Below are 42611 nucleotides of genomic sequence, written 5' to 3' on the forward strand. Positions count from 1 at the left end.
AGTCCGGGGGGACTCGCTCCGCGCCTCCTCGACGCCTCACCTCAACGCCCGGTCTCGACGCGGCGCCACCGCCCGCGCCGCCGGCGCCACCCGCGTCAGACCATCGCGCTCCAGAACGGGCAGCAGACCTCCGGCAGCGGCCTCGTCCCGCCTGCGGCGAACGGGACTTCGGGCCCGCCGCGAGCACCGTCCACCCACTCCGAGCGGGCCACCCCCGGCGAGGTCGCCGTCAGCCGGGCCTCCCCCAGCGCGCCGAACTCCAGCGCGAGCCGGTAGCCGTCCGACGTGGTCGCGGCGACCCCGGGCAGGTCGCGACAGGCGTTCACCGAGGTGATGGTCCAGCCCCGCAGCCGCCACCCCGCCTCCACCACGGCCGGCAACTCCCCCCGCCGGGCGGCCGAGATGATCGTGACGATGTCCCGGCCGCGACCGACGTACCACTGGACGCCACCGTCGGCCGGGCCCGAGCCGGGCGCCGGCAGTCGCGCCCCCGCACAGGGCGGCGCGTGCCGCCAGGACAGCGCCGGCCGGACGGCGTCCAGCGTCTCCCGCAGCAGGTGCTCGCAACGCTCGGCGGCGACGGCCTGGTCCACCACCGCCCGCGCGGGCGGCGCGGGGGATCCGACCGGCTCCGGCCGCAGGGGCCCGGCCGGGATCTCGACGTTCACTTCGGCTCCACCAGACTGCACCGGGCCCTCCGCACTTCTCCCGGGGTTCAACCCGGGAAGGGATTCCGTCACTGCGTGGACGGCGCGCCGGAGCGCCACAGTTCCACGCCCCGTGCCGCGCGCCGCGCTTCCACGCACCACGTCGCACGGCGCAGCGCCGCACGAAGCCGCGCGCACCGCACCGCACCGCACACACCCCAAGAGTAAACTGCACCGAGTAGTGCAATCCACGCCGCGAAGGAGAGACCCCCGATGACCGCAGGGACGCCAGGAACACCGGGGAGCGCGGCGGCCGCCGCGGGCTCGCGCCGGATGCCGGAGAAGCGCCGGGCCATCGCCCGCGCGGCGAGCACGGTCTTCGGCCGCGAGGGCTACACCCGGGCCAGCGTGGACACCATCGCCGCCGAGGCCGGGGTCTCCAAGCGCACCATCTACAACCACTTCGGCGACAAGGAGAAGCTGTTCCTGTCCGTCGCCCTGGAGACGGCCGGCGAACTGACCGAGGTCATCGCCCGGTTGGCCGACCGGCACCTGCACAAGATCGTCGACCTGGAGGCCGACCTCACCGCCTTCGCGGTCGACCGCGCCCGGGCCGTCCTCGCCGCCGGCGACCACTACGCACTCGGCCGCACGATCCGCGCCGAAGCCGGCAACATCCCGCCCGAGGTGCTCGACGCCTGGCTGGACGCCGGCCCGCTCGCCTCCCAGCGCGACCTCACCGCACACTTCGGCCGCCTCGCCGGGCTGGGGCTGCTGCGGATCGAGGATCCGGAGCTCGCCGCCACCCAGTTCACCCTGCTCACCTTCAGCGGCGCCGCCGACCGCACCTTCTTCGGCGCGGTCCACGTCCCCGAGGCCGAGCTGCTGCCCGGCATCACCGCCGGGGTCCGCGCCTTCCTGCGCCTCTACGGCAGCTGATCCGACCGCCGATCCGACCGCTCCCGCGAGGGCCGGCCCGACTCCGGGGCCGGCCCTCGCCGCATGCCCGGCCACCACCGCGCAAGGGCCCGTGCAGCTGAACGCCCGGGACCCACACCCTCGCGCCGCGCGTCGCCGCACCCTCGCAAGCCTCAAAATGCACTGCACGGTGTAGTTGCCTCTATCGCCTACACCGTGTAGTTTACTTTCTGTCGGAAGGAGCCACCGCCCCGACCGCGAAGCGACCCGAGCCCCACCCGCCGAAGGGACCCAGCCATGCCCACCATCACCGTCGACACCGCCCGCATCCCCTACCGCGTCGTCGGCGAGGGCCCCGAGACCCTCGTCCTCGTCCACGGCACCGGGCCCGGCTCCGCCATGTGGGACCACCTGCTGGACGGCTTCACCGACCGCTACACCGTGCTGCTCCCCGAGCTGTCCGGCAGCGAGTCCGCCGAGGACGACGGCGGCGAGCTGACCGTCGAGGCCCTCGCCGCACAGGTCAACGCCGTCATCGACGACGCCGGCCGCGGCCCGGTCGACGTCGTCGGCTTCTCGCTCGGCGCGGTCGTCGCCACCGCCGCCGCGGCCCGCCGGCCGGAGCAGGTGCGCCGTCTGGTCGCCGCCGCGGGCTGGATCAACGCGGACGACGAGTACCTGCGCAACATGATGACCGTCTGGCTCGCCATCGCCGGCGACACCGCCGCCTTCGGCCGCTACGCCACCCTCACCGCGTTCAGCCGCGGCTTCCTCAACGGGATCGGGCGCGAGGGCGTCGAGGCCAACGCCGCGTTCATGCGGCCGACCCCCGGCACGCTGCGCCACATCGGCCTCAACCTGAACCTCGACATCACGGAGCTGCTCCCCCGCGTCCAGGCCCCGACCCTGGTGATCGGCTGCAGCCAGGACGCCACCATCCCGGTGGAGAACGCCCGCCGGCTGCACTCGGCCATCGCCGGCAGCGAGTACACCGAGTTCGACACCGGCCACGTCGTGGTCTTCGAACAGTCCGAGGCCTTCACCGCAAAGGTCCGCACCTTCCTCGCGGCCGCCTGACCGGCGGGTGACCCGCCCCGTCTCCACCGCCACCGTCACCGCCACGGCGTCCGATCCGCACCGCCGTCGGGACGGGGGTCGGAGCACACTCCGCCCCCGTCCGCAAGGTCCGTGACAGAACGTCCGATTATCGATCCTGCCGGGAACACGAATTGACCGTCCGTCAGTTCACGGAGAAGGCGGGCCCCGGCCCGCACCAGCCACTCCCGACCAGCTCGAAGAACGACCAGGAGACGATCGTGCGCATACTCTTCACCGGCCCGGCCGCGCCCAGCCACCTGTTCCCGATGGTGCCGACCGCGCAGGCCCTGCGGGCCGCCGGGCACGAGATCCTGTTCGCCAGCCCGAAGCCCATGGACCAGCTCCGGGCGGCCGGCTTCCCGATCGCCGAGATCGGCGACGGCCGGCCCCTGCGGGAGGCGTTCGCGGAGGCCACCGGCGACACGCGGTACTCCAGGCCGGACCTGGACCAGGACGAGATCCTCGACCTGGCCGCCGTGGCCTTCGCCTACGCCTCCCGTTCCACCGTGGACGACCTGCTCGCCGTCGCCGACGCGTGGGAGCCCGACCTGCTGGTCCACGACTCCTGCCTGGCCTCCGCCCAGCTGGTCGCGGCCAAGCTCAAGATCCCGGCGGCGCTCCAGAACTTCGGCTTCACCTCCGGCCTCGACCTGGCCGCCCGGCTGGCCACCCACTTCACCGACGTCTACGAGGCGCACGGCGTGGCCGGCCCGGCCGACACCACCCCGCTGGACATCGTCCCGGCCTCGCTCGGCGGCGACGGGGGCGGCCTGCGGATGCGCTACCTCCCCTACAACGGGGGCGGTGTCGTTCCCGGCGACCTGCTGCGCCGGGGCACCCGGCCGCGGGTCGCGGTCACCCTGGGCACCGTGGTCGCCGACATGGACGGCGTCCACGCGATCACCCGCCTGATCGAGTCGGCCGCCTCGGTCGACGCCGAGTTCCTGCTCGCCGTCGGCGGCGCCGACCTCACCCACCTCGGCCCCCTGCCGGCCAACGTCCGGCCGCTGCCGTGGGTCCCGCTGGCGGAGCTGCTGCGGGTCTGCGACGCGGCGGTCCACCACGGTGGTTCCGGCAGCACGCTCACCGCCCTGCAGGCCGGCCTGCCCCAGCTCCTCCTCCCCCAGGGTGCCGACAACTTCGCCGTCGCCGACATCCTCACCGCCAGCGGCGCCGCCCTGCGCTCGGCCTCCGACGACGTGGACACCCCGCTGCTCACCCGTCTCGTCACCGACCCGGCGCTCCGCGACGCCGCCGCCCGCCTCCGGGCCGACAACGACGCGCTCCCCACCCCCGCCGCCCTCGTCCCGGCCATCGAGGCCCTCGCCACCGGCCCGCGCTGAGCCACGCCGACCCGCGCCGACTCACGCCGGTCCACGCCCGGGCCGCCCGGGGAACACCAAAGCCGCAGGTCGGATGACCTGCGGCTTTGCCGTGCCGGGGCGCCCGCTCAGGACGCCCGCTCCCGGCTGCGCAGCGCGGCGCGGGCCGGCAGCCAGGTGCCCACGGCGGCGAGCGCGGCACCGCCGGCGAGCACGAGCGCGAGCTCGCCGATCGGCACGGCGACCGGGGCGGTGCCCCGGGTGATGCCCTGGGCGTAGGTGGTGAGCACCGCGAACGCGATCCCGAGGCCGAGCACCGTGGCGATCGCGACGGAGGTCGCGGTCTCCCAGCCGAGCATCCGGCGGACCTGGCGGCGGGTGGTGCCGATCAGCCGCAGGGCGGTGAACTCCTGGCGGCGGTCGGTGATGCTCATGGCGAGGGTGTTGAGGACGGCGATGGCGACGAAGGCGATGATCAGGCCGAGGGTGACGTAACCGATCTGGGCGCTCGTCCGGTTGCCCGCGGACTGCGCGGCGGCACGGTCCAGGACGCCGATGCCCGGCTCGGCCCGCAGCGCGGCGGCCAGCGCCTGCCGGGCGACGCCCTCGCCCCGGACGAGCAGGTTGTCGTCGAGGGGGACGTCGACGTGCGCGGCGACCAGGCCGTGCGCCAGGGTCAGGTCCCCGAAGCCCAGGCCCCGGGCGTACAGGGCGACGACCGTGACCTCGGCCGGGGTGCCGTCGGCGAGGGTGAGCCGGATCCGCTGGCCGAGCCGGTAGCCCAGCCCGTCCGCGGCCGCCGCCGTACCGTCCGCCAGCGCGGCGATGTCGCCCGCGGTCACGCCCAGGTCGAGGGTGTCGGTCAGCCCTTCGGGCGTGACCGCCTGCACGCTGCGCTTGGTCAGGCCGTCCCGGACCTGGGTGTGCAGCACCCGGGTCACGGTCCGCACCCCGGGGACGGCGGCGACCGACGCGGCGGCGGAGGCGGGCACCCGCGGCCCGACCACGAAGTCGGCGACGCTCCCCCGGTCGCGCTGCTCCCCCGCGGCGCCGTCGACGGTGGTCTGGGTGAACAGGATGGTGCAGGCCATCGCGACCAGCAGGGTCAGCGGGGTGACCACCGAGGCCAGCCGGTGCGCCGCGGCCCGCAGGTTGTGGGCGGCGAGGTAGCCGCCGACCCGGGAGACCCGCAGCGGCAGGCCCAGCACCGCGACACCGGCCCGGACGACCAGCGGACCGAGCAGGGACAGCGCCGTGCACCACAGCAGGACGGCGATGAAGCAGACCGGGGTGGAGGCCTGGTCCGAGTGCAAGGCGGTGAGCAGGGCGGTGAGGACGACGGCGCCGACGGTGGCCAGGACGCCGAAGACGATCCGGGCCCAGCCCAGGTGCGGCGGCTTGAGCTCGGCCTCGCCGAGGGCCTCCACCGGCTTGATGGCGGTGGCCCGCCGGGCCGAGATCCGGGCGGCGCCCCAGCCGGCCAGCAGGGTGGCGCCGGCGGCGGCGATCACGGGGAACGGGGAGAGGACGACGGGGAGGTTCGCCGGGATCACGTCCAGCGCGACGAACCGGTCGCGGAGCCAGCCGCCCAGCGGCAGCCCCGCGGCGGCGCCGAGGACTCCGGCGGCCAGGCCCACGGCGAGCGCCTCGCTGCCGATCATCTTCCGGACCTGACGTCCGGTCGCGGCGACGGCGCGCAGCACCGCGATCTCACGCTGGCGCTGCTGGATCGACAGGCCGAAGGTGCCGACGACGACCAGCAGGGCGACGAGCAGGGAGGTGCCGGCCAGGACGGCGCCCATGCTGACCAGGCGCACCCGGGCGTTGGCGGCGTCGGGGAACTCCACCGGTCCGCGGTCGTCGCCGGTGCGGACGACGGCGGCGGGGGCGGCCGGGGTGGCCGGGGTGCTCCGGAGCAGCGCCTCGACATCGGCGGCGGCCGAGGGCGCGGCCGGGAACACGCCGATCGCGCTGACCAGGCCGTCGTGGCCGGCGAGCTGCCGGGCCCGCTCGGGGGCGAAGTACACCGCGGCCTGGCTGGCGAAGCCCTGGGCGGTGACGCCGACGACGCGGACGGCCTGCGTCCCCGTGGCGGTGCGGGCCTGCGCGGTGGAGCCGACGGACAGGTGGGCCCGGGCGGCCGTGGCCGCGTCCAGCACGACCTCGTCGGCGGCCGACGGCGCGTTCCCGGAGGCCAGGGTCACGCCGGCCAGCGGCGCGGACTCCCATCCGTGGCCCCAGGACTCGCTCGTGGGGCCACCGGGCAGCAGCACCGGGAAGGTCACCTCGGTGCTGACGGCCCGCACCGAGGGCAGCGCCCCGATGCGCTCGGCGAGTGCGGCCGGCACCCAGGCGTGGTCGGCGATCGGCTTGGCCTTCTCCTTGACCTTGCCCTTGCCCTTGTTCTCGACGTGGTGGACGTTCTGGTCCCCGGCGACCACGATCGGCGCGGCCGCGTACCGCTCGGGCTGGACGCTGCCGAGCAGCCCCGTGGCCAGCAGCGTCCCGCAGCCGCAGACCAGCGCGGCGGCGCAGAACAGGGCGACGAAGGCACCGGCGAAGCCGGCCTTGCGGTACCGGAGCGTGGCGAGGGCGAAGCTGAGCATCATCGGTTCCACGCTCCCAGGCGGATCATGCGGTCGGCGACCTTGGCGGCGGTCGGCGCGGACATCGTGTCGGCGACCCGGCCGTCGGCCAGGAACAGCACGTCGTCGGCGTAGGACGCGGCGACCGGGTCGTGGGTGACCATGACGATGGTCTGGCCGAACTCGTCGACGGTCTGCCGGAGCAGGGTCAGGACCTCGCGGGCGGTCATGGTGTCCAGCGCGCCGGTCGGCTCGTCGGCGAAGAGCACCTCGGGGTCCGAGATCAGGGCGCGGGCGATGGCGACGCGCTGCTGCTGGCCGCCGGACAGCTGCCCCGGGCGGTGTCCGGTCCGCTCCTGCAGCCCCACCCGCCCGACGAGTTCGGCCAGCCGCGCGCCGTCGGCCCGGCGGCCGGCCAGACGCAGCGGCAGCGTGATGTTCCGCTCGACGGTCAGCGACGGGATGAGGTTGAAGGACTGGAACACGAACCCCGCCCGCTCCCGGCGCAGTTCGGTCAGCTTGGTCTCACTGAGCCGCGACAGGTCGGTGTCCCCCAGGCGGACCGTCCCGGAGGTCGGGCGGTCCAGTCCGGCCGCGCAGTGCAGGAAGGTGCTCTTGCCCGAACCGGAGGGGCCCATCACCGCGGTGAAGCCGCCCTTGGGCAGCCGCACCGTCACCTCGCGCAGTGCGGCGACGGCGCCCCGCCCCTTGCCGTAGACCTTGCTCACGGCTTCCAAACTGATCGCTTCGCTCATGCCTCCAGCCTGCCGAGCCGTGAACTCCCGGGACAGGGAGCGGATCACGAGCCGACCGTGACATCGTCACGGGTAGGGTCGTCGCATGATCAGACTCCTGCTGGCGGAGGACCAACACGTGGTGCGCAGCGCGCTGGTGGCGCTGCTGGAGCTGGAGCCCGACCTGGAGGTCGTCGCCCAGGCCGGCTCGGCCGACGACGTGGTGCCGCGCGCCATGGTCGTCACACCCGACGTGGCGGTGCTCGACATCGAGATGCCCGGGCGTACCGACGGCCTCCAGGCGGCGGCGGCACTGAAGGAGAAGGTGCCGAACTGCCGGACCCTGATGCTCACTTCGAACGGACGGCCCGGGCTGCTCCGCCGGGCCCTGGAGGCGAAGGTCGACGGCTTCCTGCTGAAGACCGCTCCGCCGGAGGAGCTCGTGGCGGCGATCCGGCAGGTGGCCGGCGGCGGCCGGGTGCTGGACCGGGGCCTCGCCGTCGCGGCGTGGGACCTCGCGGACAACCCGCTGACACCGCGTGAGAACGGCGTGCTGCGGGAGCTGGCCGAGGGCGCCGAACCGCCGGAGATCGCGGCGCGGCTGCACCTGTCGACGGGGACCGTCCGCAACGTGCTGACCGCGGTCGTCGGCAAGCTCAACGCCCGGAACCGGACGGACGCGGTGCGCATCGCGCGCGAGGCGGGCTGGCTGTAACCGGCGTTACCGCTCCCGTGGCCCCCAGGGCCTCAGGGCCTCAGCCCGCCGGCACCTCGGCCCGCAGCAGGTACCAGCCGTCGTCCGGACCGGCCGCCAGGGTCCCGCCGATGGCGGTGAGCCGGACGGTCAGGCCGCCGATCCCGGAGCCGGGCGCCCGGACCCCGTCCGGCACCCCGTCGTTCTCCACCTCCAGCCGCACCGAGTCCTCGTCCACCGAGGTGGCGATGCGCGCGTGGCGGGCGCAGCTGTGCCGCAGGATGTTGGTGACGGCCTCCCGGAGCACCACGCTCAGCACGGCCCCCGCCGCCGCCGGCACCGGTACGTCGTCGACCTCCACCTTGATCGCGGCCGCCTCCAACACCGCCGTCGCCGAAGCCAGTTCAGCCTCGAACGACAACCGGGGGCCGCCGCCGACCACCGTCCGCAGCTCGCTCTCCCCGCGCTCGGCCAGCCGCACGATGTCCCGCAGCTCGGCCCGGCCGCGGCCGGGGTCGGTGGCCGCCAGACGCCGGGCGAGTTCGGCCTTGAGCAGGATCGCGGTCAGTCCGTGGCCGAGCAGGTCGTGCAGGTCGCGGGCGGCGCGCAGACGCTCGGTCACCACCGCGGCACGGGCCAGGCCGGCCCCCGCCCGTTGCAGCTCCCGCACCAGACGGACCAGCCGCAGCACCCCGTAGACGACGACGCAGGTGATCAGTGCGTCGACGGCGGCGAGCAGCGCGGGCACCACGCCGCCGCCGGTGATCACGCCACCGGCCACCGCCGCCGCGGCGGCGAACGCCAGGCCGGCCCGCAACGGCAGGGCGATCAGCAGCGAGCCGGCGAGGATGCCGACCGCGCCGATCCAGTTCCGCCCGAACCAGGGCAACGGAACGAGCGCGAGGGCCGCCGAGGCGAGCAGGACGAGGCGGGCGCGGCGCGGCGATTCCTGGGTCGCGAAGCGGATCTGGAGCCCGCAGAACACCAGCAGACACGGCACGCCGAGGCCGAGCAGGGGCACCGGCACGAGCAGCACGGCCTTGACGCAGAAGGTGCCGAGGACGAGGAAGTACAGGCCGAGCACGGTCCGCAGCTCGGGCGGATCGGCGGCCGCCGCCGGCGCGGGGGTGGCCGCCACCGCCGCCTCGACGGCGAAGCGACCGTCCGGCTCCAGACCGGCCGTCAGCCGCCCGCCGACGGCGCGGACCCGGTCGGCGAGGCCGTCGAGGACGTCGGCGCCGAGCGCGGCCGTCGGCACGCCGTCGCTGACCACCCGCAGCACCACCTGCCCGGCCCGCTCGCCGGTGACGATCTCGCACCGGCGCGCGTCGCCGACCCGCACCACCGCGGTGACCGCCTCGCGCAGCACCGTCGCCAGGACCGTCCCGGCCGGTCCGAGCGGCTCCGAGTGCCCGACCCGAAGGTCGGCGGCGATGCCCGCGGACGTCAGCAGGGCCCGGGCACTGGCCGCCTCGGGAGCCAGCGACAGGCTGCGCAACTCGGCCGCCGTCGCCCGGGTCGCCGCCAGGGTCCGGCGCGCCGCGGCGAGGAGGTCGTCCAGGACCGTCGGGTCGTCCCGCAGCGCCAGGCCGTGGACCTCCGCCAGCCCGTCGGCGAGGTCGGTCTCCAGGCCGGCCGCGATCCGCAGCCGCTCGGCGGTGACGGCGGAGGCCGCCAGCGTGAGCCGGGCGGCGTGCGCCCGCGTCGCGAACAGCGCCAGCGTGGTGACGGCGTACAGCATGATGCCGCCGATCGCCACGATGAGCGTCATGTCGACGGTGTCCCGCACGCTGCCCGAGCGCGTCAGCTCGACCAGCGCCGCGGAGCCGCCGAACAACAGCAGCAGGATCCACCGGCGTTCGAGCAGCAGCGAGGCGGCCGGGAGGCAGAGCAGACCGATCGAGACCCCGAGCGGCGCGACCGCGAGACAGCCGACGGCCAGTTCGACCGCCGTCCAGGCCACCGGCGGCGCCACCGGGACGAGCCGCCGCAGCGCCGGCGTGCTGTGCCGGAGCTGCACCACCACCAGCGCGAGACAGGCCACCGCGACGGCGAGGCCGGCCGCCGGCTCCGCCGGGACGCGCGCCAGCCCCTTCAGCAGGTGCACCGAGGCCACGGCGACGGCGGCCGCGACGACCAACGCGTGCGACAGCCGCGACGCGACGTCCTTGCCCGGTGCCCCCTCCACCCGGGCATGGTACGCGCAGGACGATCAAGGAGGAACGCCCCTCGGGCCCGGCCGGCACGCCCCGGACCGCCGACCGCCGTCCACGTCTCCTACCGGTGCGCCGGCGGCGCGGAGAGGCCGTCGAGCTCGCGGGCGAGCCGGGCCCCCTCGCGCGTCATGATCTCCGGGTCGCGCAGCGCGTTGGCGAGCAGCGACATGCCCTGGTAGGCGCCGACGAGCGCCAGTGCGTACCCCTCGGGGTCGGCCACGCCCAGCTGCCGGTACTGCTGCTCCACCCAGTCCAGCAGCTGGCGGATGACCTGCCCCGCCGCGAGGTCGAGCCCGCCCTCGGCCCGCTTGTCGAGCTCGACGGCCAGGGTGCCGGTGGGGCAGCCGAAGCGGGCCGCGGTGTCGCGCTGACCGACCCACGTGGCGACCAGGCTCTTGAGGCGTTCGCGCGGGTCGGGGAGCTGGTCGAGCCGGTGGGTCAGGGCCGCCAGGTATCCGGAGTGCTCGGCGAGCGCGGCTTCGACCAGCTCGTCCTTGGTCTTGAAGTAGTAGTACACGTTGCCCGCCGGGACGTCGGCGGCGCGGGCGATGTCAGCGATGGTCGTGCGCTCCACGCCCTGCTCGTGCAGGACCCGGGCGGTGGCGGCCGTCAGACGCTGCCGCTTGTCGGCGGCTGCCGCGCGAGGCGGCCGGGAATCCTTTGAGTCAGTCACCCGACTAACTATAGACAACCCACCGCCCCACCGTGCTAGCGTCTCTTCCGACGGAATAAGTCAGTCAACTAACTCAGATGAAGACGAACCGAGGAGATCGACATGATCGTCGTGACGGGTGCGACCGGGAACGTCGGACGGGCGCTGGTGCGCATGCTCACCGAGGCGCAGCTGCCGGTGACGGCCGTGGCGCGGCACATCACCGACGCCGACGTGCCGCCGGGGGTGCGGGCGGTGGCCGCCGACCTGGCCGAGCCGGCCGGCCTGCGGGACGCCTTCGACGGCGCGCGGGCGCTGTTCCTGCTGGTGGCCGGCGAGGACCCGGACGGCATCCTGGCGGCGGCACGGGCCGCCGGCGTCGGCCAGGTGGTGCTGCTCTCCTCGCAGGGCGCCGGCACCCGACCGCAGGCGTACCGGCACCCGGGCCTGTTCGAGGCGGCCGTGCGGACGTCCGGTCTCGACTGGACCGTCCTGCGCTCGGGCGGGATGACGACCAACGCCTTCGCCTGGGCGGAGTCGATCCGCACCCGGCGGGCGGCCGATGCGCCGTTCGGTGACGTCGGCCTGCCCTTCGTCGACCCCGAGGACGTGGCCGCGGTCGCCGCCGCCGTCCTGCGGGACCAGGGCGCCCACCTCGGCGCCACCTACACCCTGACCGGGCCCGCCCCGACCACCCCGCGCGAGCGGGCGGCGGCGATCGCGGCGGCGCTGGGCGAGCCCGTGCACTTCACCGAGCAGACCCGCGCGCAGGCGCACGAGCAGATGGCGCGGTTCATGCCGCTGCCCGTCGTCGAGGGCACCCTGGCCATCCTGGGCGAGCCGACCGAGGACGAGCAGCGGGTGAGCCCCGACGTCGAGCGCGTCCTGGGCCGGGCGCCGGGCAGCTTCGGCAGCTGGGCCGAACGCAACGCCCCGGCCTTCCGGTGAGCACGACGGTCGATCACATCTCCCGACTCGCCCCCACCGAAGGACCGGAATCATGGCTGTTCAGAACATCCTCGACTCGACCATGCACCACCGGGAGTCCGGCACCGGCACGCCGATCGTCTTCCTGCACGGCAACCCGACCTCGTCCCACCTGTGGCGCGAGGTCATGCCGGCCGTCGGCGCCGGGCGGCTGCTGGCCCCCGACCTCATCGGCATGGGCGAGTCGGGCAAACCCGCGATCGACTACACGTTCGCCGACCACGCCCGCTACCTGGACGCCTGGTTCGACGCGCTCGACCTGCGGGACGTCGTCCTGGTCGGGCACGACTGGGGTGGCGCCCTCGCCTTCGACTGGGCCGCGCGCCACCCGGCCCGGGTCCGCGGCATCGCCTTCACCGAGACCATCGTGAAGCCGATGAGCTGGGAGGAGTTCCCCGAGGGCGGCCGGGAGCTGTTCCGGGCGATCAAGACCGACGGCGTCGGCGAGACGATGATCCTCGACGACAACGCCTTCATCGAGCAGGGCCTGCCCGGCACCAGCGCCACCGCGCTCACCGAGGGCGACCTCGACGTCTACCGCAAGCCGTACCCGACCCGGGAGAGCCGGAAGCCGCTGCTGCAGTGGCCGCGCTCGATGCCGCTGGGCGGCGAGCCCGCCGAGGTGGTGGCCAGGATCGAGGCCTACGACCGGTGGCTGGCGACCAGCCCGGAGGTGCCAAAACTGCTGCTCACCTTCGAGCCCGGACCGGGGGCGATGATGCACGAGGGCATCGTCGCGTGGTGCGCGGCGAACATCGCCGCCCTGGAGATCGAGCACTCACCGGCCGTCGCCGGCCACCACACGCCGGAGGACCAGCCGCTGCTCATCGCCACGGCCGTCTCGGCCTGGGCCGACCGCTTCGGCCTTCGCCACCCGTAGCACCCGCCCGCCGTACCCGACCGTCGATCCGCCGCATGCGCAGGGACGTTGACGACCTTTGGGAGACCACCGCCCACGACCCGGGCCGGCGCCCTCGACCACCGTCGCCCATCGCCCCTGGCGCGACAGTCGCGCGGAGCCCAGGACCGGTCCGGACAACAAGAAAGCCCCAGGCCGTTGACCTGGGGCTTTACCTCTGGAGCGGGCGACGAGAATCGAACTCGCGCTATAAGCTTGGGAAGCTCATGTTCTACCATTAAACTACGCCCGCCTGATGAGCCGTCAGAGACCGCTCGATCTGCCCTCACTGTACCCCATGCGTGACGCCCGTTGCACAGGTGACCCGGGGTCGTGGCGGAGCCGCCCGGGACGGGGGCGGAGGCGTACTGTGTGGGCCGCGTGAGAGTGCTCCGGCGGGTGGGTTTCGGGGCGGCGAGCCATGCTGTGGAATGTCCGGAACATCCCCTAATGTGACGCTGTCCCGAGGGCTCCGCCGTTCGGGGTGCGATGAGTACGGGTGAGTACCGGGGTAAGGATGGGAAGGGGACCGATGGAGCAGCGCGCCGTCGTTCGTTGTGCCGAGGGGCACCTGTTCAGCACCACCACGTTCCCGATGCAGAACCTCGGGCCGGGCCGGTTGGGGCCCGGGCGGCTGATCCGCTGTCCGCAGTGCGGACGGATGCGCAGTTCGGTGCTGGCCGACGTACGGGAGCTGTCCGCGCCGCAACTGGCCCGGGCGATGCGGCTGGAGGCCGCGGAGTTCCTGGCCTGACGGCGGGCACGAGGACGGAACGGGCCCCGGGCGATTCGTCCGGGGCCCTGTCGTGCACGTAACCTCGAAGCGTGCTGCTCTCTGACAAGGACATTCGGGCCGAGATCGACAAGGGCCGGGTCACGATCGACCCGTTCGACCCTGCGATGATCCAGCCTTCCAGTATCGACGTGCGGCTGGACCGCTTCTTCCGGGTGTTCGAGAACCACCGGTACCCGCACATCGACCCCTCCGAGGAGCAGCCGGACCTGACCCGGCTGGTCGAGCCGGAGGGCGACGACGCGTTCATCCTGCACCCGGGCGAGTTCGTGCTGGCGTCGACCTACGAGGTCATCACGCTGCCGGACGACGTCGCCTCGCGGCTGGAGGGCAAGTCCAGCCTGGGTCGGCTCGGCCTGCTGACGCACTCCACGGCCGGCTTCATCGACCCCGGCTTCAGCGGTCACGTCACGCTGGAGCTGTCGAACGTCGCGACGCTGCCGATCAAGCTCTACCCGGGGATGAAGATCGGGCAGCTCTGCCTGTTCCGGCTCTCCTCGCCGTCCGAGCACCCCTACGGCTCGGCGCGGTACGGCTCGCGCTACCAGGGCCAGCGCGGCCCGACGCCGTCCCGCTCGTTCCTGAACTTCCACCGCACCGAGGTCTGAGCAGAGCGGACGCAGCACGCGGCACGCACGGCGGGCGGCCACCCCTGGAGCGAGGGGTGGCCGCCCGCGGCGTTGTCAGCGGTGTTCAGGCGCGCTCGGGGCGGGTGACGGCGACGAGTTCGCTGCCGTCCTCGGAGAGCCGCAGCTCGGTGCGGAGCCCGGCCAGCTCGCCCAGGTGGTGCAGGTGGGTGCCGCCGCAGGAGATCTGCGCGGGCCCCTCGGGCAGCTCGCAGTGCCACTGGCGGCGGGCGGTGAGCTCGGGACCGGGGACGTCGATGCGGACCGGGGCGTCGGCGGCGACCCAGGCGGCCAGCTGCCGGTTGACCGCCTCGGTGAGGGCGGGCAGGGCGTCGGCGAGGGCCGGGAGGTCCTCGGTGGCCTCGGCGGTGAAGCCCTTCTTGCGCAGCGACTTGCCGAGCCGGTAGGTGTCGGTGCTCGCCTCGGTGTCCATCACGGAGGTGGCCATCGCGAGGCTGTCGAAGTCCGGGTTGCCGAAGGCGTCCGAGCGGCCCGGGTCCTTGCGCCAGCGCGGTGCGAGGGCCGCGTTCAGGGCGAGGGCGAGCAGGTGGCAGCCGCTGTGCGAGGCGCTGAGCGCGGCGCGCCGGCCGGGGTCGACGGCGAGGGTCGCGGCCTTGCCGGCGAGGTCGCCCGGGTCCCCCTCGACCACGTGCAGGACCAGCCAGGACCACTCCTCGTCGCCGCGGCGGACCGGGATGTCGGCGCCGACCAGCGGCGCGCCCCCGTCCGGGCCCACCGCTCCGGTCAGGCAGTCGACGACGGCCAGTTCGGTGCCGTCCACGGTGAGGGTGCCGAGGTCGGCCGGCTGGTCGGGCCAGGTGTGGTCGAGCGGGTGGAACGGCGTCGCCTCCGTGACGACCGCGTGGCGGCCGCCGTCCAGCGGGTGCACCGCGAGCACCGGGGACTCGCCGGTCACCGCCCCGGCCGGGAAGCTGACGTGGGTGGTGGGGAGGGTCATGCCTGGCTCCGTGCGCGTGAGGGTGGTGGAAGCGGAACGGGCCCCGCAGGCGGGGCCCGTCGACCATTCTCCCCCGGGCCGCCGACGGGCCGCCCACGGTTCGCTCAGCCCAGGGTGGGCAGTTTGATCAGCACCAGCAGCGCCAGGAGCTGCAGCGCGGCGGCACCGGCGGCCTTGCCCCACGGCAGGTCGTGCACCCGGCGGACCATCGTGGTCAGCAGCACGGCGCAGAGCAGCCAGGTGGCCCAGCCGACGACCTGGACGACGATGTTGTCGGACGGCAGCACCAGCGCCAGCAGCAGCCGGGGCGCGTCCGTCGTCCAGCCGATCAGCACCGCCAGGCCGACCGTCGACTTCCACGGGCCGTCCCCGCCGAACTGGCGGGCCAGCGCGTACGTCACCGCACCGAGGGTGGCGCCGGCCACGGTGAAGCCGATCGCGGCGACGACCATGGCGGTGAGCGCGCTGGTGAAGGTCGAGTTGACCACGTCGTCGTGGGTCAGGCCGATGCCGAGCACGGCCAGCGCGCCGTACAGCAGCGAGACGGTGAGCGCGGGCAGCCAGACCTGGTGGTCGCGGACGCGGTCGAAGGTCGCGGTCGGACTGCGGAAGATCCCGGTCAGCAGCTCGCGCCAGCGCGGGCGCGGGCCGGTGGTGTGCGGGGCGGCCTGGCCGCCGGCCCGGTACACCGCGACGTTGTCCTCGTGGTGACCGTCCTGGCCGTACCCCGGCTCCTGGCCGTAGCCCTGGCCCTGGTCGTAGCCGTGGCCCTGGTCGTAGTCCTGCTGGTAGCCCTGGTCGTAGCCGCCCTGCGGGTACGGCTGCTGCCCGTACTGCGCCGGGTACCCCTGCTGCGGGTACGGCTCGCCCGCGTACGGGTCGGTGCCGGTCGGGAAGGCCCGGGTGTGGCCGGGCTGGTCGGCGGCGTACGGGTCGTACCCGCCGGGACCGCCGGGACCGCCCGCGGGGGCGCCACCGTGACCGCCCGCGGGAGCGCCGCCCGGCGCCCCCGGGTGCGGAGCCGTCCCCCGGTGCGGAGCCGTGAAGTACTCCGGACCGTCCGCCTGCCCGTACCCCCCGGGCGCCCCCGCCGAGGGGGGAGGAGCCGACCACCCGCCGCGGGGGTCGGCGCCCTGACCGCTGTCGTATCGATTACCAGCCACGCTCCGAAGGTACCCGTCCGGCCGACTCCGCGTCGGTCGGGCACCGAGCCGGGGCCGGTTTGCAGCGAGCCTGTGACGACAGTGCGCCCTCGCCGGCCCAGGCACCCCCGCCGGCCCAGGAGCCCCGGCCGGCAGCCGGGGCGCCGCAGCGCCCCGGCGTCGCTACCGCTGCGCGCTCACGGCCGGCGCGTGCACCGCCGCGGCCGCCGTGGCACCGGCCGGGCAGCCGCCCGGGCCGGCCGAGGTGCGGACCGCGCCGACCGGCAGCAGCGTGCCGCAGGCGACCCGGATGCCGGTCGGCAGCTCGTTGTCCGACTCGACGATCGCGCCGTCGCCGATCACCGCGCCGTCCAGCGCCGTGCGGTCGCCGACGGTCGCGTACGCGCCCACGATCGAGTCCTTGACCAGGGTGTCCGGACCGATCGACGCGCCGGGGAGGATCACGCTGCCCTCGACGATCGCGCCGGCCTCGACCACCGCGCCCTCGGAGACCACGGTCCCGCCGCTGAGCACGGCGCCGGGGTGGACGGTCGCGCCGGGCAGCAGCAGGGCGTCACCGGTGGGGCCGGGGACGGCCGGGGAGTCGACCTTGCCGAGGACGAGGTCGGCCGAGCCGCGGACGAAGGCCGCCGGCGTGCCGAGGTCCAGCCAGTACGAGGTGTCCACCACGCCGCGCAGCAGCGCGCCGGTGGCCAGCAGCTCCGGGAAGGTCTCGCGCTCGACGGAGACCTCCCGGCCGGCCGGGATGCGGTCGATCACCGAGCGGGTGAAGACGTAGCAGCCGGCGTTGATCTGGTCGGTGACGATCTGCTCGGGCGTCTCCGGCTTCTCCAGGAACTCCAGCACCCGCCCGGCCTCGTCGGTCGGGACGAGCCCGAAGGCGCGCGGGTCCTCGACCCGGGTGAGGTGCAGGGTGACGTCGGCCCCGGCGGCCACGTGGCCGTCGCGCAGGGCGGCGATGTCGACGCCGGAGAGGATGTCCCCGTTGAAGACCAGGACCGGTTCGTCGGGGCCGCAGGTCAGCCCGGAGGCGGCGTTGCGGATGGCGCCGCCGGTGCCGAGCGGCTCCCGCTCGGTCAGGTAGACCAGCTCGATGCCGTACGGGGTCCCGTCCTGGAAGTGGTCCTCGAAGACCTCGGCCAGGTAGGAGGTGGCGAGCACCACGCGGGTCACCCCGGCCGCGGCCGCACGGGCCAGCTGGTGCGCGATGAACGGGACGCCCGCCACGGGCAGCATGGGCTTGGGGGTGTGGGTGGTCAGCGGACGCAGTCGCGTGCCCTTACCACCGACCAGCATGATCGCCTCGGTCATGGTCTGCGCTGTTCCCCTTGTGATCGCTGCGGCCCGGCCCGGCGGGCCGATACCTCCGTCAGTGGTCTGGACACCCGCCCGGAGGGCCGGAACGGGTCGACCGGCACAGGGCCGGTCCGGCGCCTACTGTATTTCCTTCCGACCCGGGCCCTGCCGGGCGGTCCGCCGGTTGGCGTCCCGCCCAGTGCGCGGCGGCCCGGAGAACGCGGCGCGAAGTCCGGCGGAAAGCCCGGTGGGAGCCGGGTGGAAGCCAGGTGAAAAGCCCGGCCCGGCGGGCGCTCGTCGCACCCACCGGGCCGGGCAGTTGTAGCAGAACTGTCGAACAGCCGGGCGGTCGGGGCCCGGCCGGGCCGACGGTACCGGTCAGGCGTCGACGGTCTCCACCGTCTCGGCCGGCGGCGCCGCCTTCACCGAGTCGAGCAGCAGCTGCGCGACGTCGACGACCTTCAGGTGCTCCTTGGCCGCGCCCTCGTTCTTCTTGCCGTTGACCGAGTCGGAGAGCATCACCAGGCAGAACGGGCAGGCGGTGGAGACGATGTCCGGGTTGAGCGACAGCGCCTCGTCCACGCGCTCGGTGTTGATCCGCTTGCCGATGCGCTCCTCCATCCACATCCGCGCGCCGCCTGCGCCGCAGCAGAAGCCGCGCTCCTTGTGACGGTGCATCTCCTGCTGGCGCAGCCCCGGGACCTTGTCCATGATCTCGCGCGGCGGGCTGTAGACCTTGTTGTGCCGGCCCAGGTAGCAGGGGTCGTGGTAGGTGATCAGGCCCTCGACCGGGTTCACCGGGACGAGCTTGCCCTCGTCGATCAGGTGCTGCAGCAGCTGGGTGTGGTGGATGACCTCGAAGTGGCCGCCCAGCTGCGGGTACTCGTTGGCGATGGTGTTGAAGCAGTGCGGGCAGGTGGCGACGATCCGCTTCTTGGGAGCGTCCTCCAGCGCCGCGTTCAGGGTCTCGACGTTCTGCGCGCCGAGCATCTGGAAGAGGAACTCGTTGCCCAGGCGGCGGGCGGAGTCACCGGTGCAGGACTCCTCCTTGCCGAGGATCGCGAACTGCACGCCGGCGGTGTGCAGCAGCTCCGCGAAGGCCTTGGTGGTCTTCTTGGCGCGGTCCTCCAGGGCGCCGGCGCAGCCGACCCAGTAGAGGTACTCGACCTCGGCGGGGTCGATGTCCTCCCCGATCACCGGCACCTCGATGCCGGTCTCCTTCTTCAGCTCCTTGACCCAGTCCAGGCGGGCCTTGGTGGCCATGCCCCACGGGTTGCCCTTGTTCTCCAGGTTCTTGAGCATCGTCCCGGCCTCGGTCGGGAAGGAGCTCTCGATCATCACCTGGTAGCGGCGCATGTCGACGATGTGGTCGATGTGCTCGATGTCCACCGGGCACTGCTCGACGCAGGCGCCGCAGGTGGTGCAGGACCAGAGCACGTCGGGGTCGATGACCCCGCCCTCCTCGGCGGTGCCGATCAGCGGGCGCTCGGCCTCGGCGAGCGCCTCGGCGGGCACGCCGGCCAGCTGCTCGGGGGTGGCGGTCTCGTTGCCCTCGGCGTCCTTGCCGCCGCCCGCGAGCAGGTACGGCGCCTTGGCGAAGGCGTGCTCGCGCAGGCTCATGATCAGCAGCTTGGGCGAGAGCGGCTTGCCGGTGTTCCAGGCGGGGCACTGCGACTGGCAGCGGCCGCACTCGGTGCAGGTGGAGAAGTCGAGGATGCCCTTCCAGGAGAAGTGCTCGACCTGGGAGACGCCGAAGACGGCGTCGTCCGCCGGGTCCTCGAAGTCGATCGGGGCGCCGCCGCTGGTCATCGGCCGCAGGGCGCCGAGCGCGGTGCCGCCGTCCTCCTCGCGCTTGAAGTAGATGTTGAAGAAGGCGAGGAAGCGGTGCCAGGCCACACCCATCGAGGGGTTGATGCCGATGGTGATCGCCCAGGCGAAGGAGATGCAGATCTTCAGCATCGCGAAGAGGTAGATCAGGTTCTCCAGGACCCCGTGCGACAGGCCCTTGAAGGCCAGCACCAGCGGGTAGGAGATCAGGTACGTCGCCTCGTACGACTCGACGCCCTCCAGCGCGCCCTCCAGGCCGCGCAGGATCATGATGCAGAGGCCGATGCCGAGGATCGTGTACTCGACGTAGAAGGCCTGCCAGGCGATCGAGCCGGCGAACCGGGACTTGCGGCCGGACCGCGAGGGCAGGCTGAGCAGCCGGATCACGATCAGGGTCGCGATGCCCAGGGTGGTCAGGGTGCCGACCAGCTCGGTGAAGAGTTCGTACGGCAGCCAGCCGCCGAGCACCGGCAGGACGAACTCGGCGTCGAACAGCTGGAAGAAGGCGGTCAGCAGGGTGAGGCCGAGGGTGAAGAAGCCCACCGCGACGAACCAGTGCGCGATGCCGACGACGCCCCAGCGGTTCATCCGGGTGTGGCCGACGAACTCGACCGCCACGGTCTTCACCCGTTGGGCGGGCACGCCGAACCTGGTGGGGTCCGACTGGCCGGTCCTCACCACCCTGAAGATGTACATCGCCGCACGGGCGGCGAGCGCGGTGCCGATCACAAACGTGACCAGCGAGATGACGATCGCTGCTAGCTGCATCGGCTCTCCGTCTCCTGCGGCTTCCCTGGTGGGCATTTCCTACGCGTGTGAGTGTACTCGCCGGTAACTTCCCGGGCCGACGGCCCGGACATTACCGCTCGCCGACACTTCCCCAGAAGATGCTCAAGGTATGGCGGCAGTCACGTGAGTGCGTACTCACCACGCCTCCCGGGCGGGTCGGCGCGGTTTGCGGCTCAGCAAAGTTGAGCGCCAGCGGCTCATAGCTGTTGACGCCCTCCCTCGGGTCGTGCATCCTTGAGCCTGTAAAGCTCAACTCTTCCGTGGAGGTACCAACGATGGCACGCGCGGTCGGCATCGACCTCGGTACGACGAACTCGGTCGTCAGCGTCCTTGAGGGTGGCGAACCCACCGTCATCACGAACGCCGAGGGTGCGCGGACCACGCCGTCCGTCGTGGCCTTCGCCAAGAACGGCGAGGTGCTCGTCGGCGAGGTGGCCAAGCGCCAGGCGGTCACCAACGTCGACCGGACCATCCGCTCGGTCAAGCGCCACATGGGCACCGGGTGGAAGATCAACCTGGACGGCAAGGACTTCAACCCCCAGCAGATCAGCGCCTTCGTGCTGCAGAAGCTGAAGCGGGACGCCGAGGCCTACCTGGGCGAGACGGTCACCGACGCCGTCATCACCGTCCCGGCGTACTTCTCCGACTCCGAGCGTCAGGCCACCAAGGAGGCCGGTGAGATCGCGGGCCTCAACGTCCTGCGCATCGTCAACGAGCCCACCGCGGCCGCCCTGGCCTACGGCCTGGACAAGGACGACCAGACCATTCTCGTCTTCGACCTCGGCGGCGGCACCTTCGACGTGTCCCTGCTGGAGATCGGCGACGGCGTCGTCGAGGTGAAGGCCACCAACGGTGACAACCACCTCGGTGGTGACGACTGGGACCAGAAGGTCGTCGACCACCTGGTGAAGGTCTTCCAGGCCGGCCACGGCGTCGACCTGTCCAAGGACAAGATGGCCCTCCAGCGCCTGCGCGAGGCGGCCGAGAAGGCGAAGATCGAGCTGTCCTCGTCCTCCGAGACCTCGATCAACCTGCCCTACATCACGGCCTCCGCCGAGGGCCCGCTGCACCTGGACGAGAAGCTCACCCGCGCCCAGTTCCAGCAGCTCACCGCCGACCTGCTGGAGCGCTGCAAGACCCCGTTCCACAACGTGATCAAGGACGCCGGCATCTCGCTCTCCGAGATCGACCACGTCGTCCTGGTCGGTGGCTCCACCCGGATGCCGGCCGTCGCCGAGCTCGTCAAGGAGATGACCGGTGGGCAGGACGCCAACAAGGGCGTCAACCCGGACGAGGTCGTCGCCATCGGCGCCGCGCTCCAGGCCGGTGTCCTCAAGGGCGAGGTCAAGGACGTCCTGCTGCTCGACGTCACCCCGCTGTCCCTCGGCATCGAGACCAAGGGCGGCATCATGACCAAGCTGATCGAGCGCAACACCACGATCCCGACCAAGCGCTCCGAGATCTTCACCACGGCCGAGGACAACCAGCCGTCCGTGCAGATCCAGGTCTACCAGGGCGAGCGCGAGATCGCCGCGTACAACAAGAAGCTCGGCATGTTCGAGCTGACCGGTCTCCCGCCGGCCCCCCGCGGCCTGCCCCAGATCGAGGTCACCTTCGACATCGACGCCAACGGCATCATGCACGTCGGCGCGAAGGACCTCGGCACCGGCAAGGAGCAGAAGATGACCGTCACCGGCGGCTCCGCGCTGCCGAAGGACGACATCGAGCGCATGATGCGCGAGGCCGAGCAGTACGCGGAGGAGGACCACAAGCGCCGCGAGTCGGTCGAGACCCGCAACCAGGCCGAGCAGCTCGTCTACTCGACCGAGAAGTTCATCGCGGACAACGCGGACAAGCTCCCGGCCGACGTCAAGACCGAGGTCGAGGCCGCCATCGGCGAGCTCAAGGAGGCCCTGAAGGGCGAGGACATCGCGGCCATCCGCGAGGCCTCCGAGAAGGTCTCCACCACCGCCCAGAAGCTCGGCCAGGCGCTCTACGCCAACGCCGACGCCGCCTCCGCCGCCCCGGCCGGTGACGCCGCCGGTGCCAAGGACGACGACGTCGTCGACGCCGAGATCGTGGACGACGAGAAGCCCAAGGGCGGTGCGGCATGACGGAGAAGCCGCAGGGTGCTGAGCCCGGCGACGACTCCGCCGCCGAGGAGGCCGTGATCGAGGCGGCCGAGGAGGCCGCCGCGGCCGGTGACACCACCGGTGGAGCGGGTGACGCGGCTGCCGCCAAGCGCGAGCTCGCCGAGCGGACCGCCGACCTCCAGCGCCTTCAGGCCGAGTACCAGAACTACCGCAAGCGGGTCGAGCGGGACCGTCTGACGGTCCGCGAGATCGCGGTCTCCAACATCCTGGAGTCCCTGATCCCGGTGCTGGACGACATCGGCCGGGCCCGCGAGCACGGCGAGGTGACGGGCGGCTTCAAGTCCGTCGCCGAGTCGCTGGAGACGGTCGTGGCCAAGCTGGGCCTGCAGCAGTTCGGCAAGGAGGGCGAGCCCTTCGACCCGACCATGCACGAGGCGCTGATGCACAGCTACTCCTCGGACGTCACCGAGGACACCTGCGTCCAGATCCTCCAGCCCGGCTACCGGATCGGCGAGCGGATCATCCGCCCGGCGATGGTGGCGGTCGCGGAGCCCCAGCCGGGCACCCAGACCACCGCCGCGCCGGACGCCGACAAGGCTGCGGACGCCGACAAGGCCGACGGTGGCTCGGAGAGCTGACAACCCGTGCGCTGCGGAGTCGTACGCCGGCCAGTACGGCGGCCGGCTCCGCAGCGCCGTATCCGTTGACCCGGTTCCCCGTGACGGGGTGTCCGGTGGATCCGGGTCGGGTGGACCCGCCCGCGTCGGATCCCTACCTGTTGACTCCGGGAGGTGGCGGCAGCCATGAGCGAGCGAATCGACCAGGGGCGCGCGTTCCGCGAAGCGGCTGCCGAGCGAAGTGAGGCGGGCGCATGAGCGGCAAGGACTACGTGGAGAAGGACTACTACAAGGTCCTCGGCGTGCCCAAGGACGCCTCCGCCACCGAGATCAAGAAGACGTACCGCAAGCTGGCGCGCGAGTTCCACCCCGATGCGAACAAGGGCGACACCAAGGCGGAGGACCGCTTCAAGGACATCTCCGAGGCCTATGACGTCCTGTCGGACGACAAGCGCCGCAAGGAGTACGACGAGGCGCGAACGCTCTTCGCCAACGGCGGCTACCGCGCAGGCGGGCCCGGCGGCGGCAACTACAGCTTCGACTTCGGCGACCTCTTCACCGGCAGCCAGGGCGGCCCCAGTGGTGGCGGCGGGCTCGGCGACGTCTTCGGCGGCCTCTTCAACCGGGGCGGCCGGCAGGCCCAGCCGCGGCGCGGCGCCGACGTCGAGACCGAGGTGACGCTCTCCTTCGAGGAGGCGGTGGACGGCGCGACCGTCCCGCTGCGGATGACCAGCCAGGCCGCCTGCCGTACCTGCAGCGGCACCGGCGCCAAGGCCGGCACCACGCCGCGGGTCTGCCCGACCTGCGTCGGCGCCGGCACCGTCAGCCGCGGCCAGGGCGCCTTCGCGCTCTCCGAGCCGTGCCGGGACTGCCGCGGCCGCGGCATGATCGTCGACGACCCGTGCCCCGACTGCCACGGCAGCGGCCGGGCCAGCTCGGCCCGCACCATGCAGGTCCGGATCCCGGCCGGCGTCCAGGACGCCCAGCGCATCCGGCTCAAGGGCAAGGGCGCCCAGGGCGAGCGCGGCGGCCAGTCCGGCGACCTCTACGTCACGGTGCACGTCGACCCGCACCCCGTCTTCGGGCGCAAGGCCGACAACCTGACCGTGACCGTGCCGGTGACCTTCCCCGAAGCCGCTCTGGGCGGGACCATCGAGGTACCGACGCTCAACGGCCCCTCGGTGAAGCTCAAGCTGCCCCCGGGCAGCGCCAACGGCCTCACCCTGCGGGCCCGCGGCAAGGGCGCCACCCGCAAGGACGGCACCCGGGGCGACCTCCTGGTCACCATGGAGGTCGTGGTGCCCCAGCACGTCACCGGCGACGCGCTGACGGCCCTGGAGCAGTACCGCGAGGCCACCGCCTCCGACGACCCGCGAGCCGCCCTCTTCAAGGCGGCGAAGGGAGCGTGACGACCAGATGACCCCCGACAGCGGCCCGATCGGCCCCGGCATCGGCGAAGGCCTGCCCGGCGGCGCCCCGCGCGCCCGCCGCACGGCACCGCCGCCGCACTACGTCCTCACCGAGGACACCCCGGTCTACGTGATCTCGGTCGCCGCCGAGCTCTCCGGCCTGCACCCGCAGACGCTGCGCCAGTACGACCGCCTCGGCCTGGTCTGTCCCGACCGCACCGCCGGCCGCGGCCGGCGCTACTCCAGCCGCGACATCCAGCAGCTGCGCGAGGTGCAGCGGCTCTCCCAGGACGAGGGCATCAACCTGGCCGGCATCAAGCGGATCATCGAACTGGAGAACCAGGTCACCGCGCTCCAGTCCCGGATCGCCGAGCTGGTCGACTCGCTCGAAGGTGCCGCCTCCGCGCTCCAGCAGCGCGAGGCCGCCGTCCACGCCTCCTACCGGCGGGATCTCGTCCCGTACCAGCCGCCGACCCAGTCCAGCGCACTGGTCGTCTGGCGTCCCAAGCGGTAACCCGGCCACCACGGCACCCGCCGCCGGCTCCCTCCTGATCGGGGGGTGCCGGCGGCTCGCTTGTCTGTGAGAGAGTGCTGGACCGGAGCGTGCCCCTGGCAGGCAGAGCTGTCGGTGGCAGTCCTACTGGCCGCGATCGCGACCTAGGATGCCTGGTACAACCGACTTTAGAACGTTGACTACTTGTCCGGTCGACGACAGGGAGCCGAAGATGAGTGGGCGAGAGCAGCCCGGTTCCGCAGGTGGCGGATCACGAATACTGTCTGCGGATGCCCGATCGCTCTATCTCAGGACTGTCCACGGCAATGGCCGGCTGGCGATCGACGCCGGCCCGGGCGAGAGCGCCGCGCTCCGCGAGCTCATGGACCTCGGTCTCCTCATTCCCGACAGCGACGAACCCGGCTCGCTCATCGCCGTCGACCCGGCGCAGCTCTCCTTCAGCCTGAGCTCCGCCTGGCAGCGCCAGGCCCTCGATCTCCTGGCCCGGGCCGTCGCCCTGCCGGCCGATCTCAGTGAATTGGCCGACGCCTTCCACAGCCCCGATCAGGCGGGCGGCCCGATCGAATACGTCCAGGGCAAGGCGCTCATCAATCAACGCCTCCAGCAATGCATGGCCACCGGTATGACCGAGGGGCTCGCCATGCAGCCGGGCGGCCCGCGCCCGCCCGAGCTGCTTGCCGCAGGAATGGAACGGGACCTCAAGAGCCTGCAGCAGGGCGCTTCGATGCGCACGATCTACAACGCCAGCACCCGATACCACCAGCCCACCCGGGAATACGTCTCACGGCTGGCGAAGGAGGGTTATCAGTTTCGCACCCTGGACGAGCCCTACGCCCGTCTCATCATTGTCGACCGGCGCCTTGCGGTAATTCCGGTGGGCGATGACGACCTCGCCGCTTTCATCCACGATCCGGCGGTCATCAAATATCTCGTGGAAGAGGTATTCGAGCGGAACTGGGGCCGGGCGCTGGAGTTCGACGGCGACACCACCGTCCCGCAGCAGGTGGTCTCCCGGCTGCGCCAGACGATCATCGACCTGCTTCTTTCCGGTACGAACCATCGGGTCATCGCACGCAGACTCGGCATCAGCGAGCGCACGCTGGCGCGACATATAGCCGAGATGCGGGAGGACTACAACGTCGATTCCCTGTTCCAACTGGGCTACATGCTCGGCCGGGCGGCACAGCACCGACCCGAGTGAGCGGCCCCGAGGACGGCGGGCGCCCGCGCCTGGAGCCTTTCGGCACTCGAACGTCGGCTATGACAGGGAGCGGTCAGCCCCAGTTCATGTCATTCGCAACGAGGTAAACCGCGGCCTGGGTGCGGGAATCATCGGCACCTGCGTCCGCCTGCGACTGCGCACTGCTTGACATGACGCAGACACCGACCAACGCCCCAGCTGCGATGGCAATCGGAAGCACGACCTTGCGCACAAGCTTGGACATACGGGACACCAGCCCACTCCTTTCCGAAAGTTGCTCAAGCTGAACTAATAGCACTGGAGTCCACATGATGCCGCACACCGAGTTGTGGTGTCACCTCCCCGTTGTCCCCGGGCGGCGTCATCTCCCTGCCAGGCAGCCAGATGACAGGGCAGAAACCTGGACGCGACCGTGACCACTGATAGACGATCAGTTCGCCCCCGATGGTCCAGCACCAGGTCAAAAACCTGTTGCTGTACGGTCAATTCTTCATCACCACAGGGCACTGGATCCACCTGAAGCAGCAACTACTCTCAACGCCTGCCGGCACCGTCCCCCAATCCGGTCGGCCTTCCCCCGGAGTCGACATGACCGAGCCCTACCTGCGTCACCACGACAGCCAGGCCCCCGAGGGCCGGCGTGCACGCGTGTTCCTGGCCGCGCCGCTCATGCGGTTGACCGGACCGGCCGACAGCGTGGTGACCCTGGCCAGCCGGACGCGGCTGACGACACTTCGCACCACGCTGCTGCGCAGCGGCGCCGCCGTGTACAGCGCCCATCACAGTGATGCCTGGACCGTCGCCGGCCGGGCCCCCGAGCCCCGGGTGCCGTCGGACTTCCGGGCACTGCAGTCCGCCGACCTGGTCTTCGCCTACGTCGGCGCGCCGCTCTCCGCCGGCGTGAGCCTGGAGCTGGGCTGGGCGTCGGCGCTGCGCAAGCCGATCGTCCTGCTGGTGGACGAGGCGATCACGCACAACCCGCTGATCGCCACCATCGAGCAGGTCGCCCCGGTGCTGCCGCTGGTCTTCGACGACACCTGGTCGCAGGAGGCCCTCCACCACACCGTGGAGACCGCCCTCGACTGGGCCGGCATGGCGCTCTCGCTGCGCGAGGGCTTCTGGACCGCTCCCGGCGACCAGTTCAGCGTCCCCCGGCAGCAGCCCCCGGTGGTCGGACCGACCGGCTACTGGCCGACCGGCGCGGCGACCGGCTGACCCCGGCTCACCCATCGGACTCCCCCGTCCGGGCTCCCCGCATCTGCCAGCCGAGCTGGAAGAGCGTCTCCGCGTCGTACAGCTCCCGCAGCCGCGAGATGTGACCGGCCACCGTCCGCTCGCTGAGCCCCAGCCGGTTGGCGATCGCCCGCTGCGTCAGACCCTGCGCCAGCAACCGACCGATCTGGTCGTGCACCGCCGGCTCCGCGGCACCGGCGGCCAGCGCCGACCAGTTCACCCCCTCCGCCTGCCGCCACTGCTGCTCGAACACGCCCACCAGGAACGCCACCACGGCCGGATCGGTCACCAGTGCCGCCACGGTGTGGTCGGTGTCGGCCGGCACCACCGCCACCGTGCGGTCGAAGATCACCAGCCGGGTGAACTCCGTCGCCAGCAGCCGGATGGCACAGCCGAGCCGGGTGACCTCGGCGGCGTAGGCGGCCGTCGTCGGGTCCAGCCGGGCGGCCGGCTCGTAGACGGTGCGGATGCTGCCGCCCCGCCCGAGGTACCCGCGGGCGTGGTGCAGCATGTCGGCCAGCACCTCGGCCGGGCGGGCCCCGCCGGGCTGGGCGGTCAGCGACTCGTGCGGGTACTCCTGGGCGAGCTGGGTGAGCAGGTGGCGGATCTGCGCCACGCCGCCGACGTGCTGGACGCCGCCGGTGGCATCGGTGCGGTGCGGTGACCGGTCGTACGCCTGGGAGAGGTCGTCGAGCAGGTCCGGCAGGTGTTCGGCCTGGTGGAGCAGCTCGATTCCGGTGGCCCGGAGCTCCGCGCCGACGCGGTCGCCGAGCGTGCGCGGGTTCACGGCGGTGTAGGCGGCGTCGAGGGGCTGCGGCACCAGCAGGCCGAGCTGGAGCAGCGAGGCCAGTGCGGCCTCGTCGGCCGCGCCGACCTCCGCCGCCCTGATCCGGCCGCCCTCGTCCAGGATCGACAGGTAGAGCTCGCGGGCCGCTCCGTCGGGCAGCGCGGCGGTGAGCAGGTCGGGCACGATCCGGGGTTCAGCCATGCCGGCCGCCCCGCATCTGCCAGCCGAGCTGGAAGAGCGTCTCGGCGTCGTACAGCTCCCGCAGCCGCGAGATGTGACCGGCCACCGTCCGCTCGCTCAAACCCAGCCGGCTCGCGATCGCCCGCTGCGTCAGACCCTGCGCCAGCAACCGGCCGATCTGGTCGTGCACCGCCGGCTCCACGGCACCGGCGGCCAGCGCCGACCAGTTCACCCCCTCCGCCTGCCGCCACTGCTGCTCGAACGCGTCCACCAGGAAGGCGACCATCGCGGAGTCCTCCACCAGGGCCGCGCTGGTGTTGTCCGGGGCCGCCGGGATGACCGCCACCCTGCGGTCGAAGATCAGCACGCGTTTGAACGGCGCGGCCAGGGTGCGGATCGGGCTGCCGAGGCGGGCCGACGTCGCCGCGTAGTCGACGGTCGGCGCGTCGAGGCGGGCGCTCGCCTCGTAGATGGTGCGCATGGTGCCGCCGCGTTCGAGGTAGCGGCGGGTGTGCTCCAGGGAGTCCTTCATGTGGGCGGGCGGCCGGGCCCCGCCGGGCTGGGCCGCCCAGGCCTCCCGGCGGTGCTCGTCGGCGAGCTGCGAGACCAGGTGGCGGATGTGCTCCATTCCGGTGATCCGTCGGACGCCGCCGGTGTGGTCGTACCGGCCGGGTGCGGCGTCGTAGGCCTGGGTCAGGTCGTCGAGCAGCTCCGGCACGAGTGCCGCCCGGGCCAGCAGGCGCGCCCCCTCCTCCCGGAGGCCGGCGCCGATCCGCTCACCGACCGCACGCGGGTTCACCGCGCGGTACACGCCGTCCGCGTGGCGCAGCGTGAGCAGCCCGACGGCGGTCAGCTGGCGGATCGCCGGGGCGTCCTGCGCGCGCACCTCGGCGATCCGCAGCCGGCCGCCCTCGCGCAGGATGCTCCGGTACAGCTCGCGGGCGTCGGCGTCCGGCAGCGGGACGCGGGTCTCAGTCATCCCGGCCGCCCCGCATCAGCCAGCCGAGCTGGAAGAGGGTCTGCGCGCCGTAGCGCTCGCGCAGCCGGGAGATGTGGGCGGCGACGGTGCGCTCGCTCAGGCCCAGCCGGGTGGCGACGGTGCGCTGGGTGAGGCCCTTGGCGAGCAGCCGGCCGACCCGGTCGGGGGCGTCCCGGACGGCGCCCCGGGCGGGGGAGCCGGTCCAGTCGGCGGTGTCGGCGCGGGCCCAGTCGCGTTCGAAGGCACCGACCAGGAAGGCGATCGCGGCCGGGTCGGAGATGAAGGCGGCGGTGCTGTGGTCCTCGTTGGCGGAGATCACCGCGACCGAGCGGTCGAACACGAACAGCCGCTGGAACGGCTCGTCCAGGATCCGGATCTGCGAGCCGTGCCGGGTGACCTCCTCGGCATAGGCGAGCGCGGCCGGATCGGAGACCGCGACCGGCTGGTAGACGGTGCGCAGCGAGCAGCCGCGCTGCAGCAGCCGGACGTCCTGGAGGAGCGCGATCTTCAGGGCGTCGGCGGGGCGGTGGCCGGGCTGGGCGGTGAGGACCTCGGTCCGGCAGTCGGCGACCAACTGGGAGATGCGCTGGCGGATGTGGACGTGGCCCTCGATGTAGACGGCGCCGCCGGAACGCTCGGGCGGGCGGGGCATGGCGTCGTACGCACGGGTGAGGCCGTCCAGGGCCCCGGGGAGGTTCTCGGCGCGGACCAGCAGCCGGGTGGCCTCGCTGCGCAGTTCGGCGCCGAGCCGGTCGCTGACCGAGCGCGGGCTGACGGCGGTGTAGCAGGCGTCCATGGGGTTGGGCATCAACAGGCCGATGTCGACCAGGCGGCGCAGCGCGGCCCGGTCGGCCTCCGGGACGTCGGCGGCCGGGACGCGGCCGCCGTCGGCGAGGACGGCCAGGTAGAGCCGCCGTGCCGCCTCGTCGGGCTCCCCGCCCGGCGCGCTGGTGCCGGGGGCGGCCGTCGAATCCGCCGTCACCTCGAACGCTCCCTGCCGGATGGGTCTCGGATCTTCCTGCATGCCGCGTGTGCCCGCACGCGTGTCGATCGTGGTCCCACGTACCGTGCGCCGCACGCGATCACGGTACTGCGAGCCGGCGGACCCCCGGGTCCCGGGTGCCGTCGCACGCCGGGCTTCCCGGGGGCCGCCGGTAGCACGCCAATCCCAGGGTGCTTCCGGCGAGGCGGAGCAGCAACGCCTCGCCGGCTCCGGTCCCGGGGACCATCACCACACATGGCGTCCCGGCCGGCGCTCTTCCCCCCGATATGCAGGTACGGACGTACCTCTCGCATCCAGTATTGAAGAGCAAGTCACCACCATCGGGCTGCGATTGCCCGGACGGCCTTGGCGTGTCTCCACCATCACAGCGTGACGGCCGGTGAACAAGTGCCGCCCGAGTGCATGTTTTCGCAATTGCAGGAACCTGCACCGGGGGCCGGACGAGGCGCGCCGGCGGATTTCGCCGCCCGACGGGAAAGGCGAGGTCAGCGCGGTGGCGGACCGGGGAGCGACCGTCCGTTCAGTCGGCGACGGAGGGCGGCATTCCGGACCCCTGGTGCGCCGTCGCACACCCTCCCCGGATTCCGCACACTTTCTCCACGGCCCCCCTTCCCCGTTCGCTATCACTCACCGTGACCGATGGCGCCCCCACCGTGACGGACTCCGGTCCGCCCCTCACCGGGCCAGCAGCCGCCCGCCGGCCAGCCCGGCGACGGTACCGCCGGCCGCGACCGCCCAGGCGGCGGCCAGCAGGACGAAGAGCCCGGCCGCGAGGCCGGTGAACCCCGCGAAGCCGGTGTGCCGGGCGAGCGCGGAGGCGCCGGTGACGCAGGTGCCGACCGGGAAGGTGTACGCCCACCAGGTCATCGCGAAGGACATCCCGGCCCGGCGGGCGCGCAGGTTCGCGGCGACGGCGATGACCAGCCAGAGCATCGCGACCCCGAGCACCGCGACCCCGTAGAGCTCGGCGAGCGCCAGCGCGACCGGAGCGATCCCGGGCGCCACCGGGCGAGCGGCGTCGGCGAGTTGGTGGACGGCCGTGGTGGACTGGCCGAGCGGGCCGAGCACCAGGAAGAGCGACGGGGTGAGCGCCAGGGCGGGCAGCTTGCTGTGCACGAGCCCGGTGAGCACCACCGGCAGCAGCGCCAGGATGGCCAGCAGTCCGACCCCGAACAGCGCGCAGCAGCCGTACAGCAGGCTCTGCTGCGCGGTGCCGGGCGGCAGGTGCGGGACGAGCGCGGGGCCGGTGGCGGAGGCGACCAGCGGCGCGACGACCGGCAGCAGCCAGGTCGGGTTGGCCTCCAGCGGGGTGACGGTGTGCCGGGTGATCATGAGGTACGGGATGCCGGCCGCGACCGCCAGCGCGTACAGGGTGCCGACGCTCCACAGCACCGCGTCCAGCACGACGGCGGGGCCGGTGCCGATCACCCGCGAGCCGAGGGTGAGCGTCCCGAGGCCGACCGCGAGCATGGCGATCGGCGGGCAGCCGTAGAAGACCGCGGTGGCCGGGTTGTCCAGCAGGTGGGCGCGGGCGGCGTCGCGGTACCGGGTGAGGTGGACCAGCCGGGCGGCGCCGAGCACCAGCAGCGCGACCGCCCCGAGCGCCCACATCAGCTCGCCGAACCCGATCAGCCCCGGCAGCCGGACGGGCAGCGCGGCCGCGCCGTTGCCGACGATCGCGGTGCCCATCACCACCGCGTACCAGTTGGGGCCGAGCTGGGCGAGGTCGAAGCGGGCGGTGCGGGTGAGCGGTCGGACGCCGGTGAGGATGGCCATGACACCACCGTGCCGTCCACCGCCGGCGGCCGGTAGCGCCCGGCGCTCTATGAGGACATAGCCTGAGTCTATGGCTCTCTCTCCGCACGTCCCCGAGCTCCGCGCGCTGGAACTGCTGCTCACGGTGGCACGTCTGGGCAGCGTCGGGCGGGCGGCGGCCGAACTGGGCGTGAGCCAGCCGACCGCCAGCGCCCGGATCAAGGGCATGGAGCGGCAGATCGGCGTACCGCTGCTGGAGCGCTCCCCGCGCGGCTCCCGGCCGACCAAGGCCGGGCTGCTCGTGGTCGAGTGGGCCCGGCACGTGGTGGAGGCGGCGCAGGCGCTGGACGCCGGGATCGACGCGCTGCGCGAGCGGCGGGACGCCCGGCTGGTGGTGGTGGCCAGCCTGACCGTCGCCGAGTACCTGATGCCGGGCTGGCTGCTGGCGCTGCACGAGAGCAGCCCGGGCACGGCCGTGACGCTGCGGACGGCCAACTCCTCGGACGTCGCCGGGCACGTGCTGGCCGGCGAGGCCGACCTCGGCTTCGTCGAGGGGCCGTCCACCCCGCCCGGGCTGGCCGGCGCGGTGGTGGCCGCCGACCGGCTGGTGGTCGTGGTGGCGCCCGTCCACCCCTGGGCGCGCCGCCGCGCCCCGGTGACCGGCCCCGAACTGGCCGCCACCCCGCTGGTGCTGCGCGAGCCCGGGTCGGGCACCCGGGAGGTCCTGGAGATGGCGCTGGCCCCGTACGGCGGTGCGGCGAAGCCGCGGCTGGAGCTGGCCTCGTCGACCGCGCTGAAGGCGGCGGCGATGACCGGGGCCGGGCCGGTCTGCCTGAGCGAGCTGGCGGTGACGGAGGAGCTGGCGACCCGGCGGCTGGTGGCCGTGCCGTTGGCCGAGGGGCTGGACCTGCGGCGCCCGCTGCGCGCGGTCTGGCCGGCCGGGCACCGGCCGAGCGGGCCGGCCCGGGAGCTGCTGGTGCTGACCCGCCGGACCGGGCCGTCCGCCCGCACCGGCTGGCAGCCCGCCCCGCGCCTCGACCGGTACACCGTCTCCGGGCACCCCAAGCGTTCATCCGAAAGTTGAGCGGAATAGACTCAACTTAGTGCATGCTGTAGTCAGCAGAGTTTGCGCCGCCGAGCGCGCCACCCCAGTTTCGCCACCAGCGAGGAGGACACCCCAGCAGTGGACGCCAGCAAGTTCACCACCAAGACGCAGGACGCCCTGTCTGCCGCGATCCGGCAGGCCGGCACCGCGGGGAATCCGGACGTCAAGCCGGTGCACATCCTGATCGCCCTGCTGGAGCAGCCCGAGGGCATCGCCGGGCCGCTGCTGAAGGCGGTCGGCGCGGACGCCTCCCGGATCGACGCCGAGGCCCGCCGGCAGCTGACCGGGCTGCCGCGCGCGATGGGCTCCACCGTCGCCGCACCCCAGCTGGCCCGCGACACGCTGGCCGTGCTCACCGAGGCCGGCAAGCGCGCCGACGACCTGGACGACCAGTACGTCTCCACCGAGCACCTGATGGTCGGCCTGGCCGCCGAGGGTGGCGCGGTCGCCGAGCTGCTCGCCCAGCAGGGGGCCACCGCGAAGGCCCTGCTCGCCGCCTTCAAGGACGTCCGCGGCAGCGGGCGGGTCACCTCCCCCGACCCGGAGGGCACCTACAAGGCGCTGGAGAAGTACGGCACCGACCTCACCCAGGCCGCCCGGGACGGCAAGCTCGACCCCGTCATCGGGCGCGACCAGGAGATCCGCCGGGTCGTCCAGGTGCTCTCCCGGCGCACCAAGAACAACCCGGTGCTGATCGGCGAGCCCGGCGTCGGCAAGACCGCCGTGGTCGAGGGCCTGGCCCAGCGCATCGTGGCCGGCGACGTGCCGGAGTCGCTGCGCGGCAAGCGGCTGGTCTCGCTGGACCTCGGCGCGATGGTCGCCGGCGCCAAGTACCGCGGCGAGTTCGAGGAACGGCTGAAGGCCGTGCTGAACGACATCAAGCAGAGCGACGGCCAGGTCGTCACCTTCATCGACGAGCTGCACACCATGGTCGGCGCGGGCGCCGGCGGCGACTCCGCGATGGACGCCGGCAACATGCTCAAGCCGATGCTGGCCCGCGGCGAGCTCCGGATGGTCGGCGCCACCACCCTGGACGAGTACCGCGAGCGGATCGAGAAGGACCCGGCCCTGGAGCGCCGCTTCCAGCAGGTGCTGGTCGGCGAGCCCAGCGTGGAGGACTCGATCGCCATCCTGCGCGGCCTCAAGGGCCGGTACGAGGCGCACCACAAGGTGCAGATCTCGGACGCCGCCCTGGTCGCCGCCGCCACCCTGTCCAACCGCTACATCACCTCGCGCTTCCTGCCCGACAAGGCGATCGACCTGGTCGACGAGGCCGCCTCCCGGCTCCGGATGGAGATCGACTCCTCCCCCGTCGAGATCGACGAACTCCAGCGCGCCGTCGACCGGTTGCGGATGGAGGAGCTGGCCCTGGAGAAGGAGTCCGACCCCGCCTCGGTCGACCGGCTGACCCGGCTCCGGCGCGATCTCGCCGACAAGAACGAGCAGTTGAGCGTTCTCACCGCCCGGTGGGAGCAGGAGAAGAAGAGCCTCAACCGGGTCGGCGAGCTGAAGGAGCGGCTCGACGACCTGCACGGCGCCCTCGAACGCGCCCAGCGGGACGGCGACTTCGAGCGCGCCTCCAAGCTGATGTACGCCGAGATCCCGGCCGCCGAGCACGAACTGGCCGAGGCGCAGGAGCGGGCCGCCGACGAGGACACCTCCGCCTCGATGGTCAAGGAGGAGGTCGGCCCGGACGACGTCGCCGACGTGGTCGCCTCCTGGACGGGCATCCCGGCCGGCCGGCTGCTGGAGGGCGAGAGCTCCAAACTCCTGCGCATGGAGGACGAGTTGGGCCGGCGCCTGATCGGCCAGACCGAGGCCGTCCAGGCCGTCTCGGACGCGGTGCGGCGCACCCGCTCCGGCATCGCCGACCCGGACCGCCCGACCGGCTCCTTCCTGTTCCTCGGCCCCACCGGCGTGGGCAAGACCGAACTCGCCAAGGCCCTGGCCGACTTCCTCTTCGACGACCAGCGGGCGATGGTCCGGATCGACATGAGCGAGTACGGCGAGAAGCACTCCGTCTCCCGCCTGGTCGGCGCCCCGCCCGGGTACATCGGCTACGAGGAGGGCGGCCAGCTCACCGAGGCGGTCCGCCGCCGCCCCTACAGCGTGGTGCTGCTGGACGAGGTGGAGAAGGCCCACCCCGAGGTCTTCGACGTGCTGCTCCAGGTGCTGGACGACGGCCGGCTCACCGACGGCCAGGGGCGCACGGTCGACTTCCGCAACGCGATCCTGATCCTCACCTCCAACCTGGGCAGTCAGTTCCTGGTCGACCCGGCCACCCCGGAGGAGCGGAAGAAGCAGCTGGTGCTGGACTCGGTGCGGGCCGCGTTCAAGCCGGAGTTCCTCAACCGCCTCGACGACATCGTGGTCTTCGACCCGCTGGGCACGGCCGAGCTGAGCCGGATCGTCGACCTCCAGGTGGCCCGGCTGGCCGCGCGCCTCGGCGAGCGCCGGCTCACCCTCCAGGTCGACGCGGCCGCCCGCGACTGGCTGGCGCTCACCGGCTACGACCCGGCGTACGGCGCCCGGCCGCTGCGCCGCCTGGTGCAGTCCGCGATCGGCGACCAGCTGGCCCGGGCCATCCTCTCCGGCCAGGTGCACGACGGCGACACCGTGCTGGTCGAGCGGGCCGAGGAGGGCGACCGCCTCACCGTCCGGTCCCGCGGACCGCTGGAGAAGTAGCGCTGCGGAGCCTCCCGGACCGGGCCGCCCCCTCTCCTGGGGGCGGCCCGCGGCCGTGCTCACCCACGGTGTCCACGGCCCCGGACCAGCCCTCCGGCACGATCGACGGGTGCCCGCCCCACCGCCCGGGCGCCCCTGTGAGGGAGGGCCCGGATGAGGCAGGATGGGATGTGGAAAGGGCGGCCTCTCATTGCCGGCCACCACGTGCACTGAGGAAGAGGACCCCCATGAGCATCGACCCGTCGTCCATCCCGTCGTTCGGCGTGCCGCAGGGCGGACAGCCCGGCGGTCAGGGCGGCCCGCCGGCCGGCCCGCCGCCGATCGTCGTCCCGGACCAGGCTCTGGTGACGCAGCTGCTGGACCAGATGCAGCTCAAGCACGTCGTGGACGAGGAGGGCGACCTCACCGCCCCCTGGGAGGGCTTCCGCGTCTACTACATGTTCCGCGGCGAGCAGAAGGAGCTCTTCGCGGTCCGCGCGTTCTACGACCGCGCCTACCCGCTCGAGGACAAGGCCGAGATCCTCGACCTGATCGACGAGTGGAACCGCGACACCCTCTGGCCCAAGGTCTACACCCACACGCACGAGGACGGCGTGGTCCGCCTGATCGGCGAGGCCCAGATGATCGTCGGCACCGGCGTGAACCTGGACTACTTCGTCACCACCACGGCCAACTGGACCCAGGCCGCCGTCGGCTTCGAGCAGTGGATCGTCGAGCGCCTCGGCCTGCAGAAGGAGATCGAGGGCGAGGACGGCGAGGGCGAGGCCCCCGAGGGCACCAACGAGGCCTGATCCTCACGCCCCGGCTCCGTCCGCGGCACGGCCCGCCCCCGGCACCCCCGGCGGCGGGCCGTTCTTGTCCCCGGCCACCCGCTGCCCCGAGGATGGGGCCGACGACGAGGCGTGAGGAGCCGCAATGGGTACGAGGCCGCTGCTGAACCGACGGCTGGCCGGGATGGGCACGACGATCTTCGCCGAGATGTCCGCCCTCGCCACCGCCACCGGCTCCATCAATCTCGGCCAGGGGTTCCCCGACACCGACGGACCCGCGTCGGTGGCCCGGGCCGCCGCCGACGCCGTGCTGGCGGGCCGGGGCAACCAGTACCCGCCCGGCCCCGGCATCCCCGAGCTGCGCACCGCGATCGCCGAGCACCAGCAGCGCTTCCGCGGCCTCGCCTACGACCCGGACACCGAGGTGCTCGTCACGGCCGGCGCCACCGAGGCGATCGCCGCCGCCCTGCTCGCCCTGCTCGAACCGGGCGACGAGGTGATCGCCCTCGAACCCTTCTACGACTCCTACGCCGCCTGCATCGCGATGGCCGGAGCCGTCCGCGTCCCGCTCACCCTGCGCGCACCGGACTTCCGCCCCGACCTGGACCGGCTGCGCTCGCTGGTCACCCCGCGCACCCGCCTGCTGCTGCTCAACTCCCCGCACAACCCCACCGGCATGGTCCTCTCCCCCGGGGAACTGGCCGCGATCGCCGCCCTCGCGGTCGAGCACGACCTGCTGGTGATCACCGACGAGGTCTACGAGCACCTGGTGTTCAGCGGCGCCCACCACCCGATCGCCGCCCTCCCGGGGATGCGCGAGCGCACCGTCTCGATCTCCTCGGCCGGCAAGACCTTCTCCTTCACCGGCTGGAAGGTCGGCTGGGTCACCGCCTCCGCGCCGCTCGTCGCCGCCGTCCGCACCGCGAAGCAGTACCTGACCTACGTCAGCGCCGGGCCCTTCCAGTACGCCGTCGCCGACGCCCTGCGGCTGCCCGACGCCTACTTCGACGACTTCCGCGCCGATCTGCTGCGCAAGCGGGACCTGCTCGCCGACGGACTGAGTGCGGCCGGCTTCCGGGTGTTCCGGCCGGAGGGCACCTACTTCATCACCACCGACATCACCCCGCTGGGCGAGAAGGACGGCATCGAGTTCTGCCGCGCCCTGCCCGCGCGCTGCGGCGTGGTGGCGATCCCCAACGCCGTCTTCTACGACGACACCGAGGCCGGTCGGCCGCTCGTCCGCTTCACCTTCTGCAAGCAGGTCGATGTTCTGGAGGAGGCGGTCACCCGACTCGGTCGGCTCTGACCATCAGATGGAATCCCTCGCACGTCCTGACGAATAGTCAATTCGCCTGCCTGGACGGCCTCTTGCCACCGGGCAGGAAATCACCGTGGCCCACTCGGCCCGCCCCGGTCCTTCACGAGCCCTGTGCGCCCGGCGCAGGGAGGACCGGGGCGCGCGAGCCTCGCGAGTAGCGCACGACCAGCGTGCACGGCGCACACACCGGGGTGAGGGGCGCGCGCTGTGCAAAGTCGCACACCGGCTCGATCAGAGCAGGGAAGCCGGGGTGCTCGAAACGGTGAATGCTTGACAAAGTTGGGTAAATCACCGACGGACCCGGCGTATTCATGCTTCTCTGCTGCTGAATCTCCAGCCGGAATCCTTCCTTCCACGGTCGGCCGCGCCCTGGACCGCACAGCCACGAACAGCCTCGCCCTTGCCTAGGCCTACTCGCTGCTGCACGGCGGGCGCGCACGGAGCTGAAACGCGGAGCCGAGCATGCTCACCACACTGCAGACCTCCTACACGGACACCCGCGCCGGTGACCTGGCCTGGTGCCTGGGCGGCGAACCGCTGCCCGCTCTCGCAGTCCGCGACCTGAGACTCGCCGGTGCCGGGCGCCCCGGTCCGCCCGGCAGCCTCCAGCTGCGACTGCTGGGCGCCTCCCACCAGGTGGTGATCGCCGCCGGGCCGGGCAGGTGCCTGGAGACCGTCGCCTGCCTGCCCGGCCGCCGGACCCCGCTGCCGGCCCGGGTGGCCAAGCAGGTGGACGGCTGGGAGTACGAGTTCGCGGCCCGGATCGAGGCGCTGCCGCCGCACGACTTCGCCGCCCGCGCCCAGGAGTTGCTGGCCCTGGTCGAGGGCCATCCGCGCGGCCTGGCCGGCGTCTTCCCCGGCGACCCGAGCGCCTTCACCGCGCTGGTCACCCAGGGCGGCGCGGACCGGCTGCTCTGGCGCACCTGGCACGCCTACCCGCAGGAGGGCCAGCTGGTCTGTACGCGGTCCTCGCTGGTGGTGTCCCGGTGACCGCGGCCGCCGGTCCCGATGGCGCCATAGGTCCGCACATCGGCCTTCATTCGTACGCAGGAACGATTCGTCAACCTGCCGTATCGCACTGTCCGTCGAATGGACGCAGCCATCCGTACCGAACGTCGCCTAGCGTTTGTTCGTGATCAACCATCCGGCCGGTCCACCCGCACAGCCGGGACTCGACCTCGACAACGGCAGCCCACCCCGGCCCGGGCGGAGCCTGACCCCTCTGCCCACCCGCCGCAGGGCCCGGCTGCGCGCCCACCCCGCGCTCGCCCGGCTCGCCGTGCTGCTGGCCGCGTTCGTCTGCGCGGCCTGCGGCCTCGTCTACGAGCTCGAACTCGTCGCGCTCGGCAGCTATCTGCTCGGGGACTCGGTCACCCAAACCTCCGTCGTGCTCTCCGTCATGGTGTTCGCGATGGGCCTGGGCTCACTGCTCGCCAAGCGGTTCACCCGCCGCCCGGCCACCGCCTTCGCCCTGGTCGAGTGCGCGCTCGCGCTCACCGGCGGGCTCTCCGTCCTCGCCCTGTACTCCTGCTGGGCCTGGATCGGCCGGTACCAGGCCGCGATGATCGGGCTGACCTGCCTGATCGGCGTCCTCATCGGCGCCGAGATCCCGCTGCTGATGACGCTCGTCCAACGGATCCGCCGGGAGGACGCCGGGCGGGCCGCGGCCGACCTCTTCGCCGCCGACTACGTGGGCGCGCTGATCGGCGGCCTCGCCTTCCCGTTCCTGATCCTGCCCCTCTTCGGACCGGGCACCGGCGCCCTGGTCACCGGCGCCGTCAACGCCGTCGCCGGGGCCGCCGTGGTGCTCTGGCTGTTCCGCGAGGAGCCCGCGCCGCGCACCCGGCTGCTGCTCTGGGGCGGCTGCGCCCTCGTCCTGGCCCTGCTCGCCGCGGCCGCCGCCTGGTCCGGCGCGATCGAGCGCGCCGCCCGGCAGGCCCTGTACGGCGGGCAGGTCCGCTTCGCCACCCACAGCCGGTACCAGGAGATCGTGCTCACCGGCCCCGCCGAGGGCCCGCTCCGGCTCTACCTGGACGGCCGGCTCGCGGTCTGCGGGCCGGACGAGTACCGGGGCAACGAGGCACTGGTCCACCCCGCGATGGCCGCCGGACCGGACGCCCGGGTGCTGCTGCTCGGCGGCGGCGACGGCCTCGCCCTGCGGGAGGTGCTGCGGCACGGCGGGGTCCGCTCGGTCCTGGTCGTCGACGCCGACCCGGCCCTCGCCCGGCTGGCCCGGACCGATCCCGGCCTGACCGCGCTCTCCGGCCGCTCCCTGGACGACTCCCGGGTCCGGACCGCGGCGGCCGACCCCCTGGAGTGGCTGCGCGGCGTCCGCCCGGGCGAGGGGGCCTTCGACGTGGTGCTCGCCGACCTGCCCAGCCCCGCCGACAGCGGAACGGTGAAGTTCCACTCGCAGGAGTTCTACGGCCTCACCACCCGGCTGCTCGCGCCCGGCGGACGACTCGCCGTCCGGGCCGGCGACGAGCCGAACGCCCTCTGGCAGGTCGAGTCCGGCCTGCGGGCGGCCGGGCTGCGAACCGTCCCGTACGCCGTCCAGGGCGGCCCCGCCACGAGCTGCCGGCCCGGAACGCAGGACAGCCAGGCCTTCCTGCTCGCCGCGGCCGCCCAGCCCCCGCTCACCCTCGCCCCGGACGCCCCGCCGCCCCGCGCGCTCACCACGGACGCCCTGCGGGCCGCCGCCGCCCGCCTCACCGCCCTGCGGCCCGCCCGCCCGCCGGCTGCGCTGACCCTGCTCGGGCCGCACTGACCCCTGCCCGCGCCGCACCGGCCCTGCTCCGGCCGTGCCGACCGGCGGGCCGGGCCCGGAGCGGACAGAAGCGGGCGGGCGGGGGCCACAAGCGGTCGGTGGCGGGCCCGGGTACGCCCGCTCGGAGACGTCCGGACGGCAGGTAGGGGCCACCACGGGGACCACCGGGGGTTCGGTCGGTAGGCTCCGTGACATGGAGCATGAGGTTGTCGTCCCGATGCCGGCCGAGCTGGTCCGGCAGGCCCTGCAGGATCCGGCTCTGCTGGCCCGTTGCGTGCCCGGGCTGAGCACCGAGCCGGCCGCCGTCGGCAGCGGCCCCGCCGACGAGATCGGCGGGCGGCTGAAGCTGCGGATCGGCACCTCCACCATCACCTACAAGGGCGTGCTGTCGCTGATCGAGGGGCGCGAGGGCGTCCTCACCGTGTTCGCCGAGGGCGAGGAGGTGCGCGGCAGCGGCGAGGCCACCGCCACCCTACGGGTCAGCACCACCGACGGCGCCGGGGCCGGTACCGCGGTGATCCGCTTCACCGGCGATCTGAGCGCCACCGGCCGGCTCACCGAGTTCGACGGGGAGACCCTCGACACCACCGGCCGCCGCCTGCTCGACCGGTTCGCCACCGCCCTCGCCTCCCCGGAGGCGGAGGTGGAGACCGAGACCGAGACCGAGACCGAGGCGGCCGCAGAGGTGGAGCCCGCGGTGGAGACCGTGACGGGGGAGGCTCCGGCGGCCGACGCCGAGGCGGACACCGAAGAGGACGCGGACACCGCCGAGGACGCCGACCCCGAGGCGGACACCGCCGAGGACGCCGACCCCGAGGCGGACACCGCCGAGGACGCCGACCCCGAGGCGGACACCGCCACCGTGCTCTTCCTGGACGACCACCAGGACAACCCCGGCGACGACCTCGACGACGACCTCTCCGACCTGATCGCCTTCTCCGACGCCGACGCCGAGCGCTTCGGCCTCCCCACCGGCGGTGACCACGGCGAGGACGACCGCGAGGAGGCCGCCGACGTGGACGGCCCCGCCGCCGAGGCCGGGGACGGAGCCGGCACCGAACTCCCCGCCGACCTGCCCTTCGGCTACGAGCAGGAGCCGGTGCTCAGCGGCCCGGTCCGCCGCAGCATCGTCGGCCGCTCCGCCGAGGAGGTCGACCACGCCCCGCCGCGCGGCCCCTACGCCCCCGCCCTGCCGGCCCGCAGCGCGCGGGCCCGGGCGGCGTCCCGCTGGGGCGGCGAGGCGGGCGGCATCGTGGTGCCGGGGCCGGGCGGCCGCAGCGCGGTGCCGTGGATGATCGGCGGCGGCGTGGCACTGATCGGCGGCGCGGTGGTCCTGGTCAGGGCCCTGCGCCGACGCTAGGAAGTCCGCCACCCCCTAGACTGAACGCTCATGAGCAACGACCGCGACGCCCTGCTGGCACAGATCAAGGACAAGGCCGTCGTGCACGGCAAGGTCACCCTTTCCTCCGGCAAGGAGGCCGACTACTACGTCGACCTGCGCCGGATCACGCTGGACGGCCAGGCCGCCCCGCTGGTCGGCCGGGTGATGCTGGACGCGACCGCCCACCTGGAGTACGACGCCGTCGGCGGCCTGACCCTCGGTGCCGACCCGGTGGCCGCCGCGATGCTGCACGCCGCCGCCGCGCGCGGCCGCGAGCTGGACGCCTTCGTGGTCCGCAAGGCGGGCAAGGCGCACGGCCTGCAGCGCCGGATCGAGGGCCCGGAGGTCAAGGGCCGCCGGGTGCTGGCCGTCGAGGACACCTCCACCACCGGTGGCTCGGTGCTGACCGCCGTCGAGGCGCTGCGCGAGGCGGGTGCCGAGGTGGTCGGCGTCGCGGTGATCGTGGAGCGCGGTGGCGCCGCCGCGGTCGAGGCGACGGGCCTGCCGTACGTGACCGCGTACGACCTGGACGACCTGGGCCTCTGACCCGCTCGGGCCGGTAGGACCGCAGAACGGCCGGGGCCGGGTCCTGTTTCACGTGAAACAGGACC

General features: G+C 73.2%; 35 protein-coding genes, 1 tRNA gene and 1 pseudogene. 22 read left to right on the plus strand and 15 right to left on the minus strand.

The window, feature by feature from the left end; genetic code table 11:
- Window positions 1-95: 95 nt before the first annotated feature.
- Window positions 96-668 (minus strand): hypothetical protein, encoded by a 573-nt coding sequence (locus ACFVYI_RS25550; RefSeq protein ID WP_387889497.1) that lies wholly within the window; start codon window positions 666-668, stop codon window positions 96-98.
- Window positions 669-920: 252 nt separating this feature from the next.
- Here ACFVYI_RS25550 and ACFVYI_RS25555 point away from each other — a divergent pair, with 252 nt between their 5' ends.
- The 3 genes from ACFVYI_RS25555 (at window position 921) to ACFVYI_RS25565 (ending at window position 4006) form a co-directional block, all read left to right on the plus strand.
- Window positions 921-1586 carry a TetR/AcrR family transcriptional regulator gene (locus tag ACFVYI_RS25555; protein WP_387889500.1) on the plus strand — a complete coding sequence of 222 codons (666 nt, stop codon included), beginning with the start codon at window positions 921-923 and terminating at the stop codon, window positions 1584-1586.
- Between the two features lie 276 nt (window positions 1587-1862).
- Window positions 1863-2642, plus strand: coding sequence for an alpha/beta fold hydrolase (locus ACFVYI_RS25560; protein ID WP_387889502.1), 780 nt, complete (start codon window positions 1863-1865; stop codon window positions 2640-2642).
- A 152-nt stretch (window positions 2643-2794) separates the two neighbouring features.
- A complete protein-coding gene (locus ACFVYI_RS25565) occupies window positions 2795-4006 on the plus strand; it encodes a nucleotide disphospho-sugar-binding domain-containing protein (RefSeq protein ID WP_387889505.1) in 1212 nt (403 codons plus the stop codon).
- 107 nt (window positions 4007-4113) lie between these two features.
- On the opposite strand, the gene ACFVYI_RS25570 is transcribed toward ACFVYI_RS25565, so the two are convergent.
- Window positions 4114-6594, minus strand: coding sequence for an ABC transporter permease (locus ACFVYI_RS25570; protein ID WP_387889507.1), 2481 nt, complete (start codon window positions 6592-6594; stop codon window positions 4114-4116).
- A complete protein-coding gene (locus ACFVYI_RS25575) occupies window positions 6591-7325 on the minus strand; it encodes an ABC transporter ATP-binding protein (protein ID WP_387889509.1) in 735 nt (244 codons plus the stop codon). Before ACFVYI_RS25575 ends, ACFVYI_RS25570 begins: the two co-directional genes overlap by 4 nt.
- A gap of 85 nt (window positions 7326-7410) precedes the next feature.
- On the opposite strand from ACFVYI_RS25575, the gene ACFVYI_RS25580 reads away from it, so the two are divergent.
- The gene (locus ACFVYI_RS25580) at window positions 7411-8019 is read left to right on the plus strand and encodes a DNA-binding response regulator (protein WP_387889510.1); all 609 of its coding nucleotides are present in this window, start codon (window positions 7411-7413) and stop codon (window positions 8017-8019) included.
- A gap of 40 nt (window positions 8020-8059) precedes the next feature.
- Here the strand turns inward: ACFVYI_RS25580 and ACFVYI_RS25585 are convergent, their stop codons facing one another.
- Together ACFVYI_RS25585 and ACFVYI_RS25590 are read right to left on the minus strand one after the other, a co-directional pair.
- A complete protein-coding gene (locus tag ACFVYI_RS25585; RefSeq protein WP_387889513.1) occupies window positions 8060-10186 on the minus strand; it encodes a histidine kinase in 2127 nt (708 codons plus the stop codon).
- A gap of 89 nt (window positions 10187-10275) precedes the next feature.
- On the minus strand, window positions 10276-10887 hold the full coding sequence (locus ACFVYI_RS25590; RefSeq protein WP_387889515.1) for a TetR/AcrR family transcriptional regulator: 612 nt from the start codon (window positions 10885-10887) through the stop codon (window positions 10276-10278).
- 102 nt (window positions 10888-10989) lie between these two features.
- On the opposite strand from ACFVYI_RS25590, the gene ACFVYI_RS25595 reads away from it, so the two are divergent.
- Window positions 10990-11814 (plus strand): SDR family oxidoreductase, encoded by an 825-nt coding sequence (locus ACFVYI_RS25595; protein ID WP_387889517.1) that lies wholly within the window; start codon window positions 10990-10992, stop codon window positions 11812-11814.
- A 52-nt stretch (window positions 11815-11866) separates the two neighbouring features.
- Window positions 11867-12733, plus strand: a complete 867-nt coding sequence (locus tag ACFVYI_RS25600) for a haloalkane dehalogenase (protein WP_387889519.1) — start codon at window positions 11867-11869, stop codon at window positions 12731-12733.
- 197 nt (window positions 12734-12930) lie between these two features.
- Here ACFVYI_RS25600 and ACFVYI_RS25605 read toward each other — a convergent pair.
- Window positions 12931-13004, minus strand: a tRNA-Gly gene (locus tag ACFVYI_RS25605).
- 279 nt (window positions 13005-13283) lie between these two features.
- On the opposite strand from ACFVYI_RS25605, the gene ACFVYI_RS25610 reads away from it, so the two are divergent.
- Entirely contained in the window at window positions 13284-13505 is a 222-nt protein-coding gene (locus ACFVYI_RS25610) for a hypothetical protein (RefSeq protein WP_329488707.1), read from the plus strand.
- A gap of 71 nt (window positions 13506-13576) precedes the next feature.
- Complete coding sequence (gene dcd, locus ACFVYI_RS25615; protein WP_387889522.1) at window positions 13577-14152, plus strand: dCTP deaminase; 576 nt, start codon at window positions 13577-13579, stop codon at window positions 14150-14152.
- Between the two features lie 85 nt (window positions 14153-14237).
- Here dcd and ACFVYI_RS25620 read toward each other — a convergent pair whose 3' ends face one another.
- The 4 genes and pseudogenes from ACFVYI_RS25620 to ACFVYI_RS25635 form a co-directional block, all read right to left on the minus strand.
- Window positions 14238-15128: a metal-dependent hydrolase gene (locus ACFVYI_RS25620; RefSeq protein WP_387889525.1), complete on the minus strand. Its 891-nt coding sequence runs from the start codon at window positions 15126-15128 to the stop codon at window positions 14238-14240.
- Window positions 15129-15232: 104 nt separating this feature from the next.
- The gene (locus ACFVYI_RS25625; protein ID WP_387889528.1) at window positions 15233-16291 is read right to left on the minus strand and encodes a YIP1 family protein; all 1059 of its coding nucleotides are present in this window, start codon (window positions 16289-16291) and stop codon (window positions 15233-15235) included.
- A 237-nt stretch (window positions 16292-16528) separates the two neighbouring features.
- Window positions 16529-17602, minus strand: a pseudogene (locus tag ACFVYI_RS25630) (sugar phosphate nucleotidyltransferase); the annotation flags it as partial.
- A gap of 363 nt (window positions 17603-17965) precedes the next feature.
- Window positions 17966-20182, minus strand: a complete 2217-nt coding sequence (locus ACFVYI_RS25635; protein WP_387889531.1) for a (Fe-S)-binding protein — start codon at window positions 20180-20182, stop codon at window positions 17966-17968.
- A gap of 296 nt (window positions 20183-20478) precedes the next feature.
- On the opposite strand from ACFVYI_RS25635, the gene dnaK reads away from it, so the two are divergent.
- From dnaK to ACFVYI_RS25660, 5 genes are all read left to right on the plus strand, one after another.
- Window positions 20479-22317: a molecular chaperone DnaK gene (gene dnaK, locus ACFVYI_RS25640; RefSeq protein ID WP_387889532.1), complete on the plus strand. Its 1839-nt coding sequence runs from the start codon at window positions 20479-20481 to the stop codon at window positions 22315-22317.
- Window positions 22314-22934 carry a nucleotide exchange factor GrpE gene (grpE, locus tag ACFVYI_RS25645; RefSeq protein WP_360635548.1) on the plus strand — a complete coding sequence of 207 codons (621 nt, stop codon included), beginning with the start codon at window positions 22314-22316 and terminating at the stop codon, window positions 22932-22934. The genes dnaK and grpE overlap by 4 nt, the downstream gene beginning before the upstream one ends.
- 233 nt (window positions 22935-23167) lie before the next feature.
- On the plus strand, window positions 23168-24322 hold the full coding sequence (dnaJ, locus tag ACFVYI_RS25650) for a molecular chaperone DnaJ (protein ID WP_387889535.1): 1155 nt from the start codon (window positions 23168-23170) through the stop codon (window positions 24320-24322).
- Window positions 24323-24329: 7 nt separating this feature from the next.
- The gene (locus tag ACFVYI_RS25655; RefSeq protein ID WP_387889537.1) at window positions 24330-24836 is read left to right on the plus strand and encodes a heat shock protein transcriptional repressor HspR; all 507 of its coding nucleotides are present in this window, start codon (window positions 24330-24332) and stop codon (window positions 24834-24836) included.
- 211 nt (window positions 24837-25047) lie between these two features.
- A complete protein-coding gene (locus ACFVYI_RS25660) occupies window positions 25048-26037 on the plus strand; it encodes a hypothetical protein (protein WP_387889540.1) in 990 nt (329 codons plus the stop codon).
- Window positions 26038-26110: 73 nt separating this feature from the next.
- Here ACFVYI_RS25660 and ACFVYI_RS25665 read toward each other — a convergent pair whose 3' ends face one another.
- Window positions 26111-26281, minus strand: coding sequence for a hypothetical protein (locus tag ACFVYI_RS25665; RefSeq protein WP_387889543.1), 171 nt, complete (start codon window positions 26279-26281; stop codon window positions 26111-26113).
- Between the two features lie 344 nt (window positions 26282-26625).
- Between ACFVYI_RS25665 and ACFVYI_RS25670 the strand changes: the two genes are divergently transcribed.
- Entirely contained in the window at window positions 26626-27252 is a 627-nt protein-coding gene (locus ACFVYI_RS25670) for a hypothetical protein (RefSeq protein WP_360635537.1), read from the plus strand.
- 7 nt (window positions 27253-27259) lie between these two features.
- On the opposite strand, the gene ACFVYI_RS25675 is transcribed toward ACFVYI_RS25670, so the two are convergent.
- The 4 genes from ACFVYI_RS25675 to ACFVYI_RS25690 all read right to left on the minus strand — a co-directional run bounded on the left by ACFVYI_RS25675 (window position 27260) and on the right by ACFVYI_RS25690 (window position 31995).
- Entirely contained in the window at window positions 27260-28258 is a 999-nt protein-coding gene (locus ACFVYI_RS25675; protein ID WP_387889545.1) for a LuxR C-terminal-related transcriptional regulator, read from the minus strand.
- Window positions 28251-29216 (minus strand): LuxR C-terminal-related transcriptional regulator, encoded by a 966-nt coding sequence (locus ACFVYI_RS25680; RefSeq protein ID WP_387889547.1) that lies wholly within the window; start codon window positions 29214-29216, stop codon window positions 28251-28253. The genes ACFVYI_RS25675 and ACFVYI_RS25680 overlap by 8 nt, the downstream gene beginning before the upstream one ends.
- Window positions 29209-30198 carry a LuxR C-terminal-related transcriptional regulator gene (locus ACFVYI_RS25685; RefSeq protein WP_387889548.1) on the minus strand — a complete coding sequence of 330 codons (990 nt, stop codon included), beginning with the start codon at window positions 30196-30198 and terminating at the stop codon, window positions 29209-29211. The genes ACFVYI_RS25680 and ACFVYI_RS25685 overlap by 8 nt, the downstream gene beginning before the upstream one ends.
- Before the next feature lie 696 nt (window positions 30199-30894).
- The gene (locus ACFVYI_RS25690) at window positions 30895-31995 is read right to left on the minus strand and encodes a TDT family transporter (protein ID WP_387889549.1); all 1101 of its coding nucleotides are present in this window, start codon (window positions 31993-31995) and stop codon (window positions 30895-30897) included.
- Between the two features lie 70 nt (window positions 31996-32065).
- Between ACFVYI_RS25690 and ACFVYI_RS25695 the strand changes: the two genes are divergently transcribed.
- From ACFVYI_RS25695 to pyrE, 8 genes are all read left to right on the plus strand, one after another.
- On the plus strand, window positions 32066-33058 hold the full coding sequence (locus ACFVYI_RS25695) for a LysR family transcriptional regulator (protein ID WP_387889552.1): 993 nt from the start codon (window positions 32066-32068) through the stop codon (window positions 33056-33058).
- A 99-nt stretch (window positions 33059-33157) separates the two neighbouring features.
- Window positions 33158-35764, plus strand: a complete 2607-nt coding sequence (gene clpB, locus ACFVYI_RS25700) for an ATP-dependent chaperone ClpB (RefSeq protein WP_387889555.1) — start codon at window positions 33158-33160, stop codon at window positions 35762-35764.
- Window positions 35765-35991: 227 nt separating this feature from the next.
- Entirely contained in the window at window positions 35992-36555 is a 564-nt protein-coding gene (locus tag ACFVYI_RS25705) for a YbjN domain-containing protein (protein ID WP_387889557.1), read from the plus strand.
- A gap of 124 nt (window positions 36556-36679) precedes the next feature.
- The gene (locus ACFVYI_RS25710; protein WP_387889559.1) at window positions 36680-37840 is read left to right on the plus strand and encodes a pyridoxal phosphate-dependent aminotransferase; all 1161 of its coding nucleotides are present in this window, start codon (window positions 36680-36682) and stop codon (window positions 37838-37840) included.
- A gap of 474 nt (window positions 37841-38314) precedes the next feature.
- Window positions 38315-38842, plus strand: a complete 528-nt coding sequence (locus tag ACFVYI_RS25715; RefSeq protein WP_387889560.1) for a DUF2617 family protein — start codon at window positions 38315-38317, stop codon at window positions 38840-38842.
- Window positions 38843-39065: 223 nt separating this feature from the next.
- Window positions 39066-40619, plus strand: a complete 1554-nt coding sequence (locus ACFVYI_RS25720; protein WP_387889571.1) for a polyamine aminopropyltransferase — start codon at window positions 39066-39068, stop codon at window positions 40617-40619.
- 193 nt (window positions 40620-40812) lie between these two features.
- Window positions 40813-41979 carry an SRPBCC domain-containing protein gene (locus ACFVYI_RS25725; protein ID WP_387889563.1) on the plus strand — a complete coding sequence of 389 codons (1167 nt, stop codon included), beginning with the start codon at window positions 40813-40815 and terminating at the stop codon, window positions 41977-41979.
- Window positions 41980-42009: 30 nt separating this feature from the next.
- On the plus strand, window positions 42010-42546 hold the full coding sequence (pyrE, locus tag ACFVYI_RS25730) for an orotate phosphoribosyltransferase (RefSeq protein ID WP_360635507.1): 537 nt from the start codon (window positions 42010-42012) through the stop codon (window positions 42544-42546).
- The last annotated feature ends 65 nt before the right edge of the window (window positions 42547-42611 follow it).

The organism is Kitasatospora sp. NPDC058218, from assembly GCF_042882445.1.
Taxonomy (GTDB): domain Bacteria; phylum Actinomycetota; class Actinomycetes; order Streptomycetales; family Streptomycetaceae; genus Kitasatospora.

What these genes read in the sequence shown, in the direction of transcription:
- ACFVYI_RS25680 (WP_387889547.1), bottom strand. Translation starts at nt 29,216, where the DNA reads ATGACTGAGACCCGCGTCCCGCTGCCGGACGCCGACGCCCGCGAGCTG.
- ACFVYI_RS25655 (WP_387889537.1), top strand. Translation starts at nt 24,330, where the DNA reads ATGACCCCCGACAGCGGCCCGATCGGCCCCGGCATCGGCGAAGGCCTG.
- ACFVYI_RS25610 (WP_329488707.1), top strand. Translation starts at nt 13,284, where the DNA reads ATGGAGCAGCGCGCCGTCGTTCGTTGTGCCGAGGGGCACCTGTTCAGC.
- dnaJ (WP_387889535.1), top strand. Translation starts at nt 23,168, where the DNA reads ATGAGCGGCAAGGACTACGTGGAGAAGGACTACTACAAGGTCCTCGGC.
- ACFVYI_RS25595 (WP_387889517.1), top strand. Translation starts at nt 10,990, where the DNA reads ATGATCGTCGTGACGGGTGCGACCGGGAACGTCGGACGGGCGCTGGTG.
- dnaK (WP_387889532.1), top strand. Translation starts at nt 20,479, where the DNA reads ATGGCACGCGCGGTCGGCATCGACCTCGGTACGACGAACTCGGTCGTC.
- ACFVYI_RS25670 (WP_360635537.1), top strand. Translation starts at nt 26,626, where the DNA reads ATGACCGAGCCCTACCTGCGTCACCACGACAGCCAGGCCCCCGAGGGC.
- ACFVYI_RS25560 (WP_387889502.1), top strand. Translation starts at nt 1,863, where the DNA reads ATGCCCACCATCACCGTCGACACCGCCCGCATCCCCTACCGCGTCGTC.
- ACFVYI_RS25620 (WP_387889525.1), bottom strand. Translation starts at nt 15,128, where the DNA reads ATGACCCTCCCCACCACCCACGTCAGCTTCCCGGCCGGGGCGGTGACC.
- ACFVYI_RS25570 (WP_387889507.1), bottom strand. Translation starts at nt 6,594, where the DNA reads ATGATGCTCAGCTTCGCCCTCGCCACGCTCCGGTACCGCAAGGCCGGC.
- ACFVYI_RS25575 (WP_387889509.1), bottom strand. Translation starts at nt 7,325, where the DNA reads ATGAGCGAAGCGATCAGTTTGGAAGCCGTGAGCAAGGTCTACGGCAAG.
- grpE (WP_360635548.1), top strand. Translation starts at nt 22,314, where the DNA reads ATGACGGAGAAGCCGCAGGGTGCTGAGCCCGGCGACGACTCCGCCGCC.
- ACFVYI_RS25695 (WP_387889552.1), top strand. Translation starts at nt 32,066, where the DNA reads ATGGCTCTCTCTCCGCACGTCCCCGAGCTCCGCGCGCTGGAACTGCTG.
- ACFVYI_RS25580 (WP_387889510.1), top strand. Translation starts at nt 7,411, where the DNA reads ATGATCAGACTCCTGCTGGCGGAGGACCAACACGTGGTGCGCAGCGCG.
- ACFVYI_RS25715 (WP_387889560.1), top strand. Translation starts at nt 38,315, where the DNA reads ATGCTCACCACACTGCAGACCTCCTACACGGACACCCGCGCCGGTGAC.
- ACFVYI_RS25705 (WP_387889557.1), top strand. Translation starts at nt 35,992, where the DNA reads ATGAGCATCGACCCGTCGTCCATCCCGTCGTTCGGCGTGCCGCAGGGC.
- ACFVYI_RS25600 (WP_387889519.1), top strand. Translation starts at nt 11,867, where the DNA reads ATGGCTGTTCAGAACATCCTCGACTCGACCATGCACCACCGGGAGTCC.
- ACFVYI_RS25690 (WP_387889549.1), bottom strand. Translation starts at nt 31,995, where the DNA reads ATGGCCATCCTCACCGGCGTCCGACCGCTCACCCGCACCGCCCGCTTC.
- ACFVYI_RS25665 (WP_387889543.1), bottom strand. Translation starts at nt 26,281, where the DNA reads ATGTCCAAGCTTGTGCGCAAGGTCGTGCTTCCGATTGCCATCGCAGCT.
- ACFVYI_RS25675 (WP_387889545.1), bottom strand. Translation starts at nt 28,258, where the DNA reads ATGGCTGAACCCCGGATCGTGCCCGACCTGCTCACCGCCGCGCTGCCC.
- ACFVYI_RS25710 (WP_387889559.1), top strand. Translation starts at nt 36,680, where the DNA reads ATGGGTACGAGGCCGCTGCTGAACCGACGGCTGGCCGGGATGGGCACG.
- ACFVYI_RS25635 (WP_387889531.1), bottom strand. Translation starts at nt 20,182, where the DNA reads ATGCAGCTAGCAGCGATCGTCATCTCGCTGGTCACGTTTGTGATCGGC.
- pyrE (WP_360635507.1), top strand. Translation starts at nt 42,010, where the DNA reads ATGAGCAACGACCGCGACGCCCTGCTGGCACAGATCAAGGACAAGGCC.
- ACFVYI_RS25555 (WP_387889500.1), top strand. Translation starts at nt 921, where the DNA reads ATGACCGCAGGGACGCCAGGAACACCGGGGAGCGCGGCGGCCGCCGCG.
- ACFVYI_RS25660 (WP_387889540.1), top strand. Translation starts at nt 25,048, where the DNA reads ATGAGTGGGCGAGAGCAGCCCGGTTCCGCAGGTGGCGGATCACGAATA.
- ACFVYI_RS25725 (WP_387889563.1), top strand. Translation starts at nt 40,813, where the DNA reads ATGGAGCATGAGGTTGTCGTCCCGATGCCGGCCGAGCTGGTCCGGCAG.